The sequence below is a fragment of the Leptolyngbya sp. FACHB-261 genome, assembly GCF_014696065.1.
Classification (GTDB): domain Bacteria; phylum Cyanobacteriota; class Cyanobacteriia; order FACHB-261; family FACHB-261; genus FACHB-261.
Genome location: NZ_JACJPL010000021.1, coordinates 1 through 48,333, shown reverse-complemented (window position 1 = coordinate 48,333; position 48,333 = coordinate 1). Strand labels below are relative to the sequence as shown.

Annotated in this window: 45 protein-coding genes and 1 pseudogene; 12 read left to right on the top strand and 34 right to left on the bottom strand. The window is 47.4% G+C overall.

The window, feature by feature from the left end; genetic code table 11:
- Positions 1 to 801: 801 nt before the first annotated feature.
- The gene (locus H6F94_RS12965) at positions 802 to 1,395 is read right to left on the bottom strand and encodes a GNAT family N-acetyltransferase (RefSeq protein ID WP_190802659.1); all 594 of its coding nucleotides are present in this window, start codon (positions 1,393 to 1,395) and stop codon (positions 802 to 804) included.
- A gap of 61 nt (positions 1,396 to 1,456) precedes the next feature.
- On the bottom strand, positions 1,457 to 1,753 hold the full coding sequence (locus tag H6F94_RS12960; protein WP_190802658.1) for an antibiotic biosynthesis monooxygenase family protein: 297 nt from the start codon (positions 1,751 to 1,753) through the stop codon (positions 1,457 to 1,459).
- Positions 1,754 to 1,984: 231 nt separating this feature from the next.
- On the opposite strand from H6F94_RS12960, the gene H6F94_RS12955 reads away from it, so the two are divergent.
- The 3 genes from H6F94_RS12955 (at position 1,985) to H6F94_RS12945 (ending at position 4,189) form a co-directional block, all read left to right on the top strand.
- The gene (locus tag H6F94_RS12955) at positions 1,985 to 2,308 is read left to right on the top strand and encodes a Mo-dependent nitrogenase C-terminal domain-containing protein (protein WP_190802657.1); all 324 of its coding nucleotides are present in this window, start codon (positions 1,985 to 1,987) and stop codon (positions 2,306 to 2,308) included.
- Between the two features lie 575 nt (positions 2,309 to 2,883).
- Positions 2,884 to 3,402, top strand: coding sequence for a hypothetical protein (locus H6F94_RS12950; protein WP_199320392.1), 519 nt, complete (start codon positions 2,884 to 2,886; stop codon positions 3,400 to 3,402).
- Between the two features lie 247 nt (positions 3,403 to 3,649).
- A complete protein-coding gene (locus tag H6F94_RS12945) occupies positions 3,650 to 4,189 on the top strand; it encodes a hypothetical protein (protein WP_190802656.1) in 540 nt (179 codons plus the stop codon).
- 121 nt (positions 4,190 to 4,310) lie between these two features.
- On the opposite strand, the gene H6F94_RS12940 is transcribed toward H6F94_RS12945, so the two are convergent.
- On the bottom strand, positions 4,311 to 4,502 hold the full coding sequence (locus H6F94_RS12940) for a hypothetical protein (protein WP_190802655.1): 192 nt from the start codon (positions 4,500 to 4,502) through the stop codon (positions 4,311 to 4,313).
- 457 nt (positions 4,503 to 4,959) lie between these two features.
- Between H6F94_RS12940 and galE the strand changes: the two genes are divergently transcribed.
- Both galE and H6F94_RS12930 read left to right on the top strand, forming a co-directional pair.
- Positions 4,960 to 5,982 carry a UDP-glucose 4-epimerase GalE gene (gene galE / locus H6F94_RS12935; RefSeq protein ID WP_190802654.1) on the top strand — a complete coding sequence of 341 codons (1,023 nt, stop codon included), beginning with the start codon at positions 4,960 to 4,962 and terminating at the stop codon, positions 5,980 to 5,982.
- 39 nt (positions 5,983 to 6,021) lie between these two features.
- Positions 6,022 to 7,878: a glycoside hydrolase family 2 protein gene (locus H6F94_RS12930; RefSeq protein ID WP_190802653.1), complete on the top strand. Its 1,857-nt coding sequence runs from the start codon at positions 6,022 to 6,024 to the stop codon at positions 7,876 to 7,878.
- A gap of 147 nt (positions 7,879 to 8,025) precedes the next feature.
- On the opposite strand, the gene H6F94_RS12925 is transcribed toward H6F94_RS12930, so the two are convergent.
- From H6F94_RS12925 to hepC (H6F94_RS12835), 19 genes are all read right to left on the bottom strand, one after another.
- Complete coding sequence (locus H6F94_RS12925) at positions 8,026 to 8,394, bottom strand: hypothetical protein (protein ID WP_190802652.1); 369 nt, start codon at positions 8,392 to 8,394, stop codon at positions 8,026 to 8,028.
- Between the two features lie 643 nt (positions 8,395 to 9,037).
- Positions 9,038 to 9,991 carry a GDP-L-fucose synthase family protein gene (locus H6F94_RS12920; protein WP_190802651.1) on the bottom strand — a complete coding sequence of 318 codons (954 nt, stop codon included), beginning with the start codon at positions 9,989 to 9,991 and terminating at the stop codon, positions 9,038 to 9,040.
- Between the two features lie 37 nt (positions 9,992 to 10,028).
- A complete protein-coding gene (gene gmd / locus H6F94_RS12915) occupies positions 10,029 to 11,093 on the bottom strand; it encodes a GDP-mannose 4,6-dehydratase (RefSeq protein ID WP_190802650.1) in 1,065 nt (354 codons plus the stop codon).
- A gap of 367 nt (positions 11,094 to 11,460) precedes the next feature.
- Entirely contained in the window at positions 11,461 to 11,883 is a 423-nt protein-coding gene (locus H6F94_RS12910; RefSeq protein ID WP_190802649.1) for a PTPA-CTERM sorting domain-containing protein, read from the bottom strand.
- A 571-nt stretch (positions 11,884 to 12,454) separates the two neighbouring features.
- Positions 12,455 to 13,345, bottom strand: a complete 891-nt coding sequence (gene crtC / locus H6F94_RS12905; protein ID WP_190802648.1) for a cyanoexosortase C — start codon at positions 13,343 to 13,345, stop codon at positions 12,455 to 12,457.
- Positions 13,346 to 13,488: 143 nt separating this feature from the next.
- Complete coding sequence (locus tag H6F94_RS12900) at positions 13,489 to 15,705, bottom strand: GumC family protein (RefSeq protein ID WP_190802665.1); 2,217 nt, start codon at positions 15,703 to 15,705, stop codon at positions 13,489 to 13,491.
- 139 nt (positions 15,706 to 15,844) lie between these two features.
- Entirely contained in the window at positions 15,845 to 17,029 is a 1,185-nt protein-coding gene (locus tag H6F94_RS12895) for a glycosyltransferase (protein WP_190802647.1), read from the bottom strand.
- Between the two features lie 497 nt (positions 17,030 to 17,526).
- Positions 17,527 to 18,705: a glycosyltransferase gene (locus H6F94_RS32955; RefSeq protein ID WP_190802646.1), complete on the bottom strand. Its 1,179-nt coding sequence runs from the start codon at positions 18,703 to 18,705 to the stop codon at positions 17,527 to 17,529.
- Positions 18,706 to 18,747: 42 nt separating this feature from the next.
- On the bottom strand, positions 18,748 to 19,974 hold the full coding sequence (locus tag H6F94_RS12885; RefSeq protein ID WP_190802645.1) for a glycosyltransferase family 4 protein: 1,227 nt from the start codon (positions 19,972 to 19,974) through the stop codon (positions 18,748 to 18,750).
- Positions 19,975 to 19,984: 10 nt separating this feature from the next.
- On the bottom strand, positions 19,985 to 21,058 hold the full coding sequence (locus tag H6F94_RS12880; RefSeq protein ID WP_190802644.1) for a glycosyltransferase family 2 protein: 1,074 nt from the start codon (positions 21,056 to 21,058) through the stop codon (positions 19,985 to 19,987).
- 76 nt (positions 21,059 to 21,134) lie between these two features.
- On the bottom strand, positions 21,135 to 21,746 hold the full coding sequence (locus H6F94_RS12875; protein ID WP_190802643.1) for an acyltransferase: 612 nt from the start codon (positions 21,744 to 21,746) through the stop codon (positions 21,135 to 21,137).
- A 55-nt stretch (positions 21,747 to 21,801) separates the two neighbouring features.
- Positions 21,802 to 22,584, bottom strand: coding sequence for a CatB-related O-acetyltransferase (locus H6F94_RS12870; protein WP_242041171.1), 783 nt, complete (start codon positions 22,582 to 22,584; stop codon positions 21,802 to 21,804).
- 38 nt (positions 22,585 to 22,622) lie between these two features.
- Positions 22,623 to 23,546, bottom strand: a complete 924-nt coding sequence (locus tag H6F94_RS12865; protein WP_190802642.1) for a glycosyltransferase family 2 protein — start codon at positions 23,544 to 23,546, stop codon at positions 22,623 to 22,625.
- Between the two features lie 18 nt (positions 23,547 to 23,564).
- Positions 23,565 to 24,881 carry a hypothetical protein gene (locus tag H6F94_RS12860; RefSeq protein ID WP_190802641.1) on the bottom strand — a complete coding sequence of 439 codons (1,317 nt, stop codon included), beginning with the start codon at positions 24,879 to 24,881 and terminating at the stop codon, positions 23,565 to 23,567.
- A 53-nt stretch (positions 24,882 to 24,934) separates the two neighbouring features.
- Positions 24,935 to 26,128, bottom strand: a complete 1,194-nt coding sequence (locus H6F94_RS12855) for a glycosyltransferase family protein (protein ID WP_190802640.1) — start codon at positions 26,126 to 26,128, stop codon at positions 24,935 to 24,937.
- A 15-nt stretch (positions 26,129 to 26,143) separates the two neighbouring features.
- Positions 26,144 to 27,715, bottom strand: a complete 1,572-nt coding sequence (locus tag H6F94_RS12850; protein ID WP_190802639.1) for an oligosaccharide flippase family protein — start codon at positions 27,713 to 27,715, stop codon at positions 26,144 to 26,146.
- Between the two features lie 274 nt (positions 27,716 to 27,989).
- Positions 27,990 to 28,847 carry a glycosyltransferase family 2 protein gene (locus H6F94_RS12845; RefSeq protein WP_190802638.1) on the bottom strand — a complete coding sequence of 286 codons (858 nt, stop codon included), beginning with the start codon at positions 28,845 to 28,847 and terminating at the stop codon, positions 27,990 to 27,992.
- 198 nt (positions 28,848 to 29,045) lie between these two features.
- Positions 29,046 to 29,969 carry a heterocyst development glycosyltransferase HepC gene (gene hepC / locus H6F94_RS12840; RefSeq protein ID WP_199320390.1) on the bottom strand — a complete coding sequence of 308 codons (924 nt, stop codon included), beginning with the start codon at positions 29,967 to 29,969 and terminating at the stop codon, positions 29,046 to 29,048.
- 577 nt (positions 29,970 to 30,546) lie between these two features.
- Positions 30,547 to 31,689 carry a heterocyst development glycosyltransferase HepC gene (gene hepC, locus H6F94_RS12835; protein WP_190802637.1) on the bottom strand — a complete coding sequence of 381 codons (1,143 nt, stop codon included), beginning with the start codon at positions 31,687 to 31,689 and terminating at the stop codon, positions 30,547 to 30,549.
- A 1,082-nt stretch (positions 31,690 to 32,771) separates the two neighbouring features.
- Here hepC (H6F94_RS12835) and ndhN point away from each other — a divergent pair.
- Together ndhN and H6F94_RS12825 are read left to right on the top strand one after the other, a co-directional pair.
- Entirely contained in the window at positions 32,772 to 33,248 is a 477-nt protein-coding gene (gene ndhN, locus H6F94_RS12830; protein WP_190802636.1) for an NAD(P)H-quinone oxidoreductase subunit N, read from the top strand.
- Positions 33,249 to 33,358: 110 nt separating this feature from the next.
- A complete protein-coding gene (locus tag H6F94_RS12825) occupies positions 33,359 to 33,610 on the top strand; it encodes a hypothetical protein (protein WP_190802635.1) in 252 nt (83 codons plus the stop codon).
- Between the two features lie 88 nt (positions 33,611 to 33,698).
- On the opposite strand, the gene H6F94_RS12820 is transcribed toward H6F94_RS12825, so the two are convergent.
- The 4 genes from H6F94_RS12820 to H6F94_RS12805 all read right to left on the bottom strand — a co-directional run bounded on the left by H6F94_RS12820 (position 33,699) and on the right by H6F94_RS12805 (position 37,938).
- Positions 33,699 to 34,295: a hypothetical protein gene (locus H6F94_RS12820; RefSeq protein ID WP_190802634.1), complete on the bottom strand. Its 597-nt coding sequence runs from the start codon at positions 34,293 to 34,295 to the stop codon at positions 33,699 to 33,701.
- A 392-nt stretch (positions 34,296 to 34,687) separates the two neighbouring features.
- Positions 34,688 to 35,878 (bottom strand): MFS transporter, encoded by a 1,191-nt coding sequence (locus H6F94_RS12815; protein ID WP_190802633.1) that lies wholly within the window; start codon positions 35,876 to 35,878, stop codon positions 34,688 to 34,690.
- A gap of 183 nt (positions 35,879 to 36,061) precedes the next feature.
- The gene (locus H6F94_RS12810) at positions 36,062 to 37,186 is read right to left on the bottom strand and encodes a DUF4231 domain-containing protein (protein ID WP_190802632.1); all 1,125 of its coding nucleotides are present in this window, start codon (positions 37,184 to 37,186) and stop codon (positions 36,062 to 36,064) included.
- Positions 37,183 to 37,938: a TRP family putative cation channel gene (locus tag H6F94_RS12805; RefSeq protein ID WP_190802631.1), complete on the bottom strand. Its 756-nt coding sequence runs from the start codon at positions 37,936 to 37,938 to the stop codon at positions 37,183 to 37,185. Before H6F94_RS12805 ends, H6F94_RS12810 begins: the two co-directional genes overlap by 4 nt.
- Before the next feature lie 164 nt (positions 37,939 to 38,102).
- Between H6F94_RS12805 and H6F94_RS12800 the strand changes: the two genes are divergently transcribed.
- Together H6F94_RS12800 and H6F94_RS12795 are read left to right on the top strand one after the other, a co-directional pair.
- Entirely contained in the window at positions 38,103 to 38,330 is a 228-nt protein-coding gene (locus H6F94_RS12800; RefSeq protein WP_190802630.1) for a hypothetical protein, read from the top strand.
- 47 nt (positions 38,331 to 38,377) lie between these two features.
- A complete protein-coding gene (locus H6F94_RS12795) occupies positions 38,378 to 39,328 on the top strand; it encodes an NAD-dependent epimerase/dehydratase family protein (RefSeq protein ID WP_396426431.1) in 951 nt (316 codons plus the stop codon).
- A 159-nt stretch (positions 39,329 to 39,487) separates the two neighbouring features.
- Here H6F94_RS12795 and H6F94_RS12790 read toward each other — a convergent pair whose 3' ends face one another.
- The 4 genes from H6F94_RS12790 to H6F94_RS12770 all read right to left on the bottom strand — a co-directional run bounded on the left by H6F94_RS12790 (position 39,488) and on the right by H6F94_RS12770 (position 43,184).
- Positions 39,488 to 40,279 carry a pentapeptide repeat-containing protein gene (locus H6F94_RS12790; protein ID WP_190802629.1) on the bottom strand — a complete coding sequence of 264 codons (792 nt, stop codon included), beginning with the start codon at positions 40,277 to 40,279 and terminating at the stop codon, positions 39,488 to 39,490.
- A 66-nt stretch (positions 40,280 to 40,345) separates the two neighbouring features.
- Complete coding sequence (gene ccmP, locus H6F94_RS12785) at positions 40,346 to 40,999, bottom strand: beta-carboxysome protein CcmP (protein ID WP_524537850.1); 654 nt, start codon at positions 40,997 to 40,999, stop codon at positions 40,346 to 40,348.
- Between the two features lie 276 nt (positions 41,000 to 41,275).
- Positions 41,276 to 42,217 carry a YsnF/AvaK domain-containing protein gene (locus H6F94_RS32325; protein ID WP_242041170.1) on the bottom strand — a complete coding sequence of 314 codons (942 nt, stop codon included), beginning with the start codon at positions 42,215 to 42,217 and terminating at the stop codon, positions 41,276 to 41,278.
- Between the two features lie 328 nt (positions 42,218 to 42,545).
- Positions 42,546 to 43,184, bottom strand: coding sequence for a TetR/AcrR family transcriptional regulator (locus H6F94_RS12770; protein WP_190802628.1), 639 nt, complete (start codon positions 43,182 to 43,184; stop codon positions 42,546 to 42,548).
- Between the two features lie 311 nt (positions 43,185 to 43,495).
- Here H6F94_RS12770 and H6F94_RS12765 point away from each other — a divergent pair, with 311 nt between their 5' ends.
- On the top strand, positions 43,496 to 44,254 hold the full coding sequence (locus tag H6F94_RS12765) for a methyltransferase domain-containing protein (protein WP_190802627.1): 759 nt from the start codon (positions 43,496 to 43,498) through the stop codon (positions 44,252 to 44,254).
- 353 nt (positions 44,255 to 44,607) lie between these two features.
- Entirely contained in the window at positions 44,608 to 44,895 is a 288-nt protein-coding gene (locus H6F94_RS12760; protein WP_190802626.1) for an NfeD family protein, read from the top strand.
- 120 nt (positions 44,896 to 45,015) lie between these two features.
- Here the strand turns inward: H6F94_RS12760 and H6F94_RS12755 are convergent, their stop codons facing one another.
- The 3 genes from H6F94_RS12755 to H6F94_RS12745 form a co-directional block, all read right to left on the bottom strand.
- Positions 45,016 to 46,098 (bottom strand): spore photoproduct lyase family protein, encoded by a 1,083-nt coding sequence (locus H6F94_RS12755; RefSeq protein WP_242041169.1) that lies wholly within the window; start codon positions 46,096 to 46,098, stop codon positions 45,016 to 45,018.
- Between the two features lie 83 nt (positions 46,099 to 46,181).
- Entirely contained in the window at positions 46,182 to 46,538 is a 357-nt protein-coding gene (locus tag H6F94_RS12750; protein ID WP_190802625.1) for a hypothetical protein, read from the bottom strand.
- Between the two features lie 411 nt (positions 46,539 to 46,949).
- Positions 46,950 to 47,840 carry a PhzF family protein gene (locus H6F94_RS12745; protein ID WP_190802624.1) on the bottom strand — a complete coding sequence of 297 codons (891 nt, stop codon included), beginning with the start codon at positions 47,838 to 47,840 and terminating at the stop codon, positions 46,950 to 46,952.
- Between the two features lie 263 nt (positions 47,841 to 48,103).
- On the opposite strand from H6F94_RS12745, the gene H6F94_RS12740 reads away from it, so the two are divergent.
- The gene (locus H6F94_RS12740; RefSeq protein WP_190802623.1) at positions 48,104 to 48,244 is read left to right on the top strand and encodes a hypothetical protein; all 141 of its coding nucleotides are present in this window, start codon (positions 48,104 to 48,106) and stop codon (positions 48,242 to 48,244) included.
- Here H6F94_RS12740 and H6F94_RS12735 read toward each other — a convergent pair.
- Positions 48,228 to 48,333: pseudogene (locus H6F94_RS12735) on the bottom strand (IS630 family transposase); the annotation flags it as partial. The gene H6F94_RS12740 and the pseudogene H6F94_RS12735 sit on opposite strands and share 17 nt — an antisense overlap.

The window sequence follows — 48,333 nt, the reverse complement described above, 5'->3', positions numbered from 1 at the left end:
AGTGTCCTGGTTTGGCCCACTTGTCGAATGATGTGGGGACCGGGTCGTTATCGACGACTACTCTGACCTTCGCCTCCCGCTCCTGAGGACTGATTGTCATCGAGACTCTCCTCGTTGAGACAGCGAATCAAAAGCAATCCACCTCACAGACTGAGATGTGAGAACTTGAGCCTGCGGTGAAGCACACAGGTCTTCAAGCTCTCAGGTAAGAGCCGATTTTAAAGAAGACAGCTACGTTTCGGTGGATTGCTTTGAGAAGTAAGTCTAGGCGAAGTTTTCAAGCTTGAAAACCACCAGTTAATTATTTTTAGCAAATGTACAAGTAGCGGCCTTCGTACTTGAATCTGTGCCCATTTACATAGGTATAAATTGGGGTTGAAAGCTTCGTGTTGATGGTCACAAAGCAAATTTATAGAGCCTATTCCCTTAGATATATGAAAGATTGAAGTGACAGAGATAGCTATTAGAGTCGTGTCTTGAGCCCGCATTGGTACTGAAGAGCCAGCTCTTCAGTACTAGCTCTTCGCACCAACTCTCCTACTGCTGATGAAATGAGGCAATCAAGCAGGTGAAGTAAGGGGAACCAGTAGCGAAAAGTAACAGTAAAGTAACAGTGCAGGCCAAGCCTGTACGAGCCAAGGCTGCTCTATACAGATCTATAGAAGCCATGCTTTTGAGAGCGACTTCATGACGTTCAGGCGGCTAGTTTGAAAGCTAGTGGTAGTGCAAAGGCCTTGAGCTGATGTTGCTAGTGTCTGCGCCCTCTGCCTGTGCCCTGGGTGACGGTGCAAGAGTCTGCACTTATAGGGGTTTGACGGCCGTAGAGCCACTTCCTAAACTGAACTCGTCCTTAGCCAGGGCATACACCATGACCTCCTGGCCCAATGCTTCGTAAAACAGTCTTGCCTGAAGTTTCAAGCCGACTTTCTCTAGAACTCGTAGGGAAGCTAGATTTGCAGATAAGGCAACTGCAGCAACACGCTGCATCTCAAACTCGGAGAACCCTTTAAGAAGAAGCGATTGAACTCCCTCTGTTGCATAACCTTTCCCCCAAGCGGTCTTTCGCAAGCGATACCCCAACTCAGTATCACTAGGATTCGCTAATGTAGGGTCAAAGTAAGGTGCATCTATTGCAGGTCTTAAGAAAAACCAGCCGATAAATTGCTGACTTGATTTTTCGACTGCGGCCCAAACCCCGTAACCTTCATATTTCTTGTAATAGGCCAGAAATTTAGGAAGAACTTGAGTCTGGATAGCTACGCGGTCTGGCAACTGCCCGGCATTAGGAGTGAAGCGGATAACATCAGGATCGCTATCTAGCTCAAATAGATGATCTACATCATCAACTGTAAACTGACGTAGGAGCAAACGCTCCGTTTCCACAAACACTGTCATGTTTTTTGGTTTTTCTAATTAATTACTTTTCCGATTGATTATCTTAGCCTCACAAAGCAGTTCATTTTAGCGAAACAATCTCATAGTGCTCCACGGTTGGGAATGGCTCGTAGAAGTGATGTAGCAACCGGCGCCACTCCTGATATGCCGACGACTTTCGAAACCCAACAGTATGAGCTTCTAAAGTCTGCCAGCGCACTAACAAGATATAACGATTTGTAGTTTCCAGGCACCGTTGAAGTTCATGCGAGATGTAACCTGGGCTGGAACTGATAATAGTGGCAGCTGTTGAGAAAGCCTCCTCAAATTCAGCAGTCATATTAGGTCTAACATCAAGGATGGCAACTTCTAGAATCATGATTTGGGTTTCACAGTCACAGAATCTCTGTTTTTGTTGTTCTCCACTTGAAGGTCATTTTCTAACGGAAGCAGGAAACAAGCACCACGAGCGGCTAGGGATGCATACCCTCGTGAACGCGTGAGAGTTAAGCAGAAATTATATATCATAAAAACAACTTATATTTGAGGCTTACTGACATTGCGGTGGTTTATAGATAGACTACTGCATAGAGGTTGTTTGGAGATTGAAATGTTGGAGTTAACAGGGGACAAACAGCAGATCAAGAACGCTCACGCAGAGACTAGAACTAGACGATTTGATTGGCTACAGCCAGCCCGTCAATGGTTAAACGGTTTGGAAATCCAAAATGCTTCAATGGCCCATTTACTCTGTCGAGCCATTCCTACGCAGTGCCCCTTCGAGCGGGAGCTTTATCTGCTCAACCGCAAGGTTGGTCACATCCCTCCGCTCTGCAAGTTGAATCCACTTTACGAAGAAGTCGTGAGCTTACGCTTCCGAGCACTCTGCTATCTTGCAGACAAGTGTGATGAAGACATTCGTTGTTATTGCTGAACTCAGCTTAGTAGCTAGGCAAAAGGCTCTGTGTTTGCATTGAGTTAGAAGGTCACTGCTCTCACCGTGGTAATGACGGCGGCAAGAAAAAACTCAACTCCACCTCCTGTACTCTTTTTCGCCCAGTTGAAAGCCAACTGTTGATTGAAGCATCTGTTTGCAATCCGTTGCAGTCAATGTGTTTACTTAGAAGATACTCACGGCTTGCTAATGACTGAGCCCCTAGATGGTCATAACTCGGGAACAACACCAACGAGTGCTCGTCTATCCTAGTAGTTTGAGCGGTAGGCTCGCTTCGAACTGCCTTAACCTAGATTACTTCCCGATCTAGGTCGGTGCTTAATTCTAAGCATTCAAGGGTTGAATTCGGTTGAGACTGCAGTCATCTAGCCAAGTTGAGGAGAAGAGCTATTATCACTCGCTGCAAGTATTTGAGGAGCTGGGCTAACTACTCAGTAGCACTAGGTTTGATCGCAGTGACAGGCGTCGCTTGTCAGGCTGAATCACCACCCCTAGCGAGTTCTTCTCCAACAAACTCTAGCCTAGCTGTAGAGGCATCCCCCTCTCCATCTGTCTTGTCTACCCCAGAACCTACTATCCAGGGGCAAGCCGAGTACCGGAGCCCTCGTTTTGGCTTCCAGTTCAGCTACCCTAGCCAAGATGTAGTGGTGGACGACACCACAGATGTGCCTCCTAATTCCAAAACCTCCTTGCTATCCGCAGTTGAAATCTGGACCCATAAGCACGCTCAAAAAATTCGCTCTGGGGCATACGAGGGAGGAACAGAATATCCAGCCAATGTAAACATAACTGTACACAGCAATGCTCAGCAATTGCCATTACAGAGCTGGGTCGAGCAAAGTAATCAGTTCGCGAGTCCCCGCGAGTTCAAGGGCACGACAGTTGCAGGGCAACCTGCAATTTCCTTTCAGTCTACTGGCCTATACGAGGATGAGCAGGTTGTTTTTTCTAACCTCGCTGGTTCTAACATCATCGTTATTGCTCTTGCAAAAACTAACTATGGTGACAATGATGCTATCTACCAGGGAGCCTTTCAAAAGATAGTGGACTCGTTTTCTTTTGTAAGTGAATAAAAGGAAAAAATCTAAAGAAACTTTAAGTGCGTTGCTGGCAATGTTGTGATGGGAACTCTAGAAATGCCCCCTCTGACTTTGCCCAAGCCCTATGTGCAAAGATGCAGAAAAAATACCTAGTCTAATGAGCCGCTACTTGGTTGGAGCACTTGCCTCTCTAACCCTGATTACAAGCTGCTCTACTTCGACTCCAGCGTCAGTCTCATCTCACTCCGTCCCATCGCAGATTGATCCCTTTCCCAAAGCGGTGAGTCAAGCCATGCAGGCTGCTCAGGAAACTCAATCTGCAACTTCTAAAGGAGAGTGGCACGCAGTTGCGCGTCAGTGGCAGGAGGCAGTTAGATTAATGCGGGCTGTGCCGCAAGCCAGTGCTCACCATGCCATAGCGCAGAAAAAGGTGGGCGAGTATGAGCGCAATCTTGCCTACGCGCAACAACAGAGCCAAGAGTGGCGATTCATCACCAGATACGGCAAGAAATCGGGCTCACCAGGATGGCAGGAGTACCTCGACATTACCTCCGTAACCCAACTAGGCGAGGAGGGATATGAGTTTCGACTGCTGAACTCCTACGAAGATGGAGTTAGGGGTTATAAGAAGCTCAGAGTCAATTGCCGTAGTGGTTACATCGACTACCTGTCCTTGATCCAGGAAAGTTCAGCCGGAACTAAGACAGACTTAAGCCAAGCATCAGATCTATTTGATGGAGCCATACCCTCAACCGCAGCAAGATATTGCCAACTGCTGGCCCAGACAACTGGCAAGAAAATGATTGGTGTGCAGAAATGATCGTGCCAGAGGATTGACAACTCACTCAAAGACCGAAATTGATGATGGTGAGGTCTTATCGGGCCAAGATTATGAGTGCCATGGTAGAGGCGAGGCTGGGCCTAGCAGGGAGCTTTTCTGCTTATGGCTCTTGTCTAGCTTCTGCCGCGACTGAATGCAATTTTGAACTCAGCTGAGCAGAATTGCTTAGACTACACTGTTTGACCTGTTGCTCAAGTTCTTCGAGCATTCGATACAACTCGGCAAAAGTCTGATCAATCCCAGTAGCTTGGGCAGCTTGAGCTGTTGTCGTGACTAAGGTGATTTCTAGCATGGGTTAGAGACTCGGACGAGACGATGGTCCTAAAAATTTTGCTAGTTGCTTTGCTAAAAATTAAGTTTAAAAGCTTTGTTAAGCTTTGATTTGATTCCCAGCTTTCAGCTGGACAAATTTGAGCTGGGAATTTATTAAACCTCAAACATTCTTGGTCTACACAACTTAACGAGCAGGATTGCCAGTTCAGCCCCCATGAAATACTTTTGCCCCAGCAGATCCATCGTTCTCTTGGTAGATTGACTTCCGAGATGCCTGTTACAAACAACACAAGATAGAGTCATTCATTCATTCGATAGATACAAAATCGTTCAGAAACCGGATAGCCTCTTGCTACGTAGCAAAGGTTCGGCGCTGCTCTGTTGAATTTCGCCAATGAGTTTCCCTCTTAAGGGAAGTATAGGTGGGGGACTCGGTGCAATCTTCTTGCCGAGCCATTAGGGGGCTTCAGTCGGCGATGGCAAATTCTATTTTGGTGACAGGCGGTGCGGGCTACATTGGCTCTCACGCTGTTTTGGCTTTGCAGAATGCAGGTTATGAGGTCGTCATCCTAGACAACTTGGTGTATGGTCATCGCGACTTAGTCGAGACTGTGCTCAAAGTGGAGCTTGTCCAAGGGGATACTGGCGATCGAGCACTACTAGATCAGCTTTTTCAAAGCCGCAATTTCGCTGCTGTGATGCATTTTGCTGCCTACACCTTCGTGGGTGAATCAGTGACGCAGCCGAGCAAATACTATCGCAACAATGTGGTAGGTACATTGACTCTTTTGGAGGCGATGGTTCAGGCTGGAATCAAAAATTTTGTTTTCTCCTCAACCTGCGCTATCTACGGCGAGCCAGAGCAAATTCCCATCCCTGAAGATCACCCACAAAATCCCATTAGCCCTTACGGCAGAAGTAAGCTGATGGTGGAGCAAATCCTCAGCGATTTTGACCGAGCTTATGGCCTGCGCTCGGTTCGTTTTCGCTACTTCAATGCAGCAGGAGCCGACCCACAGGGCCGCCTGGGTGAAGATCACGAGCCAGAAACCCACTTGATTCCCCTAGTGCTAATGACAGCCTTAGGACAACGGGAAAGCATAGCTGTCTTTGGCGATGATTACGCTACCCGCGACGGCACCTGCGTGCGGGACTATATTCACGTTACCGATCTGGCCCAAGCTCATGTGCAGGGACTGGAGTACCTACTCAAGGGCGGCAGTACCGAGGTGTTTAACCTAGGCAACGGCTTGGGTTTCTCGGTCCAAGAAGTGATTGCAGTGGCCCGTGCCGTCACCGGCGCACCGATTCCTGCCACCTTGGCTGAGCGCCGCCCCGGTGATCCGCCCATGCTGGTCGGCAGCAGTGGGAAGGCCCAACGTTTGCTGGGTTGGCAGCCTGAGTATGCAGATCTAGAAACCATTCTGGCTCACGCCTGGCAGTGGCACCAAACACGGCATGGCTTGACCAAAAATGATCTGACCAAAAGCAGGCATTGACCAAAGTTTGTTTAGGGAGCCTTACAGGAGCCTTCGTTGATGCTGCCTGACATGACCTATCCGCGTCCTCAGTTGCAACGTCCTAATTGGATTTGCCTGAATGGACCTTGGAAATTTGCCTTCGACGACGAGGGACGATTCAGCCAACCCAAGGATATTACGACTTGGACTCACACCATTGAAGTTCCGTTCGCACCAGAATCTGTGCGTAGCGGCATCGGCGATCTTGGCTTTCACCCCAACTGCTGGTATGAGCGCGAATTCGAGGCGCCTCAGGGAGAAGGCCGCGTGCTGCTCCATTTTGGAGCGGTAGACTATCGGGCACGAGTCTGGGTCAATGGCCAATTGCTAGCAGACCATGAGGGGGGCCATACCCCGTTCACATTGGACATTACCAGTGTTCTGCATCCAGACAGACCGCAGCGGGTCACGGTTTGGGCTGAGGATGACCCTTGCGATTTGGCAAAACCACGAGGTAAGCAGGACTGGCAACTGAAGTCCCATAGCCTCTGGTATCCTCGCACTACTGGCATCTGGCAAACAGTCTGGGCAGAGCGCGTTCCTCCTACTTACATTCACCACTTAACCTGGACACCACACTTCGAGCGTTGGGAGATTGGCTTTGAGGCGTTTGTGGCTGGAAACCCACAGGACAACTTGCAACTCAATGTGAAATTGAGCGTTGAAGGTAAGTTGCTGGCTAACGATACTTACCAGGTGCTCAACCAGGAAGTGCATCGCCGCATCGCCCTGTCTGATCCTGGCATTGATGACTACCGCAACGAATTGCTGTGGAGCCCTGAGAAACCGACCCTCATTGATGCTGAACTCCAACTGTGGTCAGGGGACAAACTGCTCAACATTGTCAGGTCCTACACCGCCATGCGCTGCGTCTCGATCCAGCGTGACCGCTTTATGCTCAATGGGCGGCCCTACTATTTGCGCCTGGTGTTGGACCAAGGCTATTGGCCCGACACGCTGATGACCCCGCCTTCAGACGAGGCGTTAAAGCACGATATCAGGCTGATCAAGTGTATGGGATTCAACGGTGTGCGTAAGCACCAAAAAATTGAGGATCCTCGATTTTTGTACTGGGCTGATGTGATGGGCTTAATGGTTTGGGAGGAGATGCCCAGCGCCTACCGCTTTACGCCCAAAGCTGTTGAGCGCCTAATCCACGAGTGGACTGAGGTTATCCAGCGCGACCAGAGCCATCCCTGCATTGTGGCTTGGGTGCCCTTTAATGAATCTTGGGGCGTGCCCAATCTAACCGAAGCAACTGCCCACCAAAACTATGTTCAAGCCGTCTATCATCTGACCAAAACTCTGGACCCAGACCGTCCAGTGATTGGTAACGACGGTTGGGAGAGCACCAACACAGACATTCTGGCGATTCACGATTACGACAATAATCCAACCCGGCTGTTTAAGCGTTACGGGGAGATGAAGCTTGCGGATTTATTCGAGCGCCAGCGTCCCGGTGGACGGGTGTTGACCCTTGATAACTATCCCCATCAAGGCCAGCCGATCATGCTGACTGAGTTTGGTGGTATTGCTTATACCCCTGAGAAAAATCTGGAGGGCGATCGAGCCTGGGGTTATGTTCGCAGTTCCAATCTCTCGGAATTAGAATTGCGGTACACCGACCTGCTGAAGGTGGTCAACGAACTAGAAATCTTTAGCGGCTTCTGCTATACCCAGTTCACTGATACCTTTCAGGAAGCGAATGGACTTCTCTATGCCGATCGGGTTCCAAAATTACCCTTAGAAGTCATCGCCGCTGCAACCCATCCCGGCGTTAGCCATGACGTCTGCACTGGCTTTGTCACTGAGCCCTGGCCTAAAACCGATCGCCTTTACTCCGTTCCCCATGAACCACCGCCAACCTCACCTTAAAGTCTGACCTCGAAGTCTAGCTAAAGTTAAAGCTAATGTATCTACACAAGCCAAGCCCATTTTTACAAGCTTGGCTTGTGTAGCTCTAGACTTTAGCTCCGAGGTGCTTAGCAACTTTCGCAAAAGGTTGGCTGATTCTAGACTTACCTAGGTTACTGTTCCGGACTTAATTCTGCTCGTGGACCGTCGCTTGAGCTGAACGCTCTTGCGTACACCACCGGCCATCTCGTATTCGCGGCTATCTTTGCCATATTTGCAGGCGACGCCATACAGCATTTTCTCAGTCCAATCGCCCAAGGTTTTCTCTAAATCCATCATTTCGACATAGGTAGAGTCGATGAGAGACAGGGTGGAGTTGTAGGCTTCTTGCTTAGCGCGCATCTGTTCAATGAGGTCACGAAAAGAGCTTAGGGTAAGCGCGTTACCCAGGTCTAAGTTGGTCCCAATAGTGACGAGACCAGAGGCCCGACGCTCAGCTCTTTCGAGGACTTTGGAGGTGCGTTTCTGACGTGACATAAAATTCTCTATCCAGCAAAACTATACTACCCAGCATAATGAAGCTCTCGTTTCAGCAGGCTCAGCAAAACTCTGGAAGTTTGTAGTTGCTTTCGCGATTTTGCTGATTTTTATCGGTGTTTTTGCTGGAGTTATTTTGGCGGTTTTTGGGGAGTTTTAGGGGGTGACAGCTACGGGTTTCTAGATGAGTCTGAACGACGGGCTCATAGTCCTTGCCGGTTGCCCAGTAACGCTGAATGGCTACCTCGTAGCTCTTACCTCACCTAGTAACCCTGAGTGACTGCCACGTAGCGCTTGCAGTCTGCCTGGTGGGGTCGTGACGGCACAGCTATTAGCGCTTACTGGTTAGCAAGTAGAGCTTAGGAGCAACCTCGTGGCTCTTATCCCCTGCACCGTCAAATTTATCAAGGACTGAGTAGGGCTTAACGGCTACCTGGTAACCCTTGCTCGCTGTTCAGTGATACCTACTAGCTACCTTGTGAGGTTGAATCTAGGCTAGGTCACCAAGAATAATAACCTCTACCCGAAGGGCCGAGCTCCTTCGGGTAGAGGCTGAGAGGCTAAAGAGTTAGCCATTCTGCTAGGAGAAGGGCCACTGAGGAAGCGCGGCCCTAGCTTGAAGACCCCACTTAAACTCCGTGATCTATTTCAACGGAGTTGCATGTTGGCGGTACCAATCGATGGTTCGCTCTAACCCTTCTTGCAGGCTGACTTCGGCAGAGAAGCCAAAGAATTCCTTGGCTCGGCGGGTGTCAAGGCAACGCCGAGGCTGACCGTTGGGTTGGTTGATTTCCCAGGCAATCTCACCTTCAAAGCCCATTAGCTCACTAATCGAATTCACTAAATCTCGGATTGAGATTTCGCTGCCTGTACCTAGATTAACTGGCTCGGATTGGTTGTAGTTGAGTGCGGCCAGAGCAATGCCGCGAGCAGCATCTTCAACGTAGAGAAATTCGCGGGTTGGGCTGCCATCACCCCAAACTGGGAGTTGCTTGAGCCCCTGTTGCTGGGCCTCATAGATCTTACGAATCAAGGCAGGAATGACATGAGAACTGTTGGGATCAAAGTTATCCCAAGGACCGTAAAGATTGACAGGCAGGAGGTAAACCCCGTTAAAACCATACTGCTGGCGATAGGCTTGCAATTGAACCAGCAGCGCTTTTTTGGCGATGCCATAGGGCGCGTTAGTTTCCTCAGGATAACCAGCCCAGAGGTCATCTTCCTGAAAAGGAACAGAGACAAATTTAGGGTAGGCACAGATCGTGCCGACACAGACGAACTTCTCGACTTCCGCTTGATGAGCAGCGTGAATGAGCTGGGTGCCCATCATCAAGTTGTCATAGAACAGTTCGGCGGGTTTTTGACGATTGAGGCCGATCCCACCAACATGGGCAGCTAAGTGCACGATGACATCTTGATGCTGGCTAAGCTGCTGGCAAACCTCCATCTGCCGGAGATCGAAGTCTTTGGAGCGGGGGACAGTGATTTTGTTAGGGTCAGCGCCAAGGGCTGCTAGAGCGGCAACGACATGCCGCCCCAGGAAACCAGATCCGCCCGTGACAAGAATGCGCTTTTGCGCCAGGGTACCTGAACTCATAGTGGTCAAGGGTAAAGGTCAAAAGTGAGTGGGTGGCTCAAATCGCAATAGCCTGACGGATAAAGGCGACATCGGTTGATTCGCTAGAAGAAGTGGCAGGGGGCAGACCTAAGGCTTGCAGATCGGCGTTCACCATGATCTCGACTAGTTGTGCAAAGGTGACCGAGGGCTGCCAGTTCAGTTTGGTTCTGGCTTTAGTAGAGTCGCCCAAGAGCAACTCCACCTCGGCGGGCCGGAAGTAGCGAGGGTCAATTTCTACATATTGATGCCAGTCCAGATTGACTAGCCCAAAGGCTACGTCTAAAAACTCACGAATAGAATGGGTCTCGCCAGTCGCGATCACATAATCATCCGCTTCCTCTTGCTGCAACATTGACCACATGGCTTGAACATAGTCTTTGGCGTAGCCCCAGTCGCGTTTGGCGTCAAGGTTGCCTAGATAGAGTTTGTCCTGCTGACCGGCCATGATACGAGCGAGCGCCCGAGTAACTTTGCGGGTCACAAATGTTTCACCGCGCCGGGGACCTTCGTGGTTGAATAGGATGCCGTTGCAAGCGAACAACCCGTAGGATTCTCGGTAGTTGATGGTTTGCCAGTGTGCATAAACTTTGGCGCAGGCATAGGGGCTACGAGGATAGAAGGGAGTGGTTTCACTCTGGGGAACTGCTTGGACTAAGCCAAACATTTCAGAAGAACCTGCTTGATAGAACCGAACCTGGATGCCAGTGCGCTGTTGATAGTCACGAACCGCTTCGAGAAGGCGAAGGGTTCCCATGCCAACTGCGTCAACGGTGTATTCGGGGGAGTCGAAGCTGACCCGGACATGGGATTGGGCACCCAGGTTGAAGATTTCAACGGGCTTAACTTCTTCTAGAACACGGCGCAGTGTGGTGCCGTCGGTGAGGTCACCGTAGTGCAGAAATAAACGGGCATCGTCGGTGTGAGGATCTTGATAGATGGGATCAATGCGGTCAGTGTTGAAGGTGGAGGTACGGCGGATGATGCCGTGGACCTCATAACCTTTGCCGAGTAATAATTCAGCAAGATAAGAGCCATCCTGACCCGTAATACCTGTGATCAGCGCGCGTTTAACTTCAGTCATGTATCTCCTATGGAATATCTTTTTGTGGCTTTTTAGAGCTACGGGGTGTTGAAGCTACAAGATCTAAAGCGGGTAGAGCGATAGAGGCCTTGTTCTCTTCATCTTGCAGCTTCAACAAGCATCAGCTTAGTATTCAGGGCTTTCTAGCTATTTCAGGATTAGGATCTCTTGCTTTTGAAATTCGTAAGCTTTTTAAGCACTAATCTTGATAAGAATGGACTCTACATCTCAAACATTGAGAAACTAAACGTTGCAGAGGAGATATACCAAGCAAGAGACTCAAAAAAAGGTGAGTTATTGAGTACACAACCTGCACCCAATAATTCACCCTGTCTATCAATTCAGGTAGGTAGTGTTATCGATAGAGCTATTGCTGACTAGCTGCTGCCTCCTCAGCTCTGCGCTTGCGCATTGCAACTACGCCTAAGCCAATAAGACCTGGCAGTAGCGCAGGGGTAGGAACCGGCTTTGGGTTCGGCGTGAGGTTCTTGACTTGGATATCTGGCTTCTCAGCTGAACCATTGATATCCACCGTTCCTGTCGTGCCTTTCTTGTCTCTAGCAGCTTTGTCCCCGTTCCCATTAGTGGTCGTTTGACCATTGAAAGGATCGCTCAGGCCAAAAAGATTCAAGAGGTTAGCCCAGATACTATCGTTCTGAGTAGCGCCTAGCACTACTGGCGGATTCATTACCAGTGGCGATGCCTGAGCTGCTTCTTGGCGGCTCAAAGTTGTCCCTGCAATCATCACAGCAGTGAGCATAGTGCTCATGCAAATGGTTTTGAGTTTCATGGTTAGAACCTATTTAGAGTGCTCGTCTAGTTCAAAACAGTTGGTGCTGGCCATAGAGAATGTTGGTACATTACAAAATCTGACCAGGCATCAACTGCTCTTATGCACCCATAGCTGTCTAAGCAGGCGCGTCAATGCTATGCCTACCTTTGTTAGTGATCATTACACACATCGAGTTGTGACAAAAGCTGCCGCTCAAAAGTTCATGAGCTCTTTAAACTCACTAAGTTAGAAATAGGTCTGTGTTACCTTGAGCAGAAATGGTCATATGGTTTCCAAAACCTAACTTGAGGAGTTTGCCTTTTAGTTGTTGCCCTGTATCCTCTCCACGATATCTAGCGCCTGCATAGCTCTGCTATTACTACTGTTCTAAATTTGTCCATTTCAAGTAGCAAACAACAAACAGTGGTTTATCTAACAATTACTAGTGGTTAGAGTGCCAAGAGACTCAGCAAATGAGGAGAATGATACTGGGTGATAGACTCCGAGAGCAGCCGCTAACCACTCAAAACCCTTTACCCTAGCAAGAAATTCAGTAGTGGAGTTTCGCTGCCTATTAATAATTTTTATGTCAGGCTTGAGACTTTAAGGAAGGTTGAGACAAGAGCCTTTTAATCACTAGATAGTAGTAGAGAGTGAATAGAATGCTTGAGAAAATTTGCCCGCCCCAAGGTCCATGCCAGAACTTGAAGGACTCTTCTCCCCAGTAGACGGCAGCCAAGGTCATCACCATAATGCGGGGAACATTAAGGACTAGAGCTAGGACAATGCCTGCAGCCATTAAGCTCACGGTCTGGCTCCACTTCTGCTTAAAGAATAGGCCTAGAAGTAAACCAGATCCTGCCATTGAGCAGGCCATGCCAAAACCATTACAGCCCCAAGCAACCTCGACACTACCTGAGGACAAAATGATGTAGACACCATCTACTGTAGCTGGTTGACCAATAGCTTGCAGAGCTAAACCAGTAAGCCATGCCATAAGCTTCTCCAACATAAGAGGAGGAGTTAATGTATTCCATAGTCCTTGAGCAAGGCTACGAGGATCTGGATACACACTGAGCACAATGAGAGCAGTCAAAAATGTATTCTTCTCAAAAAAGCTTTTTCCCCAAGAGCTTAGAGCAATGCCTGTCATGATCATTAGCCAAACAAGAGCTTGTGGCCAAAGGGCGAAGCGACAGAACGGAAAAATGAATACCCCGCCTAGAATTAAAGCGTGGCCTAACAATCGCTCCCGCTCAGAAGTAACTGAGGGAGAGAGCTGAGCATAAATTTTCTGTAGTTCTCGACCCGCCAAGCAAGTAGCTGCAATCGTTAGTACAGAGCCAGAGGAGCCTCTAACAATCTGCTGTAGCAGACTCACTACCCAGACAGGCAAATAAAATAAACCTACAAGGAGACCGAAAGCAACAATACGGCTATGGGTCGTTCTTAAGCTATCACGGAACAAATTTTGGTTCATTTGGCTAACCCTGCCGCCTTTGTCAGGCGAATACTATTCTTGCTTTTATCCATCAAAAGCTGAAAAACCATTCATCTGCTCAAATTATCTTCTGAACCTCTTTTAATCTACAGGCACTTGACTAGCCACTTTCTTTAGCTATGTCACTCAACTAAGGACTGGTTGTCCTCTAAGAGATCTTTGGTGAAGTGATTGGCTCCGTTAGCCACAATGCCAATAACGTTCAGTTTGCTTAACGTCGTTATAGTTTGGGTTAGCTCTGTTCGCGTTACTTGACCGACGCGTCCCACTAATATTGTGCCTTTGCAGCACTTTGCCGCTAGAATAGCATCTACCATTCCCAAAACGGGGGGAGCATCCAGGATTACTAAGTCATACATCTCCTCTAGCGACGCCATCAGCTCTGTCATGCATTGAGAACTTAACAACTTTGCTGGGTCCACTGGGGTTGGCCCAGAGGTCAAAATGTCCAGGTGCGTTCCCGATGGCTTAATACCGTTATTGATGGGGAAAGCATTGGAACCACTGATCAGTAGATTACTCAACCCTTGCTCATTCGGCAGATTGAGCAGCTTGTGCAGGCTCGGACGACGCAGATCCGCATCAATTAACAATACTCGGCGGTGTGTTCGAGTAGCGCTAATTGCTAAACCTAGGGCTATTGTTGATTTGCCCTCACCCGCTAGAGCTGAGGTGACAACTAAGGATTTTAGTGGTGAAGAAGCATTTAAGCCTAACAGTTCAACATTTTGATAAATCAAATCTATTGCCTCTCGGAAAGGCTGCCACTGAACCACGTTGTTTGCAGAGTCAGCTAAGCTCTGGCTTCTACTGGCGGGTAAAGCCTTTTCCAAAGGGTTAGCTGACAGATCTGTGGCAAGTGGGGCCATCCCCAACACAGGCAATGAAGACAATTGCTTCAATTCATCTGAGCTATGAATAGAGTCGTCAGCCATATCCCGGATGAGGGCAGCGGCAATTCCTAGTGCTAGTCCTATGACTGTTCCTGCAAATAGGGGTAGCAGAGGGCCCCGACCAATCGGTGCCCCAATCTCTGGCTCTTCAACAACCTGCCAATCAAATCCACCCTGCGCAATTTGCAGGGCTAAGTCCTGCTGGGCCTCTAAAAGCTTGTCAAGGGTTTTACGCTTGGATTGCACCTCTGGCTGCAGACGATCATAATCTGCTAACAGGCTAGGTAGCCTACTGAGCTCTGAACGAATTTGCTGCTCTCGCTGAGCAAAACTTAGATCACGAGCTCTCAAATCTGATAGAGCCGTTTGTGCTTCTATGAGTCCGTTAGCCAAGTTCTGATCCGTACTGCCGAATCGCCCTTCTGAGAGTAAGCGATCAGCCATACCGTTCAGTTCAGTGGGCTCTGCTCCTAGAACCCGACTTGCCTCTTGTTGGAGAAGTGCTATTTGGCTCCGTCGTTGATTCTGTAGCTTTTGGACGGTGGGATGGCTGTCGCTGAAACGCAAACGTTGCTCTGCTAGCAGCAAATCGGTCTTCTGAATCTCTCCGAGCAAAGATTGATAGAGCCCAGACTGGCTGAGGCGAGTGGAAAGCAAAGCTGTCTGAGATGAACGGTTCAGCTGTTGCTGTAGTGATTTGTAGCGGGCAAAAGTTCCCTCATATTGAGCACGAATTGTCTCACGTTGCTCTTGAATATTACTAAGAGATGCAGTTAAAATTTGCGATTGTTGGTTTGGGTCAATCAATCCTTGCCTTTTTCGAAACTCCTCTAAATCTCTCTCAGACCGCGTAACATCTACTGTTACTCTTGGCAACTGCTGATTGATAAACGAGAGCCCTTTGACTAGGCGGAGGTTTTGTTGTTCTAAGTTGTAGTCTAGATAAACCTTCTGTAGGGCATGCAAAACTTTCTCTGCTTTAACAGGGTCTTCAGCAATATAGGTAGCATCGAAGATCTGACTGGGCACAATACTAGTTCCAAGCCTACTTTGTAGCTGTGTCAGAACAAAAGAAGATTTGATCTCCGCGACGGTAATATCAGGATAATCAGGTTCGAGTATCTCCACAGCCCGTTTGATCAATTTAGAGCTCTGTAGTAGATTAAGCTGAGCAGTATAGTCCACCTGAAGAGTAGAATCAGTAAATTGGCTGCCTTCCCGCTGTCCCGGTTGTTGATCTCGATAAAGATTAGATTGTATTAACAATTGCATAGAACTTTGGTATTTAGGTCTCGCAGTCATGGTCAGTAAAGTTGCGAGAAGGAAAATGCCGCTAAAAGTTCCTAATACCCAGAAGCGTCTGCGCAGCAGGATGGTGAATAGTTGCTTGATATTGACTGAGCTTGGCTCAGCCAATGTAGCTGCTCGGTTGCCGCCCAAATTCATCTCGGACACTGCTCAACTCCTGAGTATTGGTTATCACTCTGAACAACAGGCGACAGATAGTGGTGAAACAAGACCAAGCTAAACTGACGGGCTTTTTGTAGCCTAGCTTGGTCTTGGCCGATCGTTGCTCTGAATATAGCTACGGAATTGTTTCGAGGGCCACAGCTTTTCTTTGAGGACTCTCAAGTTGAGTTCCCGCATACACCTTTAGTAGGCAATCAATCATGAAAGATATAGAGTACCTGGCTTTGACCCGAGCGCGATTGAGTTCCCCCATCGTTTTGCGTACATCAGCATCAGCCAGCCTATCAAGAGCATGATCTAATGCAATTGGATTTCCAATCTCAACTACAATTCCACCTTCCTCTAAGGGTTCAGAGACGCCAGGAACGTCAGTCGAAACCACAGGAAGAGCATGGCCCATCGCTTCTAAAATCGTCAATGGCATACCTTCATATCGAGAGTGCAGCACAAAAATGTCCAAACTACTAAGAACTGCATCCATATCGGTGCGAAAGCCAATCAATTTGACCCTGCCCTCAAGCCCTCGTCTGGCTATTAAGCTCTTCACCTCGTCTTCTAAATCCCCTGTTCCACCCATTATGTACATTTCTTCTTGGGCAGTGTAGCGAATTGCTCGACGAGCAATCGTCTCAATGAACAAAGCAGGATCCTTTTGAAGGATGAAACGCCCGATACTGCCAATCACTCGTGTATTTTCGCCAATACCCCACTCTGCTCTGAGACGTGCTCTGTCTTCACGATCTAGCGTGATATCAGGAGGTTGTATACAGTTTGGGATCAAAATTACCTGTTGTGCTGAGGCAACGCCATTAAAGATAGCGTAGTTTCTTTCCTCAGGAGATACTGCAATAACTCGGTGGGATAGGCGAGCACAAATACCTTCAACTTTCTGAAACGCAGCTTTCTTGTAACCCGACTTACCCATTGAGACAAATGCGTTTGGGGTAAACACGATTTGGGGTACACCCGCAAGACGAGCAGCTAGGCCACCCACTGCTGCTGCCTTCGAGCTGTGGAGGTGAACCGCGTCAAACGGTCCTTTTTTCCGGAGATAATCTGCTAGCTTTAAAGCTGCCACTGCGTCTGCTACAGGCGAGATCGGATGTTTCATATCAACCTCGTTTGTATGCAACCACGGACGAGGTTGTTGTAATCGATTTCGATAAGTCGCATCAGCATTATTAAGAGAGTGTAGCAGATGCAACTCATGACCGCCTCTGGCATGCAGCCCATCTACTATGTCTAAGACATGCCGTCCTGTGCCACCGCCGGTGGCTTCAATAATTTGAGCAATCTTCATGTTAGTCGACTCTCCTGAGCCTAGAAGGTAATCGGCGTTAGATAGCGCACCCTATCTGGCCTACATTCATTCCCTGGAGAAAGGCACTTAAACTTGAAAGGAAGGAGCTTTACGCTAGGTTTCTCAAGGTATGAAAGCTAGCGTAAAGGTTTTTCGTTACGCAGTAGTGCAGAGCCCTGTCGACAACTAAAGTTCGAGATTCAGACAGATCCAATCAAACATTGTCAATCATATTGTAATTCAAGTTGGCCTGAAAACAATTCAGATACTCACAGGATTAACAAGAATCTATGTATTTGGGAAATTTTTCTACCCAAACTAAACACGCGGAGATTTGCATGGCAGCTGAAATCTCAATAACGTCAGAAAAATCATGAAAAGAGCTTGGGTTTACAGAAGTGTAACTTTTTAGATAGCTAAGGATAGATATAGTAGACCTTCTGTTAATCGTTGGTAGGGATCAGAGCAATCTTGAACCTCAAGTATAAAGACTTTGTTTAACAAGTCATTTCTAGTACAGATGTGAGCAAGCTATCCAGCTTATTCACACAGGTTTGGGGAGCAAATAAATCAATCTGCTCTGCGTTGAGAGCTACAGGCGTACTTGATTTGAGGTGATCCTTAAATGCCGCAGCAAGTGCCTTGGAATCTCCTGGCGGAAATAAGGTGCCACACTCAAAAATCTCGGAAATCTCACGCGGACCTGTAGGGCAATCACTGGCAATAAAAGTTACTCCACTAGAAATGGCCTCTACCAGAACAAGGGGTAAACCCTCCCAATGGGAGCACAGGACGAGAGCCCTACAGCGCCTGAAATAATCTCTAGCATTAGAAACATGTCCCGCAAAGAGAACCTCTTCTTGAAGATTCAGCGTGTTAGCGAGATCTTTAGATTGCTCAAAAAGTGGTCCGTCACCTAGAAGGATCAGCCGAGCATTAGGGTATGTCTGAATAACTTGGGCAAAGGCCTTTAGGAGAGTTTTGTGGTCTTTCTGAGGATCGAAGCGAGCAGCTGAAACGAAGGTTACTCGTTCTAGATCCTGCAGCCAGCCTTCAGCCACAGGATGAAGAGGGGTTTCAGAGCCCACTTGAGGAGCACTTGGAGCAAACGGATTATAGGCCACAATGGAGTTTCGGTGAACCAAGCCTAGTTGAGTCAATCTCTTTTGCAAGGAATGGCAGACAAACACCAACCCAGCGGCTTGGCTCAGTGCTCGTATACTAAATTGAAGAGCCAACTTCACTAGCGGGCCCCAATTCAGTTTTAGATTTGCTCGGACTTCAGACTCCAAGTCGGAATGTATATAAGCAATATAGGGAATTCTTGGCATGCCAGGAATTAATGAAGCCATGTATAGTGTGCGGGCAACATTGGTAGTGTGGGCGACAATAATGTCTGGCTTTAACTTAAGGAGAGCGTCTTTCAACTTGATAGTTCTTAGGGCTTCGGAATAAACTTGTCCTGCTAGATTGGATCCTAGAAGCTTTAAATTAGTAGTTTCAATATTGAGAACATCTACGCTGTTCGCATCCTTAAATATATTCCACTCTGGATTACGCTCTCGTAAAATGATGACAGATACTTGATACCCTGCCTTAGATTGAGCTGTAACTAGAAAGTCTGCGATGCGAGGAGCACCTCCAGCACAATTTTGAACTAAATGACAAACGTGCATTTGTAGAATCTTAATGATGGTTAGCCTTTTTCGAGCGCTTTACTAAGAGATGAGGATGTTGGCATAAACTTTCTCTAATTGCTCCACGTGCCGCTCAATAGTTGCGGGGTTTGACCAATAACGTTCATGAGCAGCTAGTCCCATTTTGTGGGCAAGTTCTGGATCGTTGAGCTGAGCTATCTTCTGCCTCAAGTCCTCTGAATCGCCACCTTTGAACCAAAATCCTGTGATCCCATCAACTACAAAATCTCTAGCTGCACAGGTATTAGGAACAATGGCTGGCACTCCCATTGCAGCTGCTTCAGCGACGACTAATCCTTGAGTCTCGTGCCAGAGAGACGGAAAGATTAATGCCCTTGCTTGTTTTAAATAACCAGCCACTTCACTTTGAGATACCCAGCCAGTAATTTCAGCAGTTGGGTTAATTTGAGAGATCTGCTGACGGCACTCTCCATCTCCAACAAAGAGAGCTTTGCAGCCAAGCTCTTGAGCTGCCTCAGCAAACAGATTGGGGCCTTTTTCTTTGGCCAATCGCCCAACAAAGACAAAGTGATTATTCTTCCGAACGCTGACGGGAGCACCTTGAGCAATTGCAATAGGATTATCAACTAAGTGAATTACAGCATCTTTAGGTAAATAGGGCTCTATGACTGAGCGGCTATAGTTGGAAATGGCAATGAAGTTTTTTACATCTTTGGGGATTAGACCAAATTCGGCTTGAACAAATTGCCGACCTAGCCGCCATGCTTTATGTGAATAACTACGTGAATCACAATTTTCTTTCAAACAAGCCACTCCCATTGGGCTTAAGTTGCAAATGGTTTGTTTAGGATGGTTGAAGAAAGAGCCAGTTGGACAGGCAATAAAATAGTCATGCAAGGTAAAGACTACTCTAAATTTTTTCTTAAGTGCAACACTAACTACACTCGAAGAGAGGGCTTTAGTCCAAGAATGGACATGAATAACCGTTTCATGAGGACTGAGAGTCTGTAGTAAGTCAGCCAGCATTTTAGCTGGTTTAGCATTCCAAATCCCTTGGACAGAAGCTCGTAATCTGTCAGAATCCTTTAGGATAGGAAGCTGTTCAGAACAGATTAAGCTGAGATTCTCTCGATGAAGCAATTCAGGGATAGCTGGACCAACAGCAGAAAAAATTGTTACCTGATATCCTCTATCCGCTAAGGCTATTGCACTGGAGAGCGCAATCTGATCTGAACCACCAGCAACATGTAGGTGATCGTTAACAACAATAATATTCAGAGGATTCATAAGAATAGCTTTATGAGGCTGAGCAAATATCAGGATCTTGAGATTGAAGGTAGTTGGATGAGCGCTCCATAGATTCATGAGCTAGACGTGCTACGGCTAAGCTACCTTCTAGGAAGTAGCTCTTACCCGATAGCTTACATAAGAAATCTGTAATTAATGCTTTTGGGCTTTCAGAGAAGATTCTCAGAAGTTTTGGAAACTCTGTTAATGGCTGAAGAAAGAGATTGGTGAAATTAGGCCTATCAAAATGATACTCTAGTAAACGCTTGTCGTATTCTTCTGCAATGGCTATAAATTCCTTGCCAAACCCTCCTAGCTTTGCTGCAATCAACTGCCGATTGCGGCTGTGAATCTCCCGAATTGCTTTTCCTTTTTGCTCTTGCTCCTTTAGTTCTGTAGCTTGACCTTTATAAACTCTCCACATTGCTTCTATTCCAGGGTGATAAACAACATCACCATGAAGACCAATCTTCATAAACCAATCTTGGTCAGCCGCATTTCCAAGATCTTCAGCAAATCGTCCACCTGTTTCTAAAATACTGCTTCTGAGAACGACAGAATGAACACTGGCATATATGGAACCAAGAAAGTATTGAGCCACGCTATCAGTAACGCCACATCTAAGTTGTGGAGAGGTACTATCAGTCATGAAGAAACGCTCCCCGATTAGATTATTTGACAATATGCCGCCTGGCTGAGAGTCTTCGTAAAGAATCCGAGTTCGAGCAGCAGCACATATTGCGCTTTCATGCTCATCAAGACTTTGAATGGCAGTTTCTAACCAATCTTTTTCCCAGACATCATCGCTGGTTAGAATACAAAAGTAGGGGCTACTGACCTTAGACAAACCAAAATTCCAGCTATTATATAGGCCGGACTTAGGCAGTTGATGTAGCTCGAATCGCTTATCTTGCAAAGCTGACTCTTGAATAATTTCCCAAGAGCCGTCATCAGAGAACCCATCAATAACGACACAACGCCAGTCGCTAAAAGTTTGTTCTTTAAGCGAAGAAATACAATCTTTGATAAATCTTGCCTTGTTTAGATTTGGCAATATAATGTCAATCATTGGCCGGTTTTGCATTTCCACCTCCAAATCTGTTTGGAAAAGAACATTCTGTGTCACTTGAGATATCTGTGAGAGCAACGCTCAACATCAACTAAGCCTTATCTGCAGTTAATCTAATTCCACTAGATACGTCTCTAAGTTTTTTTGCAGGAATTCCAGCCCACACTTCATTGGCAGGCACATTTTTTGTGACCACGCTACCTGCTCCAATTACTGAGTTTTTACCGATAGAACACCCAGGTAAAATTGTCACTCTTGCTCCGAGCCATACATTCTCATCTATAAAAACACCTGTTTTGATTTCATCCCATTCTAAATCTTGATAGGATTGTTCATTAGATATCCTGTGATTTGAGGCAATTAATGATACCTGTTGGCCCAAAATAGAGTTGCGGCCAATAGAGATTTCTCCTCCTGCGGCCCGAATGTTGGAATGTGAACCAATAAGCACGCGGTCCTGGATAACTAGACGGCCTGGTACTTTGCTATAAGGTGATTTAGTCAGGACAACAATATCAGAGAACGCTTCTATAACAACTTGAGAACCAATTTCTATGCCGCTGAGATCATCGTAAAGCCAAGCAATAGGAAATCCAATTGTTAGTCCTGGGTTTTTATACTGAACTAGATGGCACCTAAACCAGCGTTTAATGTAAACGCCAGGTTCTCTAAGTAATGTTGCAATCAGTCTTTGTACACTCATAAAACCTTACGTTAGCGCATCCAAATTTCTTGATTAGCAAAATCACTGATCCCTGTTAACAATCTTGAGATTCCTCACTTGCTGCTGAACAACTTTTCTGTTTAGGTTCTAGAAACAGTTTGTCTTTACTTTCCACTTCGAAGCTACTGCAAGGTTTATGAAGCCGAATGAATTCGTCTATATTATGAAAGTCTTTAAACCTATCTTTCAACCACTTTTCATCCTGATTCCACCACTTGAAATTCAATAAGAACTCTATTTGTTCTTGCTCGAATTTGTGGCGAATTAGCTTAGCTGGAATACCACCGTAAATTGCATAGGGAGGAACATCTTTCGTTACTACTGCACCTGCAGCAATAATTGCACCATCTGCAATAGTCACACCGTCCAAAACTGTAACATTAGCACCGATCCAAACATCGTTTCCTACTTCAATAGGCTTTTTCTCTTCAAAGTAGTTCCTGTCTGCAAATGTTATGCCTACCTGTTTCCCTGTTGAGAAGAAGATTGGATGGCTCGAGACAAATTCTCGCGAAGGATGCATCCCTAAACCGAATTGGCAATTCGGTCCTATAGAACAAAATTTACCAATAGTAGTCTCATACATATGTGTATTGTTTCCAATGTAAGTAAAAGTTCCAATCTCGCATCTAAATAGCTTTGCATGATCGCAAATCCTCACGCTGCCAGCAATTTTAGAGCTAGAAATAAAAGTGAAATATCCCTGATAAAGGCCAGAGACTTTGATGTGATTACGCCACCAGTTTATGAGAAAGTGGACGTATTCAGTCAAGGGATTTCTGCAAGCAAGAACAAACCTCTCTAATGCTTTTTGCATACTTGTAACCCAATATTACTACCGCTTTGTTTTCTACTCTAAAATATCTTTTTTACTTTCGTTTTTAAACGCGCTAAAAAACCTGGTCGCTCAGCGTAAAATCTAGAGCTTTGAGTAAAGTTATCAGCTTCAACATTCTGTAAGATGAAGGATGGGTGCTCTAGGGGAAAATTGATCGCTTCTGTTTGCATATTTGCAAAAGGGCTTACACCACCAACGGTGTGAGTCGCTTCTGAACCAAAGCCGATGTTAGAAACCATATTTACACTAGGAACAACACTAAGACCACTTTGCAGCCAACAGGAGAGCAGCCAACGATAAAACCAACTATCTACACGATTTTGATATGCTAGCTGAAACTTCTCAAACCAATACTTAGCCGCTCGTGAGCTACGGAGCTTATTGATCAGGAAGTTGCTCCGTAGCATTTCTGGCCAAAGCTTCATATCAGCATCATAGTATTGCCATGCCCTTTTCCATGTTGCCCATCCCCAGCAATCATGGTAGAGAGACAGATAATAACTGTATTCGGTTTTTCTATTGCCAAAGTGAAAGTTTGTGCCAGCAATAGACATTACTCTCTGATCGTACCGATAGCGCTCAAGCAGTTCATCGCAGAATTGAAAAAATGTAGGATGTGGTAAGCAGTCATCTTCAAGGATGATTGCCTCATCAACGATTTCAAATGCCCAAGCCAATCCACTAGAAACACGTTTCCTGCAACCCAGATTAATATCAGAGTAGTTAGTTAAGACTTTACAATCCCAGTCGACGCGGTCAATGATGGCACGAGTAACAGCACATCTTTCTGCTTCACCTAAACGATCTTGACGAGGACCATCAGCAACCACTAAGAGCATAGGCGGTGCTGCTTGGCGGATAGCCTCGAATACTTTCTCTGTTGTGTCGGCCCGATTGAAAATCAAAAATACAACTGGGGTTCTTAACTGTCTATGAATCATCGCTAATCGCCTCGCGTTTTATTGAGCGCTGTTCTCAAAAGTTTTAATTCGTGAAGTTGGCAATAAGGGGTAAAGGCCTTGTTGCTTCACGTGCAGGAATACTCCTAGAGAGAAGCCGGCACCTAAAAATGAATGTTCCGAATATCCACCGGAGATAGAAAGCAAGAAAACCCAGCCGAATAAGCCTGGAAGAACTACCAAAATTGCACTGCGCAGTTTTGAGTCAAAATAATCAGGTTTCAACCAAGCTATAAAGAATGTGAGCGGCATAACTATGTACAGGAAAATAGCAATGGGCCAGAAAACGATACCACCGAATTTTAGCCAGAAAGTGTAGATGCTGATATGAAGAGCAGAGCTTTCATACCCTTGAGTTGATTGAAAGGTATGGCCCAACCCACCTCCGAAATAATATTGAAAGTCACTCAACTCAGCAAACGCCGAATCCTTTTCAATAATCCGAAGGGCTCCTGTGTCATCATTTTGCCTCGCAGCAATGGTGCTAGAAGTCGCGAAAAGATTACCGCTCAGGATAGCTAGCAATATTCCTAAGGAGCAAATAACTGCTAAGATGATAGATTTTCCATATACAGACTTAGCTTTAGTAATTACCCCTTGGTGAATTTTATACAAAGCACCTACTGTAGAGAATAGAAGAACTGTAGCTAAGCTCAGTGCAATTGACCGAGTTGAACCCACCAACACGCCGTTGTAAACATGTATCACAATAGATAGCAAAAACACTCCAAACCAAACTAAGTTTTTTCGTGCTAATGTACCTAGTCCGAGGCCAGTTAGAGGCAGTAAAACGGCAGAATAAACATAACCAATATTGTTCTGAGTAAGCAGCCTGGCTGACTCAAATACCTCACTTACAGGAACTGCATATAAATATGCATAGTGCAAGATAAACGTAGAAACTAGAGCGGGAACAGAAAAATGAAATTCAGGATTTGGCAACCTCATGGCCAATCTAAACAGCGCCATACCTGTAAGCAGTGCTATAACCAGGTACAAATCCGATGCAAAAAAAAGAGCATCAAATTCTTGAAGGATGCCTAAAATAGCGTAATAAATCATGGCTAGGATATAGCAAATCCCCCACGGGCTCGTAAGCCAGGAACGAAACATAGGATCTACATAAAAAGCGCAACCTACTGGAAGGAGCAGGGCCATATAAGTCAGCGCATTACTTAAAGGAAGTACCCCTCCACGAGCCAGGGTAGTATCTCGAGCAAAAATAATTAGTAGGCTCCCGTAAAAACCAATAAAAGCAATGATTAATAGAATGTAGTACGTAGCCGGTTTAGTCGTTGTTTTGATTGATGTCACCATAGCCTCAGTCTCTAAATGTCGGTAATGCAATAGGGCTAATCTCTTTAGAAAGTTCAGATTAAATCTAGAACAGCCTTAAACGCTATCTTAAGTTGTTTAGTCGAGTGTAAGCATTTGTAGCTTTCAAAGCCAAATTGTAGTTCTGACGAGCTGCCTTTGTGACTCAAACCACATAACTGAGCTAGAGCTTTTATACCTTGATCTACATCCCCCTCATCAATCCCTAAGCCTAGTTGAAATTGGCGAACCCTCTCACCAATACAGAAAGTGTTACTTGCAAGCACAGGTTTTTGAAAAACGGCTGCTTTGGCAAGCATATTGCTGCTATGAGGAAAATTATCGTACACAACCCATAAAATATCGCATACATCAACTAAAGCATTGAACTGGGGTTCATCAGGAATTCGTTCAAAATGAAAAAGGCAGTTTGATGGTGTTGTTTCAACAAAATCTTGTATCCTGGCTAACTCCTGTGGAGAGAAGGTATTTTCATTTAGATAGCCAGCGAAGACGAAGAACCAATCTCGTTCCGTTGATCTCTGAGCAATTTCTAGAAGGGTTAAAAAGCCCTTTCGTTTTTGCAGAGATCCCAGTAGGCTGACTATTGTTCTTCCATTAGCTTTTCGCTGAATTTCCCCTACAACTGGAAAGTCAAGATCAGGAGAGGATTCATCTGTAAAGTCAGGGAACGTTATGACAGGTTTTCCTCCCATAACATCCTTTAGTTTTTCGGTAACTCCCTCGTCAAGGATCGCGACAGTTGAACAGGAGGAAGACTTAAGAGCAGAATTCTTGGGTATACGCTCTTGTTCTAATCTTAAATAAGTTGGATGGAAGTACAGCCCAGACCATTGGTAAGGGAAAACTTTGTCCACCCAATATTTCAACAGATAGGCTCCTAGATAATGATCAATCCAACAGAAGAAGACTAGGTCAGGAGAAGTTCCAACTGTTGCAATAGCCTTGCTAAGGCTAGCTGAGGCAGAACGCCACCGTGCCAGCGTAGTGAGTGTTGCACGTAGTTTCGGAATTGGAAATTGGCTGAGCTGTGGTTCACAGATCTTAAATGCATGAAGTCGCTCGCTCAAAATTGGACAATTCTGACTGATCTGCTCTCTTAATTGATCAGGCTCAGGACAGAAAGCCATAACCTGATGCCCCAATTCCAATAGAGTCTTAGTAAAAAGCTTGAAATAGGTTGGATGGTGACCAGTCCAGGCAGTGTCAATAAGCGCGATAGTCTTCAATGGTTGCTATAACTCCTACTTACTTAAAACTGGAATGCCAAGTATACGCAAGAAAAACTCGCTGGGGAGTCCTAACTTGGATAGAATCAAGGATAGAGCACGCCCAAGCGTTTCTAATCGATGTCTTCCACCTAGATACTTCTGTTCGAGACGGGCAATTGAGAATAGTACCAGCAGATAAAAAGCCCCCATTGCCACAAACTGTGTAATAACAGTGGCGTTCTGAAGAGTTAGAACAAGATGTATTACACATGCTAGACCCATTATCAGCAGGGATGAATACAGAGGACTGACTAACTGGAACATGAAAGTTTGCCAATCTACTTTGGCTTTGCCACGTCGAGCAAGATAAATAACCCCTACTAAGATCATTAAATTTCCAAGGACCGCATACTTAAAGCCAAGTACAAGAGACGACAGGATTATAAGAGGAAGAATTCCAACCCCGGTGATAGTTTGGTATATCCAATTTCCCTTTGCGTCACCTTTGCTTAAACCAAAGAAGAATGGCACGATTGAATAAGCTTGAATGTAGCCAACGCAAGAGAAAATAAACAGTTGGAATGCAGCATTTCTAGCAAACTGGATGTTAACAATAACGGTCATTAGAGCTGGTCCAGCAATAATTAGCCCCGAGTAGATAAGGCTAGCGATTAAGCTAATGAACCAACACAAGCGCTCCTCGGTTCTCTCAGCAACTATATCAATCTCTTTTCCCTGTGCTGCAAGCATGGGGAACAAGTATTTCGCTTGGCTCACCAGCGTAGTATGAACAGTCTGATAGATTCTCTGAGCAAAGGTATAAAAGGGCAAAGAGGCACTACCAAATAAGGAGACTAGAAAAACTTTGTCTAGTCCATTCGCCAGCGAACCCATGATTTGAGTTAAATACATCCAGCGTCCAAAAGACCAAAGCTCTAAAAATGTTGCCTTGTGCCAAGAGGGTAATGAATAAAAACCAAATAACTTCGCAACGATCAGCCCCCCTGACAACGCTTGAATAGCAGACACTGTGGTTAAGGTGAAGCCGATTGTAAGAATACTGGGAAACATTCTGAGTAAGATGAGTCCACCCAGCCCATTCGCTAAATTAAAAGCAAGAACAAGCTTGGCCTCCCAATCAAAGCGTTGTATAGAGGTCAGTAAAATGATGAAGTAGTTTGAGATTTGACTAAAGAGAAAGAATAAACCAGCTAAGATGCAATACCATTGCCCTTTGGTAGGATCGCCCTCATACTTTGCCCAACCCACGATGGCTGAGGCACCTCCAGTAAATAAAAGAAACCCTAAAAGACCAAAAGCAAGTGATACTGAGAAACAAACGCCAGTCACTTTTTTTATCGTTTCGGTATCGTTTTCAGCATAAGCTCTACTGATAACTCGAGTAGCAGCAGCACCTAAACCTAAGCCACTAAAAGTATTGTTAATTCCAGCAATGGTGCTAATAGCAATGGCAAACCCTGCCTCTGCCTCTCCCAACCAGCGGATAGTGGTACCTGCGAATAGAAAACCTAGAATCGCGGTACCAAGTGATCCAATTCCTGTCCATGTAGAATTTTTAACAGCTTTAGTGAGAAAACTACTCATTTCTTACCTCAATATAAAGAACAGCAGTGTCAACTTTATTCGGCCAAGAGGTAATTTTAACAGCCTTCTTTTTAACCCAAGCTGAGATCTTTATAGGCATTTTGCTCATGACTTATCTAGAAGCCTGCTTGTTAATGAACAATTAAGGCTAGTTCTGAACACCTGAATTTTCTCTCAATGGGTCTACACGGAAAATGGAATTTACGACACTATAGCATCAGCTCTGCACTAGAGCTGATGCTACCTCAGTTGTTTTTTTGTCAAGGCTAAACGTCTAAGAATCAATTCGCTGAAGCCTAGGAACAAATCTATACACCCACCCTCCAAGTCCTATCAATCTCTCCCTAACATTTCGATTTCGAATATTACTAGAAAGACGATATATATATTTAATAATAGGGCTGCGGAAAAAATAGTCAAGTCTTAAATTCCAAAGTCCGCCTTCACACGTAAGCTCAGGATGCTCTAGGTAAAATCTTTCTTTGTCATGTTGACTACTGCTGGCATTACTGCCATGGCGGAGCGTCAAACTCCCATAATGCTGTACATATACATCTACAAGAAAAATCTCCAGGCCTAGCCTCTGCAACTCTAAACTTGCCTTGATGTCATTGAAGTTACCAGTGTATTTTGTGGACAAACCTCCAATACTTTTGAATACATGCTTTGGAAATATGTTCAGATTAAAGGTCATTACAGAAGCATAACAGTTGTGCCTTCTAGCTGTTTGGGAGGTTTGTTGTACTGGAAAATCACTTGTCGATAAATATGGAATCAGGCATCCAATACTTAGGTGCTTATGCTTTTCTATGAACTCTTTGAACTTGGAAAAGGTGTCCGGATAAACGTAAATATCAGATGCCATTGTAGTAATCCAGTCCTCTTTTAAGAAGCTTGCTCCATAATTATAGGCCTCTGCGAATGACATTAACCTCCCAGCATGTTTGTAAATTACACCTAGAGATTCACAGTAATTTTTCAATTCTAAATCTTGTTCGGTTGAGCCATCCACCAGAATTATTGAGGTCACCTCTGGGCAATTTTTTAGGAGTGCTAGTGAGAATTCTGTAGACTTCTTAACTGATGCAGGGTAATTTTGCTTATGGAAGTGGTTTACAGTGACACCAAACATTTAGGTTTTCTCCAACAATAGGGCCAAGAAGCAGTGCCTTTGTGCTCAATCGTGAAAAGGATTGAAAGAGGGGTAATAGACTACCATAAGATATTCGTTAGCCACTATGCAATCGATAGGCTTCGCTAGATTATAACACTCAACAGAAATAAGTTTAGAAGTTGGAAGCTTGAGAAATTATTGTTCTCAACGATCTAACTAGTAGGCTCCAAATCCTGAAAGTACCTTAGGAATTGTCATGAGTAGAATTTCAAAGTCTCGCCACAGGGACCACTCATCTAAATACTCCAAGTCATAACGATTCACCGTATCCAAATCCAACAACGTTGAGCGAGCCTCCACCTGCCAAGCTCCAGTAATACCCGGCAGCGCATTCAATCTTTTCTGTCCCTCCGGGCTAATCCGAATTGCATCATACAAAGCCCAAGGCCGAGGACCTACCAAACTCATTTCCCCTCGCAGCACATTAATTAACTGCGGCAACTCATCCAAGCTGTACTTGCGCATCCACCGTCCTGAAGCGGTAATGCGGGGATCATCCTCCCGCTTGTGTAAACCCTGTTGTTTACCCATCACTTGATGGTGCAACTGCTCAGCGTTCACGACCATTGTGCGGAACTTGAGAACTTGAAATAACTTGCCCTGCTCACCTACCCGCCACTGCCGAAAGAAAATAGGCCCAGGAGACTGAACTCGAACCACCAAGGCCAAACCCAACATGACCGGACTAACCAGCAAAAGTATCAGCGCAGCAGCAACGCGATCTATCAACCGCTTAAACAACCAGCTGACTGGTCTCCGCTTCTGAGGCAACTCAGAATGAAGAGGAACCTGAATAAATGCCGGCCTCTTGGTCTGGGCACAACCATCGGCCCAAAGCTTCAATTTAGCCTCACTCAAACTTGGGCTTAAGTAAATTTGCTGCGCTGAAGATCTATACAGCCAATTCACGAGCGATTTGAGTTCTAGAAGTAAGTATTGGGAGCTAGGTTGCGTGGATCCGCCTACGAATAGGCGGTCTTGCTGCTGCTCAAACGTAACGGAATTGGGGCAAGAATCTTCTACCTGAACTTGATGGGAAGCAGAATTCTCTTGAGGCATTGGGATCTGAGAAGCGTTCATCTAGCCCTACCGGAGTGAGTTTCAGCAGTAAATTCTCTCAACTGAACAGTCTATTTCTAAATAAGTATCTCTCCCGGAAAGCTAGATAGGCTAAACCAACTAGCCTATCAGCTATCCGGACCTGTTCAGTTCGCTCTCGGCGTCTGTCTGAACAGATTGGAGGAGGATTAACGACAACCTTAATTAGCAAAGAGTCGGGGCAAGGCTACAAGGTTGTGGTTGATCCTAAGTTTATTGAGATGTTGAAAAACTTAAGGGGAAAGCACCCCCTAGAGAACACTAGCCTAACTAGCTAGGGAGGGAAGCGTGTTCAGCATTATTCCTTTAAGAAATCAACAGGGTCGAGCTTGAAACAGTGACTTAGGAGATCAACTAGAGTGCGCAGGAGCACGGGGCATTCTAGTAGCTTTTTCCACTTATCTATTCAATGCTTAGGGACATTATCAGGACGATTAGCTTAGTAATTGGCTAATTTGTGGTTAAGAAACTCGGTGCTTTTTGCTGGGGAACGATGCAACAGATCCATAACATCCCGATGTATCGAAAGTCACATGTCTTTTCATCAGCAAAGGGATTCTTATCTGCTTCCGCCAAGAAAACTAAGAATTACTAGCAACATCAGACGTAGATCCCGCTGTAGTGACCAATTCTGTATATAGGTCCAGCCCGAAGAAACAGATGCCTCAAAATCTGCTGTAGTTGATGGTTGTGGGCTGATCAGACCCGGGCGAGCATTAAATACAGCCCGGGCTGAACTCTTGATATCGGCTACCTCATCAGGTGATCGAGGATGTGGACCCACCAAGCTCATTTCCCCTCGCAATACATTCAACAATTGAGGTAGACTATCAACGCCTTGTTTACATAACCAAGCACCCAACGGGGCTAAACCACTCACTGCCGCAGTGCGAAACTTAAACACCCGAAAGAGCTGGCCTCGCGCTCCAACTCTCCACTCGCGTACCAAGCTTGGCCCTGATGAGTGAACCCTGATGAGTAACGCTAGGGTAAGCATTATTGGGCTGAGGCAGATCAGTAATGCCAGAGCTACAGGCCAGTCCAACAGCCGCTTTAATCTCCAAGTAAATGGCTTGCGCTTTTGCGGTAACTCACGAGCGGAAGGAAGACGCAGAAACAACAGCTTACCGGCCTGCTCACCTGCCTCGACCCAAAGCCTGAGCCTCTCCTTACCCAAATCTGGATCTATTTGCACTGCCCTAATGGGGGCCTGCTTTAGATCCTCAACTAGTTGACGAAATTGCAAGAGCTGTGTCAGCTTAGCTCGCGATTCGGGTGACCAATGCTGAAATGGCACCTGCTGTGAAAGCCGGAAAGCTATGAGCAACTCGAGTAACAAGACCGGAATCCGAATCAGCAATTCCAGAACCAGGCCAGCCTGACATAGGCCTTGCCACAATTTTTGCTTTAAAGGACGTTGGGGTTTAGAAACTGGCAGACCTGTTAACCAACTAGATACTGTACGTTCAGCTTGTCGAGTGAGATAAGCAGTTAGCTTTGCCCTGGCTTCATCAAGATTGGGATCGCCAATGCTAGGTTCACTAGCATTGGTAGATTGCCACTGGTCGAAATTCAAGCTCGGCTGAAGTCTAATGAGCAACTGTTGCTGTCGTTGCTGCAAGCAATAGTCAGGGAACAGTCGCGTCAAGTGGCTCTGGCGTAGCTCAAAGCCGCGTAATGCTTCAGATAAGGAGAAAGTCATGGTGTCTGCCAAAACTCAAAAAAATAGTATTGATGAAAATGGATAACCTAAGGATCATCTGAGTTATGGTACGTCGGACTCATAAACAACGTACATACTCCTAAAAGGGTAGTACAGCAAGGGCTGGCACCCGTGGGTCTTGGGTTGGTAGGGCTAAGTAAAGCTCGATTCCGCCCTGTTTGCCTACCATCAGCAGCAAGGAATGCAGTAATAGACGTCGATATTGCTAGCTTAGAAAGCTTCCTTTCCACCATGTTGTTGCGAAGCTGAGGTACCCAAAGCTGAGGAATAGGTAGAAATCTCACTCTGTTGACAAGTTGTCACGTAGCAACTGGGGCAACGACTAATCAACTAGGTCCACTCAGCTAGTTGATTCACATGGCACGGACAAGTAGGAGAACCCTTATCAAACCTTAAAGAGGCAGTAGAGGCACCAACACTGAGGGGTAGCTTCGAAGTTCATGGCACCCACTGCACCCCGAATTGCGTTAATGCGCAACTCAGGTTACGTCTTCGTTACTGCAGACTGTCGCAAAGGCGCAAGTTCCCTGTCTACCCAGAGTTCCTAGCTTGTCCAAGTCTTAACATCTGTCAAGGGTTTTGTAAACTTCTTTCGAGTGAACTGGTTAAGACTGAGATGGTAAGATACGGGCTATCTAGGCATGTACAAGGGAACCAAACTGAGGTTGCGTCCTGAAGCCTTTTCCCCAGACATATTAACTACACCCCACTTCAAGACATCTATCGCTGGAACTGATTCACTAAACATCCTAGTAGGCACACACCACACTGTGTGGATTCAGAAGCCCTTTAACCTACTTTTTCCTACCTTTACCTACTTTCTCTCTGGCCTTAGTAATTCTTTTGGCTAAAGACCTACTTTTTATGCCTTTTGCCTACTTCCAAAGCGCAGCAGATCGCTTACCAAGGTTTAGGAGTGGCTTTTAGGAGGTACCGTAAATTCTCTGGGCTTAGGTAGCTTCCATCACGTGCTGGCTTCATCGCCGTCTTATCCTTGTAGCAGAAGCTAAATAGGAGACGGAAGGACAGATTGAAGGTCTGTATCTATCAAGTTGACCAGCATGGCTTTTATTCTGGCGGGCGGCAAGATCATTCAGGATTTAGAGAAGCATGGAGCCTTGGGCATGTATGTGCCCCTAGAGGGCGGCTTTGAAGGGCGCTATCAACGGCGGCTACGCGGGGCGGGCTACTCAATTTCCATGATCAGTGGTCGTGGCATTGGTGATCTGGCAGCATACCTAACGCAGGTATATGGGGCTCGTCCTGCGCACTTAGGTAAGAAGGAGATCCGGACCTACTTCCACCCCCCTATCATTCAGTACCACCTGGATCGTTTACCCCCTAAAGGGAAAGGTTTTGTACTCTGGTTCTACGATGGCAGCCTACTAACTAATCAGGAACTCCGGTTTCTCTCTCTGTTACCAAGCCGTGAACCCCGCGTCAAAATCGTGGTTGAAGTTGGTGGAGGACGGGAAGTTCATTGGCGTCCCTTGCAGCAGGTTTCCGCTGATGATGGGGCTGGTAAGGTAATACCCTGATGACCGCCTGCCTCAGCAGGCTAGATTAGAGTAATTCTCTAAGAGAATCCTTTTTTCAATTTCCTCTCTTTTAACTTCTTTTAACCTCTCGATAAAAACTTGGAGAACCTATGTCTCTGTTTCTACTGTTCAATCCCTTGCTAAAAAGTCAGCAGGGCACCATTCGCTTTGCTTCAAGTGCGGGCTGGGAATGGCTAGATGACGGCCTCCCCGTGCATCGAATCTGGCATGTTCACAAGAGCGAACGCTCAGATTACTACGGTATTGAACTCAAAGCTGGCCGTTGCCTACTGGTTGCAGCCTCTGATATTGCTGATCAACGCTCGGTCAGGTTACTGGAACAGCTGCAGATGCGTAGGTGAGCGAAAGAAATAAACTATTAAATAAGAAGGCGAGCTCTCTGGCTCGCCTTCTTGCAGCTTTATATGCTTTCGCAGAAGCTCAGTCGGATTACCAGAGACCTCTAACCGCTCCAGTAGAACCGCTGCCTGAATAGGAGCTGCCGGAGGTGCTGCCACCGGTATAGCTGCCACCCGTCGTACCGCCTGTGGTGCCCCCAGTATAGCCACCCGTTGTACCACCTGTGGTGCTACCGCCCGTCGTGCCACCCGTGGTTCCGCCGGTGTAGCCGCCGGTCGTACCGCCTGTAGTGCTACCGCCCGTGGTGCCACCGGTATAGCCACCGCCGGTCGTACCACCCGTCGTGCCACCTGTGGTTCCGCCAGTATTACCACCTGTACCAAATCCACCGGTGCCACCTGTACCACTGCCGGCACCACCTGTACCGCTACCAGAACTACCAGGTGTAGCACCGCCACCCGTAGCACCACCTAGGCCACTATCACCGCCGCCAGAAGAACCACTGGAGCCGCCACCTTGGCCCTGAGCAATTAGCTCAGCCTTGGCAACTGAATTGTTGGAAACAGTAGAGTGAGTATTAGTTGCTGCACCAGCAGGAAAGCTAAGTAAAACACCTGCCCCTAAAATTCCTAAAACGCTAATAAGCTTATTGGATAAGCTGCCACCAACCTGTGCGTTCATCGACATTGATTCTTTAGACGAACTCATCCCCCAAAAGTTACCCCTATTTATCTCATGGCTCGTCCCCCTTAAGAACGATTAATATGCAGCTAAATTGTGTTCGCAGGCACAAATTAGACCCTTATAAGCCCTGCTTATAAAAGAGCTGATCCACCCCATGAGTCCAAGTTTCTTAGACAATTTCTGCTTTTGAATGGGCTGCCAAATAGAGAGGAGGCTAGCTCTGCTAGATACTTTCCCAAAATAACTGTCGCCTTTACCGGAGCTTAATTTAGGCTCGTTGAGGAGTTGCTAGTATTTGGCGTTGTTCGCTCGGTACTTGACGAATATGGCACAAGTATGCACATAAGCTCTGCCAAGACTGAGCCTTACTCACCAAACTGGTTCCCACGAGAACACTACATACAAGTACAATAGCGGAACACAACTGATACCACAATTGCAAAGCCAACTCCTGTGTAAAACACACTATCGATTCCGCCTAAACTAAAAGCGACTCCCATCAACAACGGTCCTAGCGTCTGCCCAATACCGAAAAAGGTGCCATTGACCGACATCACAGTGGCCAGATATTCTCTAGGTGCCAATTCCGCTAAGAGAGTTTGAATACTGGGAAAACCGATTCCTAAGCCAACACCAAACAGAGCTGAAGGAAGCAACAGCAGCCAGAGATTTTCAACCAAGGGAATGGTGAGTAAAGCGAGCCCATAGAATACGAAGGAGGCTCTGATTAGACCTGAAGCTGAAAACCGTTTTGCTAGTCTGCCCAATTGAGACGAGGTCAAAGCAATGGAAACCGAAATACTAGAGAGTATTAAGCCAATCACAAAAGATGAGGATTGGAACGACTCTTTAATTAGCTGTGGCAAATACGTGACATAAGCGCCATAAAGCAAAACGAAATTAGCGGCACTGGCAATAAACAGACCAATAATCTGACGGTTTTTCAAGATCGTCCAAGAACTCCGCAGATAGCCTGACAAGCTTTGTTGGTTCTTAGGCTCAGTGTTGTGCAGCCCAAACCAGACGAAGAGAGCCACAGGAATTGCCATAATCGGCAGCAGAAAAGGTTGGTGCCAACCGAAAACTGCCAATGCACCACCGATGATCGGGTAGCTCGCCGTGCCAATGCTACTGACACTGGCATTGTAGCCCAGCGCGTTTGTACGCCTGTCCCCACTGTAGAGGTCCCCGATTAAAGTCACGTTGAGTGAGAGCAAAGAAGCTGCGCCGATGCCTTGCAAAAAGCGTAACAGCAGCAAGAGGTCAAAATCTCGGACAAACCCACAAGCGGTCCCAGCGATGCCAAATAATATTAGGGAAGGAGTTAGAATTTTCTTTCTGCCAAATTTGTCTGCGAGGAAACCTAATACTGGTCCTAGAACAACCGCAGGAAAAGTGAAGACAGTTACTAACCAGCCAATCTTTTCTGGTGGGACACTTAAGGCTTCAGCCAGCTTGGGAAAAGCCGGGGTGACGCTAGAAACTCCTAAGATAGCAATCAGCGAAACTGAAAAAATAATCAGAAGGTTGCTATCTTGCAGCAACCTCTTGGGTGGTTCAAACTCACTGTCAGTTAGGGGTTGCACGAACTAATTCTCCTGGCTTGCTTAGCTTAATTACAAGCTAAATGGACTCGACTTGATTTAGAGCAAGATTGCTTTTGGCAGAGGCTGCTTTAGTCTACAAACGGAATGTAGATAAAGCAATGCCTGCTCTCGCAGCACTGTTGATGCAAGAGTGTGTCTTAGGAGAACTTAGTGCAACTAAACCTAGCCAGCTGTATCCCCTTTTGTGCCCGCTTTAGTTGAAGTTGAGTGGCTAAGAGCTTTGCTAGCTTCCTCAGGGGGCGGAGCCGCATCATCCGGAGCAGGTTCTTCTCTCCGGTTCTCGTCTTTATCACTGTAGAGACCCGCTAGGGCATCCCGCATTTCTTGAACCCAACTATTGCCCTCAGCTTGAATCACCGTTTCGGTGTTCTCAACGAGCTTCTCAAAGTTCTCTGGCTGCTGCTGAGCATCTGGCGAAAGGGCATACCACCAGCAGAGAATATTCTCCAGATTATTGGCGGCCTGATTGTAAGCTATCAGGGTTGAATCCATTTGCTTAAGTTCTAGAAAACTAGCAAAAGCTCCTACCAGAGCATTACTGACAGCGATCCAAATCTCCTGACTAATCGCAGCGAGAAAGGTCCCAATACCGCCAAGGACATAAATTAACCACTGGAAACGTTGCCATTGTGTATCCAGCACTCGTGTTTTTTTTCGGTACCAAGTTAGTTGATCAATTAATCGCCAATTTAAATAATTCTGAGCATTCAATTCAGAGAATTTGTCATCTTTATTGTTGGGATCAGGTTTGACGTCCTCGTAGGGCATCAGGCTAGCCTGATTGACCTGGGTTTTCATCAGCCGTTCACCGATGGTTTGGATCTCGCGGGCCAGATGGGCATCCCTAACGGCAGGGTCTTTATAAAGGGTTGTCCGAGCACGATAGCGAAAGATCTCTCGCTTCACTGCCTCAGCGCTAGCTCGTAACAGAATGTAGTTGATGCCTCGGTCGAACTTGACTGCTCCTGCTAGCAGAGTACTCGTCACGATCGGGGCCAGAATAACCAAGCACCAGAGCGTGCCACTGACCCACTTGAGCCAATCCCCACAAGGTAAGTTGACCTGCAGGACTGATAGGGTCTGACAGTCTTGCAGAGGCTTCAGCTTGGATTGCAGCACTGCCAAAGTTGTAGCCGCAACACTTAGGACCAAAATCGACTGGCGCATTAGGATAAAGCGCCTTTGGGCCGCAGTTGCACTACGGTCATAGACACTGAATCGCCGCCAGGCTGCTTTCAGGGTCAAACTGCGCTGGCTCGTGTCTAATGCGTCAGTGGTTGGCTTCATGCCGGTTTCTCTCTGGTCAGATGCTGTCTCAGTATTGTGCCTAATTCAGCAATCGGTTCCGATAGGTTAAACAGAGTCAGATGAGCGCTGCCAATCACCGCTGCTACCGGTTGGCGTGCCGCCTCTTCCGGATGGAGACTGGCATCAGCGATTTCGTCGGCTAAGCGACCACTGCCCGCAATTACCACGACGGGCCGCCCCTCTTTCACGTTTTCCTGCACATCAACTAAAGCGATCGCACCACCATTGATCAGAACCGTCACAGAAGGAGCATCTTTGGCAAGGGTACTGGCAACTCGGGCTTGCCAAGGAGATTCATCTCCCCACTCGTTGCCGGGCACCAGAACAAAGTGAGTATTGTTCGGCTCCAAGCGCTCTGCCTGATTCGCAGATGCAGGCTGGTGAGGCAGGGCAATCGTGCCAATGGGCGCGACGCCAATCAGTGGAAACTGGGCGCCAGTTTTCGCTCGAGCCTGTCCCATCATGCGCATAACCCCAGCATCAGTACCTCCGTTGACCACAAAAGCGTCTAGGTCTTTAGCCAGTGGCGCTAGCACTTCAACAAACAGTTGTTGCAGCCGTGCCAAGCTCTCTTCTGTCATTTGGCTGGCTCCTCCCACAACTACCAGCACTGGACGCGGACCTTGAAGCCCCATCCTACGCAATGCTGCAGTTAGGTCTACAGAGTCATCCACTTGAATGGCAGAGGCCGTTCGTCCATTGGCGAAGGTTAATTGGAGAGGCTTTTCCATTGGAGGGTGACTGTTTGAGCGCCGCATCACAGTTTGAGTGCTTCATAATACACACAGTATCCCCAACTAATCGGAAGTTGTATTCAACTTTCCGTTCAGCTAAGCATTAGGTCCTGTAAGGTCTAGGCAATGCTGGTAGGATTACGAAATCATTGGGTAAAGAGATGGCTTCACTAGAACAACGCCTAGAAGCATTTCGTAAGCTACCGCTAAAGGCGCAATTGGCATTTATTGCAGCCACTCGCAGTAATCCAATTTTGTCTCAGAATCAGGACTATCTGGAGGGCATTGAACGGGTTCACGCCGAGTGTTTGCAGGCGGCCACGCCGGAGCAGCAGGCCACCTATGCCAAGGCGCGTGCCAGTTTAGAGGGCACCAATTTAGACGCCTAAGCCACAAGCACTAAGTCACGGTAGACTGAAGGCGCAAACTTGTGCGGATGTTGGTGGGGGCTCAAATTATGCGGGTTCTAGTCATTGGTGGGACTCGTTTCGTCGGTGTGTATCTGACGCAAGAGTTGCTGAAACTCGGTCATGAAGTCACCCTGTTCAACCGAGGCAAGAAGCCCTCACCCGAAGGCGTACGGGTCATTCTGGGCGACCGCACAGATCCCGACGTGCTCAAAAGCAAATTGGCGGCTGAGCAGTTTGACGCCGTCTTCGACAACAATGGTCGCGAGCTCTCTGATACTCAACCCTTGGCAGAACTCTTTGCTGGGCGGGTGCAGCATTTTGTCTACATGAGTTCAGCCGGAGTCTATAAGGCTTCTGATCTGATGCCTCATTTGGAAGGCGATCCGGTAGATCCCAAGAGCCGTCACAAGGGCAAGCACGACACGGAGGCGTATCTCAAAGCCGAGGGTCTACCCTTTACCTCTATTCGCCCGACTTATATCTACGGTCCTCAAAACTACAACGATTTAGAAGCCTGGTTTTTCGACCGCATTCTGCGCGATCGTCCCGTTCCCATTCCAGGCAATGGCCAGTACCTCACTCAGTTAGGCCATGTTCAAGATTTGGCAGTGGCGATGGCGCGAGTTTTAGGCCGTCAGGAAGCGCTCGGCCAGATTTATAACATCAGTGATGTTCGTGCCGTGACCTTTAATGGCATGGCCCGCCTCTGTGCGGAAGCGGCAGGTAAGTCTCCGGAAAGCCTAAAGCTAGTTCACTATGATGCCAGCCAATTCAACTTTGGTAAGCGCAAGGCGTTCCCTTTCCGGGAACAGCATTTCTTCACCTCAGTTGATAAAGCCTTGGCTCAACTCGATTGGTGTCCAGCTTTCACGCTGCTCGACGGGCTGAAGGACTTTTTAGAAAATGACTACCTGAAGTCTGACCGCCACAAAGCTGAGATCGATTTCAGCACAGATGATGAGATTTTAGCCCGATAGTAGACTAGCTTCTGATTTGCATTGAATAATTTTCATCCAATTAACGCCTAGGAGTTTGAGAAGCTTTTAGGCGTTATCTCGTTAGTCTTCGTTAGTCTTGAAATCTCATTGATCTTGAATCTAGAAGGCAGGGCCCAACTAAGCCAGAACTAATTTCAGTTAATAGTGAATAATTCCATCGGGCATAGTCGCTCCTTGGAGATTAACCCGGTTGAGGTTCGCACCAAATAAATCAGCGCCCAGTAAGTTAGCATTACTCAAATTGGCTTTGCTCAGATTAGCGCCTCGCAAATTTGCCCCTTCAAAATCAGCACCGACGCAAGTTGCCTTGCTAAAGTTGCCCCAGCTGAGATCTGCCCGGTAGAGGCAAGCTTCGTTGAGATTGGCAGCAAAGGCATAAACACCGCTTACATGGGCTTCTCTGAGGTTAGCCTTGTGCAAATCAACCTTATACAGATGGGCTCCAACCAGTTCAGCTTCATGCAGATTGCTGCTGCTCAGAGTTGCGTTACTGAGATTCACTTCAATAAGGTTTGCTTCGCTCAAATCCGTCCTTCTTAAATTTGCCTCATTAAGCTCTGCACCCCGCAAATTTGCACCTCGCAAGTCAGCGCCGACACAATTGGCATAGCTCAAATCCGCACCTCTCAGATCTGCGCCTCTGAGAACAGCCCCAATCAGATTGGTGTAGCTGAGGTCAGCATCAATTAGCTCCGCTTCATAGAGATTGGCAGCAATGAGGTCAGCCCGACTGAGATTAGCCGTAATTAGCTTAGTTTTGCAGAGGTCAGCTCTTCTCAAGTTGACGTCCTGGAAGTTCGCCCCTCTCAAGTTGGCTTCTCTGAGATTCGCTTCGCTCAAATCCGGCTCTATTTGTAGGTGAGCGGTTCTCCACTCAAGCCATTTGACGGCTCCCTTTCTCAGGAGGGCAAGATGCTCTAGATTTGCCATAACTGCGTTCCCGATGCTGAGCTGCGTGGGCCTTCGGATCCCGAATCTAGTCAATCAGAAATTACGCTATTCTCTGCGGCCTTCAGCCGGATTTTCGCGGCCTGCCACACCTTCAATTGCAGCTAGTGCCGCACTGGAGCCCGCCATAATGTCTCGCTCTTCACCCCCCAAATAAACCCGCCCGAAGCTACCCACAGCTGAAACCTGCAAGATGTTGATCAGGGCAGCTTTTTCGGCCTCGTTGGCAGCCAGAGCTGCGTAGGCGGCAGGTTCAACTTCGAGTACGTAGAGCGATTGACCGGCCAGAAGCATTTGCCCACGCCGAGTGCGGTTAATCAGTTGGGTCTGGTGAGCGTCAATATTGCGAATAATCTGGCTGGAAATCACCCGTGGCTTCAGGCATTCATGCGCTCGGACCCCAAGGGCTGCCAAAATAGCTTTGCCGGCTGCCCGTGTCTCGCCCTGTCTGGTGGAGTGAACCTCCAGAAGACCGTAGAGCCGTTCAACAACTTGCACACCTGGACGCACATCTGCTGACTTCAGAGCCACATCCGTGATCCGATTAATCTCGATGCCAGGGGATATTTCAATCCATAGCGAGGCATCCCCAGGCAAGGGCAAGAATCCTAGCGCAACTGTTCCCAAGTAGGCTGCATGCTGGGGCTGTAGGCTGTCCAGAAAGACGTAACTCCGTAGGTCTATACCCAAGGCCGCGCTCAACACATCGACAAACTAGCCAAGTATACGGGTAAAAGCTGTGTCAGTAGGGTCAGTGCTGAGATCGACGACAGCTTAGACACAGTCTAGAGAGCTTGTCGTAGGGGCTAGTGAACCTGGATCGAAAAGTAAAACTGGCTCTAAATCAGACGCAAAACCCGAGCAGAACCACAGTTCTGCTCGGGCTAACCTTGATGGCCTTAGTTAGAAAGGCTCCCCAGGTTTATCACCTGAGTTCTGGCAGTCTACAAAGCCACGAGGACGCGAATACTCCGATAATTAACTTCTACGGTCAATGTTCGGACGACCTGTATTGTCCAGGTCTAATTCTTCGCGGCGAATTTGCTCCTCAGCGTTGACAACGTCACGGTCAACTTCTTTCTTGATCCGCACTTCTTCACGGACGAAAGCTTCCTTGTGGATGTCTGGAGTCTCCTCGTAGACTTCTACATGAGCGACTTCACCATCCCGGAAATCTACGGTACCGGGAGCAACAACCGTTTCGCCAGTGGGGTTGACGCGTTCGATCACTACTCGCTCTCTTTCAACCGGCACTGAAACTCTGGCAGTTTCAGTCTCGACATGCTTACCGATTGCAACTTCTCCAGTTTTAGCGCGGTGCTTATCTGCAACTAACCGCTCCTCGTAAAGCTTGACATCAGCTGCGTCTTGCTCGACTGCATTTACCGCAGTGGTCCGAGTGCGATCAGTCTGATCGTTGTCACCGGGGAGTGCATTCTCAACTTTGTGCCAAGCGTCCTTGGCAGCGTGCTTGGCTTTATCCCAGCCTAAGCCAGCTCCACCGTGATTCTTTTCGTAATCGGTTTGCAGTTCTGGTTCTACTTCATCGTAGCTTCTACCAGTGCTGGCATAGCGGTTATACCCTTCGTAACCGGTCCGATAAGCAGGCTGATAATCTTCGTACTGATGGCCTTGTTCAACGTAAGGGCGTGTTGCATAGTTGTCGCGCCAGTACTCGTCTTCTACAGTTGGGTTGACTGATTCAGCGACGCCTTTACCAGCAATGCCGCCAACTACAGCCCCAATCGCACTACCGACTACAGCGCCAACAGGACCGCCTATAATACCACCAACTGCTGCGCCAATAGCACCAGCACCAGCAGCACCAACTCCAGTTCCTACTGGGTGAGAACCCGTTTCACCCGATAGCGGATCGCGATTGGCATCATGCTCATTAAATGGTTTTTTGTTATCAGTCATCTTCTATCTCCTGTTACGCTTACCTAAGCCTCGCGAAAAATTCCTCGCAAGGCTGTTCAGCTTCAACCCTCTTAACTTAGCTCTTTGCCTACTAAGTTCTGCATCTTCTTTCTGACTGATTTATTTTGCCAAAATGCAGTTAAGTTCGCAAAAACAAGCTTCCTACTGCTCATTTCTAAATCTTACTGAACTTATTACCGAAACCAATTTCTCTCACAGGAGGTACGTCAGCTGGATAGTTTGCTGTTTTAACCCTGGCTTAACTTAACCAGTCAAGCCAGAATCAGCCAAGTGATCTGAGCTAGAACGTCTTGCTACAAAGTTCTACTCAGGTAGAAGTCTTAGGTTCTGTTTCCTCTCCTTCTGGTGCCACTTTGGAAGTAGTACTTGCCACAAGACGACGGGCTGCTTCGACAATATGGGCTCTATGATTTGCTAAAACCGGCGCAGAGCTAGGATCCGCATTGATCATCATGTGGGCTACCTGTGGTGCTGCAAACCACCATCCTGCCAAGGAGAGCAACATGAACAAGGTATGGCGAGGCTCAAGGCTTGCGTCCATTTTGCCAACGCTTTGGCTATTGACCAGAGCTGTGACTGTTTCCCGGTAACGTTCGGCTCGTCCTGCTTGGTTTGGCACCTGCCCAGGCTCACAATGCAGCGCCTCCCACAGAACCAGCCGAACGAGGTCAGGGTTAGCAGCATGGAAATCGAACAATTCGCCGACGTACTCAGGCACCCGATCTGGATCTAGCACGACCGCTTCTGCTAACTGTTCGAGTCGTTGTTGCAAGACGGCTGCAAACAGTTGCTCTTTGTCACCGAAATAGGCGTAAATCAGCTGCTTGTTCGCTCTCGCTCGCTCGGCGATCTGGTTAATCCGAGCGCCAGCAATACCGCGTTCAGCAAATTCAGCAGCTGCCGCCTCGAAGATCCGCCTTTTGGTTGCTTCAGCGTCATAAGGCATAGCAGAACAAATGGCAGCAAAACTGCGACGAGAGAGGTCTGCGTTTAGATTACCAACCAACTGGTTGGCTTCTGGGTTGACTTCAGTTAAAAAGCTTGTACTCTAGTAACCAACCGGTTGGTTGGAAAGCTTATTGCACGCCCGACCCAAGACGCAGGTAAGGCTAAGCAGGCAATGCTCAGCCTTACTGAACCCCTCAAAACTGAGCGCCTCAAGTTAGATCGCCCAGACAAAACTGCTCAAACGAAACAAGTCACAAGGGCCAGATGGAAAAATACACCCCAGGCTATTCTGCTAACGCCACAACTTTCATGGCTCAACGAACAGTTGATAGTCACGCTGCTTTCTTTAGGGCCTACCTGCGTCCTGGTTTTCACCTGCTAGATTGTGGCTGTGGACCTGGCACCATTACTCTGGGTTTTGCCCCTTTAATTTCGCCAGGATTGGTTACGGGCGTCGATTTAGAAGCATCCCAGATTCAAGTTGCGCGTGAGCGTAGTGTAGCCTCAGGGCTTAGTAATCTTCGCTTTCAGGTCAGCAGTATTTATGAGCTTCCCTTTGCTAACCATTGCTTTGACGCTGCCTTCTCGCATGCAGTCATGGAGCATCTACAACAGCCAGTCAAAGCTCTACAAGAACTGCACCGAGTTTTGAAACCGGGTGGTGTGGTGGGCTTGCGCAGTCCTGACTGGGGTGGCTTTCTCCTAGCTCCAGCAAGTGCCGAATTGGAAGAGGCTCTTGCGTACTATAAGCAAATCCAACAGCGTAATGGCGGCGATCCCTATATTGGCAGACAGCTAGGTGCTTTACTACGGCAAGCAGGTTTTACCAATATTAAAGTTTCAGCCTCTTACCAATGCTATGAGAACTTGAGTTTGATTGCAGAATATCTCGCACTCCAGATCGAGGCTAGTGATTCAAACGAACAGTCAAATCGCTCCAAAGAGAATGCAGGTTCTTCCCGGCACCAATCCTGTGCGGAGATGGGCAATACTTTGAGAGCTTGGAGCCAGCACAGAGATAGTTGGTTTGCTCAAGCTTGGTGTGAGGCTGTGGCTTACAAAGCGTAGTTTACAAAGCAGGCACTTGCCGTTTTGCCTGAGCCTGGGACCAGTTTGGATTTTGGCTCTGTTTTCTCATCCGATCGGATGATGGATTTGGCTGTTAACAGGACCCTCAAGCGAGCCAATTGAGCTTCTGGTCTTGCATAACTCCAGAATGACGGATCTAGTTCCTATTCTGAGAATATGCAACGAGCCAACCAGGAGATTTTAAATGTTCTACTCGAATCTTAATTCTGTAATGCCCAGCCTAGATTGGAGAGGTTCAGGACGTTAATACTCAGCACTCTCTGCTCTATATTATTACAGTCCTTTTCGCTTTCTCTGTCAACGGTTAGTACGTGATTCGGAGGAAGTGGTAGATGCAATTCACCTTTATCGAAAACCTATCTTCTCACTGGTCTAATAGAGCTCAAGCCAAACAGCAACATCGCGAGAAAACGCCTGTGAATTACTCAACTTCGGGTAGCAGGACGCTGAGAGCCACAGTAGATGAAATTATCCGGCCAGGTGAAGTAGGGCGTGTGCAGTTTCAAGGCTCGTGGTGGCCTGCCCGCTGCGAACAAGACATCACCCTACTACCTGAACAGACAGTCGACGTTATTGGTATTCGTGGGATTACATTGCTGGTCGAGCGCAGTTCTTTGTGAACTGATTTTGGCTAGCCTGTCTTGAATCTCAAAAATTAAGTCCGAAGCGCTCAAGTGCTTCGGACTTAATGCTTAAGCTAAAGAGTTAATTCAAACCAGTCGGAGAAGTTACGCCCAATCTTACGTCCAATAAAGAATGCGCGCTTGAGGAAAACGACGGGCGATCTCCTGCTCGAAGAAGCGACGTAGCTGAGCCATCGTCTCCGAATCGTAGACATACTTGATGCCGCCGAACTTATTGCGCTTGGTGCTGCGCTTCTCCTCATCCAGGTCCAGTTTGGTTTGCGGATACCAGTTCAACAGCACCTCTTTAGAACCAGGTGTAAAGCGATGGGAGATCAATTCAAAGGTCAGGTCACAGTCGAAATCAAGCGCTTCGCTGATCGAATCTAACAAGCGGCTGTAGTGCTCTGGCCAATCTTCCACAGGCATGATCGGCGCAATCACCAGTCCCACTGGGTAGCCGCCACCACCTTGAGTGTGAGGTAAGGCAAGTTGCCGCAGGGCTCCCAATCGGGCCGTAACCGAAGCCGTACCGCCTTCAAACCGGCCTGAGACGGGAGCTGCGTTGACGCTCATGCGACAGCGGGTATGACCATTGTGGGGCAGGTCAAGCAGTTCGCTGACTCCATCAAACTTCGAAACCCAGCGCAGGTGCCCAGCTTCCCTGGTGCCAAAATAGCGGATGCACTCTGCCAAACTACCCGTCAAGTGCTCAATGCCCAAAGGATCGGTGTAGCAGCTGACCTCAAACGTCGTAGTGGCTGAACGCTCGTAAGCTGCTAGGTTGGCCAAAATTTGTGGCAGGTTAGCGAAGGCGCGAATCACGGGTGGTCCCTGCAAGCTACCGGCTAAATAGCAATACTGACAGTGGGCTGGGCACCCTTCGGCCAGATGAAACTGCCAATCTGCCGATGGGGGAATGGGGCTGAGTTTAAAAGCACTAGGCGGCGCGTTTACAACGGCTAGCGTGCGCTTGGCAATATCGTAAGTGGCCCGCTCGTCTTCGCCGCGCAACCCAGTTAAGCGATTGCGAGGCAGCTCCTCGATAGGCAGGTTGAGAGCCTGCACTCGACTCAGAATCTGCTGGCCCCAGGGCTCTTCTAAGGCAGCTGGGGTGAATAGGACACGCTCCGGCATCCACAACCGGGTTCTGGTAGCTGCCTGCTCTGAAGCTGTGGCGCCAATAGTTGCAGGTTGCAAATCGTTCTCTCCGCTTAGCTTGGTCTTACACTTGCTGGTTGTAGTCAATGGGTCTGAATCATACGTCAGACCCATTACCTGAATTAGTCTTCGAGAACTTCGTGGATACGCCGCTCTAGGCGGTCAAGATCAAGGCCCCCCTCGTCGCGGCTAATCCGACGCACTGTGCCATTAACACCACCTAATGTCGATAGCAAATCGCGCAGAATTTCTTGCTGCTGACGAGACTGAATTACTTCACGCGGCTCTTGAACCAAGTCACGCACAATGGTGTCTTCAGCACGCGAAGCAATAATCGGATCTACCTGACCGTCGAGGTGCACAAAAGTACGCCGACCCGGTCCACGTTCCTCTTCAATCGGTACAACTGCTGTGACTTGATCGGAGCGCACATACTTACCAAATCCAAGATGGACTAACACTGAGGATTGGATTTTCATAAAGCCCTGCTTTCTGCTCTCGCTAGATCTATTATCGCTCGTTCTGAGCGACTTGGAAGCTAGAAGCAGAGCGGCTTTCACCCTCCTGACGGTCGTATTTCCCTCATGGTCTGTTTCCCTCATTTCGCCTCAGTTCGGGTAAGCATTGAACTCTTGATCGGCGCTCGACCGAGCTATTTATCCGGCTGCTCTTCTGCTGCCCATGAAGAAAGAGAAACACGAAGGAAAAAGTTTATGGATCCCATCGTTATTGTGCTTTTCTTTGCTCTCTTGAGCCTCTTCTTTTTCGACTCGAAATAGAGGCTTATAGATTTTTACTAAGTCTGGATTTCCTGGCCATTTTTTGCATAGAAACTTGCAAAATATTTTAAGCCAAATCATGAGGTTCCAGGCTGGGCTGAAATTAGATGCCTAGAGCATCAACTCGCCCTGAAGAACAACCACCGCACTGCCACCAACTTTGACCGTTTCAATGGCTGCCGGTAGACCAATCACTTCTACGTTCACTTGCCCAGGTCGGTTCATCCAGTGCCCCTGTTCGGCAACAAACTTCGGCTGGTCGATTAAGCCATAACGCCACAGATAAGCGGCCATGCAACCTGTGCCAGAGCCGGTGACTGGGTCTTCAGGCAAATCTGGAGGCGTGCCGAATTGCCGTGCGAAGGTTTGTCCTACAGGCGTAGCTCCACCCAAGCAGAACAAGTGTGGACTGAAGAAGTCAGCAGCAGCGCGGAAGTCATTATAGGCGTTGATATTGAGTCGGGCTCGGCGTAGGGCAGCGTGATCCTTGAGTGGCACCATTAATTGAGGTGTGCCGGTGCTGACAGTTTGAATAGGTGCACCAGGCAAGCTCTCCTCCGCAGAGAGGCTAAACAAGCGCATGACATCAAGAGGCTCATAGACAGCCAGAAATTCTGGTTTCTTCTGCGTCATCACAACCTGCTCCAGGCTGTTCGGCGTTGAGTAGATCTCGACCTGAATCGGCCCCACTTTCAACTCCAGGGTGATGGCGGTATATTCACTCCTTAGCTGCAACCGACCAGATTTGATCAAGGCAACAGTGGTCGCGATGGTAGGATGGCCAGCCAAGGGGATTTCCTCGGCTGGGGTGAAGTAACGCACCCCAAAGTTAGCTACCTGTGACTGCCGAACAAACGCAGTCTCAGCCAAGTTCATCTCACAAGCGATAGCTTGCATGGTTTCATCGCTTAGGCCATCGCTATCGAAAACAATAGCGCAGGGATTACCACCCAAAGGGCGATCGGTAAAGGCATCAACTTGCATGAAAGGATAGGTTGACATCAGGCTTTGGGAGTTTGTACAACTCCAATTAAAGATCTTCTATCTAATTAGAATTCAATTAGATCGCAGGAAGTACCTACTAGAACTTGTCGACAGTCAAGTCTCTCTAATTAGGTCTTCTACCTTATGTCCAAATTGGCATTAAATCTAATACGAAACTTGGCAAAACTGCTTCGCCGGAAAGGCTCTGGGAAGCGTCGAGTATTTCTTTATCTAGATTAGGACGGTATACCTCAAAACTGATCCGTGCGACACACAAAGCGATGGGAGAACTACGCACACTCTCCGAGCAGGACGCTCAACAGGCACTCGACGATGTCGAAGAACTGCGCCAGCAGTATCGGCTGATGTTTATGGATGGCCTTGTTACCACCGAGATTTATAGCTCTACGCGCATACGTTAGGACATTGCTTGAACGCAGCATCCACACAATCTCGAAAGTTCTCAAACTCATCCAATCGCTGTCGCATCCAATTCTTCAGCACAAACCAC

Bases quoted from the DNA above. Each gene is read 5' to 3' on its own strand.
- H6F94_RS12800 (WP_190802630.1), top strand. From the start codon at position 38,103: ATGGCTTCACTAGAACAACGCCTAGAAGCATTTCGTAAGCTACCGCTA.
- H6F94_RS12845 (WP_190802638.1), bottom strand. From the start codon at position 28,847: ATGTTTGGTGTCACTGTAAACCACTTCCATAAGCAAAATTACCCTGCA.
- H6F94_RS12760 (WP_190802626.1), top strand. From the start codon at position 44,608: ATGCAATTCACCTTTATCGAAAACCTATCTTCTCACTGGTCTAATAGA.
- H6F94_RS12940 (WP_190802655.1), bottom strand. From the start codon at position 4,502: ATGCTAGAAATCACCTTAGTCACGACAACAGCTCAAGCTGCCCAAGCT.
- H6F94_RS12865 (WP_190802642.1), bottom strand. From the start codon at position 23,546: ATGATTCATAGACAGTTAAGAACCCCAGTTGTATTTTTGATTTTCAAT.
- H6F94_RS12925 (WP_190802652.1), bottom strand. From the start codon at position 8,394: ATGTCACGTCAGAAACGCACCTCCAAAGTCCTCGAAAGAGCTGAGCGT.
- ndhN (WP_190802636.1), top strand. From the start codon at position 32,772: ATGGCTTTTATTCTGGCGGGCGGCAAGATCATTCAGGATTTAGAGAAG.
- hepC (WP_199320390.1), bottom strand. From the start codon at position 29,969: ATGAACGCTTCTCAGATCCCAATGCCTCAAGAGAATTCTGCTTCCCAT.
- H6F94_RS12750 (WP_190802625.1), bottom strand. From the start codon at position 46,538: ATGAAAATCCAATCCTCAGTGTTAGTCCATCTTGGATTTGGTAAGTAT.
- H6F94_RS12930 (WP_190802653.1), top strand. From the start codon at position 6,022: ATGCTGCCTGACATGACCTATCCGCGTCCTCAGTTGCAACGTCCTAAT.
- H6F94_RS12795 (WP_396426431.1), top strand. From the start codon at position 38,378: ATGTTGGTGGGGGCTCAAATTATGCGGGTTCTAGTCATTGGTGGGACT.
- gmd (WP_190802650.1), bottom strand. From the start codon at position 11,093: ATGACTGAAGTTAAACGCGCGCTGATCACAGGTATTACGGGTCAGGAT.
- H6F94_RS12875 (WP_190802643.1), bottom strand. From the start codon at position 21,746: ATGAGTGTACAAAGACTGATTGCAACATTACTTAGAGAACCTGGCGTT.
- H6F94_RS12960 (WP_190802658.1), bottom strand. From the start codon at position 1,753: ATGATTCTAGAAGTTGCCATCCTTGATGTTAGACCTAATATGACTGCT.
- H6F94_RS12965 (WP_190802659.1), bottom strand. From the start codon at position 1,395: ATGACAGTGTTTGTGGAAACGGAGCGTTTGCTCCTACGTCAGTTTACA.
- H6F94_RS12825 (WP_190802635.1), top strand. From the start codon at position 33,359: ATGTCTCTGTTTCTACTGTTCAATCCCTTGCTAAAAAGTCAGCAGGGC.
- H6F94_RS12910 (WP_190802649.1), bottom strand. From the start codon at position 11,883: ATGAAACTCAAAACCATTTGCATGAGCACTATGCTCACTGCTGTGATG.
- hepC (WP_190802637.1), bottom strand. From the start codon at position 31,689: ATGACTTTCTCCTTATCTGAAGCATTACGCGGCTTTGAGCTACGCCAG.
- H6F94_RS12895 (WP_190802647.1), bottom strand. From the start codon at position 17,029: ATGAAGATTGCTCAAATTATTGAAGCCACCGGCGGTGGCACAGGACGG.
- H6F94_RS12765 (WP_190802627.1), top strand. From the start codon at position 43,496: ATGGCTCAACGAACAGTTGATAGTCACGCTGCTTTCTTTAGGGCCTAC.
- H6F94_RS32955 (WP_190802646.1), bottom strand. From the start codon at position 18,705: ATGCACGTTTGTCATTTAGTTCAAAATTGTGCTGGAGGTGCTCCTCGC.
- H6F94_RS12745 (WP_190802624.1), bottom strand. From the start codon at position 47,840: ATGTCAACCTATCCTTTCATGCAAGTTGATGCCTTTACCGATCGCCCT.
- crtC (WP_190802648.1), bottom strand. From the start codon at position 13,345: ATGAACCAAAATTTGTTCCGTGATAGCTTAAGAACGACCCATAGCCGT.
- H6F94_RS12955 (WP_190802657.1), top strand. From the start codon at position 1,985: ATGTTGGAGTTAACAGGGGACAAACAGCAGATCAAGAACGCTCACGCA.
- H6F94_RS12850 (WP_190802639.1), bottom strand. From the start codon at position 27,715: ATGAGTAGTTTTCTCACTAAAGCTGTTAAAAATTCTACATGGACAGGA.
- H6F94_RS12820 (WP_190802634.1), bottom strand. From the start codon at position 34,295: ATGTCGATGAACGCACAGGTTGGTGGCAGCTTATCCAATAAGCTTATT.
- H6F94_RS12810 (WP_190802632.1), bottom strand. From the start codon at position 37,186: ATGAAGCCAACCACTGACGCATTAGACACGAGCCAGCGCAGTTTGACC.
- H6F94_RS12900 (WP_190802665.1), bottom strand. From the start codon at position 15,705: ATGAATTTGGGCGGCAACCGAGCAGCTACATTGGCTGAGCCAAGCTCA.
- H6F94_RS12920 (WP_190802651.1), bottom strand. From the start codon at position 9,991: ATGAGTTCAGGTACCCTGGCGCAAAAGCGCATTCTTGTCACGGGCGGA.
- H6F94_RS12870 (WP_242041171.1), bottom strand. From the start codon at position 22,584: ATGCAAAAAGCATTAGAGAGGTTTGTTCTTGCTTGCAGAAATCCCTTG.
- H6F94_RS12880 (WP_190802644.1), bottom strand. From the start codon at position 21,058: ATGCAAAACCGGCCAATGATTGACATTATATTGCCAAATCTAAACAAG.
- H6F94_RS12805 (WP_190802631.1), bottom strand. From the start codon at position 37,938: ATGGAAAAGCCTCTCCAATTAACCTTCGCCAATGGACGAACGGCCTCT.
- H6F94_RS12885 (WP_190802645.1), bottom strand. From the start codon at position 19,974: ATGAATCCTCTGAATATTATTGTTGTTAACGATCACCTACATGTTGCT.
- H6F94_RS12770 (WP_190802628.1), bottom strand. From the start codon at position 43,184: ATGCCTTATGACGCTGAAGCAACCAAAAGGCGGATCTTCGAGGCGGCA.
- H6F94_RS12860 (WP_190802641.1), bottom strand. From the start codon at position 24,881: ATGGTGACATCAATCAAAACAACGACTAAACCGGCTACGTACTACATT.
- galE (WP_190802654.1), top strand. From the start codon at position 4,960: ATGGCAAATTCTATTTTGGTGACAGGCGGTGCGGGCTACATTGGCTCT.
- H6F94_RS12740 (WP_190802623.1), top strand. From the start codon at position 48,104: ATGGGAGAACTACGCACACTCTCCGAGCAGGACGCTCAACAGGCACTC.
- H6F94_RS12790 (WP_190802629.1), bottom strand. From the start codon at position 40,279: ATGGCAAATCTAGAGCATCTTGCCCTCCTGAGAAAGGGAGCCGTCAAA.
- H6F94_RS32325 (WP_242041170.1), bottom strand. From the start codon at position 42,217: ATGACTGATAACAAAAAACCATTTAATGAGCATGATGCCAATCGCGAT.